Genomic DNA, 56566 nt, shown 5'->3' on the forward strand with positions numbered 1-56566 from the left:
CCCAAGGATCATCCCCTGACCACCCCGGCGACCGCCGTCATCAGCTCGGAGAGCAGTTCCGAGCCGCGCGCGCGGCTGGCAGCGATGTCGCCGTCGACCCCCGACACCACCTCGGCGTAGGCCTTCAGTTTGGGCTCGGTCCCCGAGGGACGCAGCGTCACCCGCCCACGCGTCCCGCCTTCGAGCTCGAACCGCACGGCGTCCGTCGGCGGCAGACCCTCATGCCCGTCGACGAAGTCCACGACCCCCGACACCTTCAGGGGGCCGAACGCGGCGGGCGGTTCGGCGCGCAACCGCCGCATCGCCGCGGTGATCTCCGAGATGTCCCGCACCCGGACCGACAGCTGGTCGCTCAGGTGCAGGCCGTACCGCCGGGCCTGGTCGTCCAGGAGGTCGACCAGCGTACGGCCCCGGCTCCTCGCGTCGGCCGCCAGCGCCAGCGCCACGAGCGCCGCGCTGACTCCGTCCTTGTCGGCCACCGGTCGGCCACCGTCCCCGCCCACGCAGTAGCCCAGAGCTTCCTCGTAGGAGAACACCCTGCGTTGGCCGGGCGCGCCCGCGCGCGCCAGCCACTTGAACCCGGTCAGGGTCTCCTCGTAGTGCACGCCCCGGTCCCGGGCGATCGCGGCGAGCAGGCTGGAGGAGACGATCGAGGTGGCCACCACCCGGTCCGTGCCACTCGTGTGGTCGAGCACGTACTCGGCGAGCAGTCCGCCCACCTCGTTCCCGGTGAGGAGGCCGTACCCGGGCACCGCCAGGGCCAGCCGGTCGGCGTCGGGGTCGTTGGCCACCACCAGGTCGGCCCCGTGGGCCTCTCCCGCCGCCAGGGCCAGGTCCATCGCCCCGGGTTCCTCCGGGTTGGGGAAGGCGACGGTCGGGAAGTCGGGGTCCGGTTCGAACTGCTCGGCCACCACCTCGGGCGCCGCGAACCCGGCCCTGCCCACCGCCTCCAGCAGCACCCGGCCGCCCACTCCGTGCAGGGGCGTGTAGACCACGGAGAGCTCCCGGGGCCCGGCGGGGACCAGCGCGGCCACCGCGTCCAGGTACTCCGAGACCGCGTCGGCGCCCAGCACCTCCCAGTCCTGGCCCAGCGGCAGCGCGCCGACCGGCCCCACCTCGTCGATGGCCGCGGAGATCTCGGCGTCCACCGGTGAGACGATCTGGCTGCCCGCGTCGTCACCGGACCCGCCCACGTACACCTTGTACCCGTTGTCCTGGGGCGGGTTGTGGCTGGCGGTGACCACGATCCCGGCGTCCGCGCCCATCCGCCGCAGGGTGTGGGCCAGCACGGGCGTGGGCAGCGGGCCGGGCAGCAGGGACACCCGGTGCCCGGCCCCGGTGAGGACGGCGGCGCTGTCCCGGGCAAAGTCGGCCGAGCGGTGGCGGGCGTCGTAGCCGATCACCACGTGTCGGCGCCGCGTACCGAGCCACGCGGCGATCCCCGCCGCCGCGCGCATGACCACCACACGGTTCATCCGGTTGGGCCCGGCCCCCAGCTCACCGCGCAGCCCCGCCGTGCCGAACTCCAGCCGCGCCGCGAACCGGTCGTTGAGGTCGGCCAGGGCCTCCCCGTCGCCGACCTCGACGCGGGCCAGGAGCGCGCCCAGTTCCCCCCGGGTCGCGGGGTCGGGGTCCTGGTCGAGCCAGTCCCTGGCCTCGACGAGGAGCGCGGAGTCGATCATGGGAATCTCCTGTCTGGATGAGCGGTCGGGGCCGAGGCGAAGCGGGGCACAGGGCACCGGGCCGAGGCGAGGCGCGGGCCCGCCTAGAACCTCTTGACGATGTCCGCGAGCAGGCGGCCGACGGTCGCGGCGGAATCGCGACCGGTGGCGAGGACGTCCTCGTGGTCGAGGTTGGCTCCCTCCAGACCGGCGGCGATGTTGGTGACCAGGGACAGGCCCAGCACACGGGCCCCGGCCTCCCGGGCGGCGATGGCCTCCAGGACCGTGGACATGCCGACCAGGTCGGCTCCCATGGCGCGGAGCATGCGGATCTCGGCGGGGGTCTCGAAGTGCGGGCCGGGCATGGCCGCGTACACGCCCTCGGGAAGGTCGGGGTCGACCTCGCGGGCCAGGGCGCGCAGCTCCGGGGTGTAGGTCTCGGTGAGGTCCACGAAGGTCGCGCCGGTCAGCGGGGAGCGCGCGGTCATGTTCAGGTGGTCGGCGATGAGGACCGGGGAGCCCACGGCGTAGTCGGTGTTGATGCCGCCCGCCGCGTTGGTGAGCACGATGGTCCGCGCGCCGGCCGCGACGGCGGTCCGGACGTTGTGCACGACCGCGTCGGTGCCGTGGCCCTCGTACAGGTGGGTGCGGCCGAGGAAGGCGAGCACGTGGCGGTCGCCGTCCACGATGCTCCGCAGGGTGCCGCTGTGCCCCTCCACAGCCGGGGGCAGGAACCCGGGCAGCTCGGAGGTGGCGAACTCGTGCTTGGAGTCGCCGAGCAGGTCGGCGGCGGGCGCCCAGCCGGACCCCATCACCAGGGCCACGTCGTAGCTGTCCACACCGGTGCGTGAACGCAGCTCGGTCGCGGCCTCCTCGGCGGCGGCCTGGGGTGTGCGAGTCACTGGGGTTTCTCCGTTCGTCGGTACCGCTGGTGCGGTGCGGGGTGGGTTCCGGTCTCCAGGGGGCGGGACATCACTTCCTGGGGGCCCGCGCTTCCTGGGACGACCGTGCCGGTGAAGTCGAAGCCGGAAGCCTTGTAGACGCGTTGCGCCGGTTGGTTGGCCCGGTTGACGCAGAGCACGATCTCCTCGGCGCGCGGAGCGACCTCGTGGGCCAGTCCGTCCAGCAGGGGTGCGGAGCACGAGGCCCGGCCGACGCCCAGGCCCTGCCATTGTGGCGTGACGTAGTAGGCGCGCAGCAGTACCGCCCGCTCCGGCGCGTCGACCAGCTCCGACCGCAGGAGCCGGTCCAGCACACCGAACCCCGCGCAGGCGGCCCGCGCCCCGTCGGGGCCGGTCAGCGACCCCTCCAGGGCGACGATCGCGTACGGGAAGCGTTCGGGGTCGCCGTCGGCGTCGGGCAGGGTCCGTGCTGGCAGCCCGGTGAAGCGCAGCTGCTCCGGCGGCAGGTCGTGTTCGAGAGCTGCGCCCCGGAGCAGGGCTGCCTCGGCCGTCCCCGAGTCCAGCCGCACCAGGCGGACCTGGGAGGTGTCCCAGCGCCCCGCCGCCCTCCTACGCGACCCCCGCCAGCGCGTCATCGCTGTTCCGGTAGCTGCGGTACGGGGTGGGACCCGGTCTCGACCGGCCGGGTCAGCACGCTCTGCATGCCGTGCTCGCCCGCATCGTGGCGGCGGCCGTTGGGGGTGAACCCGGCCGAACGGTAGGTGCGTTCACCCATGTCGTTGCCGTCGTTGACGCACAGCACGATCTGTGTGGCCCCGGGGGCGATCGCCGCCACCAGGAGGTCGAGCAGCGGGGCGGAGCAGGCGGCGCGGCCGATGCCCTTCCCCTGGTGTTCGAGGGCGATGTAGAAGGCGCGCAGCTGCACGGCGGCCTCCGGGTCGTCGACCAGTGCGCGGAGCTGTCCAACCCGGTCCACGACGCCGAAGCCGACACAGGCCTCCAGGACGGCGCTCCGGTCGGTCAGGGGCCCGTCGTTGAGGACGACCGCGAAGGGGTGGCGCGCGGGGTCGTCGTCGGCGCGGGGCAGGGTGTGCACCGCCTCGTCGATGAAACGGCGCTGGTCGGGGGCGACCCGCTGGCGGGGCAGGACCTCGCGCAGCAGGGCCACCTCGGGGGTGGTGCGGTCCAGGCGCACGAGGCGCAGCCCGGGGACGCGCACCGGTTCGGGCGCGCGTGACTCGGTGGTTCGGGGCTCGGCCTGCTCGGGGGTGTTCGCTGACACCGTTCCTCCACTCGGCTGTCGGGCCGTTCCCGCCCCCGGAAGGTGGGGGCGGGCCGGACCGTCAGTCTTACACCCCGACCGGATGCCAGACCGTCTTGGTCTCCAGGAAAGGTGTCAACCGGGAGGTCCCGGGGTCGGCGCCGAGCCAGGCGTCCTCCCCGCCGACGGCCTCCGGTCCGGGGCGCAGCACCCGGGTGAGGGTGGTCGCCGCGGCCCGCTCGAACTCCACCGCGTGCTCCCCGGCCCCGGCGAGGTCCAGGGCGTTGACGTCGGCGTGCGAGGCCAGGTGCGGGCCGATCTCCCCCGCCTTCCCGGTGAGCAGGTTGACCACGCCCCCGGGCAGGTCCGAGGTGGCCAGTACCTCGGCCAGCTCGATCCCGGCCAGCGGCGCGGCCTCGGAGGTGACCACCACGGCGGTGTTGCCGGTGGCGATCACCGGGGCGATCACCGAGGTCAGCCCGAGCAGCGGGGCGTCCTGGGGCGCGAACACCGCGACCACACCGGTGGGTTCGGGCGCGGAGTGGTTGTAGAAGGGCCCGGAGACGGGGTTGGCACCGCCGAGCACCTGGGCGAACTTGTCGGTCCAGCCCGCGTAGTAGACCCAGCGGTCAACGGCGGCGGACACGGCGCGGTCGGCGTCGGCCCGGGTCACGCCGCTCGCCTCCACGAGGCGCGCGGCGAACTGCTCACGGCGCCCCTCCATGACCTCGGCGACCCGGTACAGGATCTGGCCCCGGTTGTACGCGGTGCGCCCGGACCAGCCGCCGAAGGCCTTGCGGCCCGCGACGACGGCGTCGCGCGCGTCCTTGCGGGAGGCCAGGGAGGCGTTGGCCAGGTGGGTGCCGTCGGCTGAGGTCACGGGGTAACTCCTGCCGGACTCCGAGCGGGGGAAGGCCCCGCCCAGGTAGAGCTTGTAGGTCTTGCGGACCGCGAGCCGGGCCGGGACGGGGGTCTGCGACCCGTCGCCGGTGCTCTTCTTCTTGCCGCGACGCTCAGCCAAGGTAGGCCTCCAAACCGTGGCGGCCGCCCTCGCGGCCGTATCCCGACTCCTTGTAGCCGCCGAAGGGGCTGGTCGGGTCGAACTTGTTGAACGTGTTGGACCAGATCACCCCGGCGCGCAGGCGCTCGGCGGTCCAGAGCATGCGGGAGCCCTTCTCGGTCCACACACCGGCCGAAAGCCCGTAGGGGGTGTTGTTGGCCTTGGCCACGGCCTCCTCCGGGGTGCGGAAGGTCAGGACGGACAGCACCGGACCGAAGATCTCCTCGCGGGCCACCCGGTGCGCCTGGCTGACTCCGGTGAGCACGGTGGGCGCGAACCAGTAGCCGCGCTCGGGCAGGTCGCAGGCGGGGGACCAGCGCTCGACGTTCTCCTCGTCGGCGGTGGCCGTGAGCTCGCGGACCCGCTCCAGCTGCGCGGCGGAGTTGATGGCCCCGATGTCGGTGTTCTTGTCCAGCGGGTCGCCGAGCCGGAGTTTGGCGATGCGCTCCTTCAGGCGGGGCAGGAACTCGTCCGCGACCGACTCCTGGAGGAGCAGACGCGATCCGGCGCAGCACACGTGGCCCTGGTTGAAGAAGATGCCGGTGACCACGCCCTCCACGGCCTGGTCGATCGCGGCGTCGTCGTAGACGATGTTGGCGCCCTTGCCACCCAGCTCCAGGGTGACGCGCTTGTCGGTTCCGGCCACGGCGCGGGCGATCCGGCGGCCGACCTCGGTCGACCCGGTGAAGGCGACCTTGTCGGTGCCCGGGTGCTCGACCAGGGCACGTCCGGTGTCCCCGGCGCCGGTCAGGATGTTGACCACACCCGGGGGCAGGTCCGCCTCCTGGCAGATCTCCGCGAAGGCCAGCGCGCTGAGCGGGGTGGTCTCGGCGGGCTTGAGCACCACGGTGTTGCCGGTGGCCAGGGCCGGGGCGACCTTCCACGCGAGCATGAGGAGCGGAAAGTTCCACGGGATGACCTGGGCCGCCACGCCGAGGGGGCGGGGGTCGGGGCCCAGCCCGGCGTGGGCGAGCTTGTCGGCCCAACCGGCGTAGTAGAAGAAGTGCGCGGCGACCAGCGGGAGGTCGACGTCGCGGGTCTCCTTGATCGGCTTGCCGTTGTCCATCGTCTCCAGGACGGCCAGCTCGCGTGAGCGTTCCTGGATGATCCGGGCGATGCGGAACAGGTACTTGCCTCGTTCGGCGCCGCTCATGCGGCCCCACACGGTGTCGTGGGCGCGGCGGGCGGCGGCCTCGGCGCGGTCGACGTCGGCCTCCCCGGCCACGGCCACCCGGGCCAGCTCCTCCTCGTCGGCCGGGTTGAGCGTGGCGAGGTACTCACCGCTCAGGGCCGGGGTGAACTCGCCGTCGACGAACAGGTCGTAGGTCTCGCGCAGGCTGACGACGGAGCGGGACTCCGGTGCGGGCGCGTACTCGAAGATCACGGCTCAGTCCTGCGTGTAGTAGTCGGGGCCCGGGTAGGTGCCGGTGGACAGCCTGGTGCGCTGCATGAGCAGGTCGTTCAGGAGGCTGGAGGCGCCGATCCGGAACAGGTCGGGGGTCAGCCACGCGGGTCCGGCGGTCTCGTTGACCAGGACCAGGTTGCGGAACGCGTCCTTGGTGTTGCGGATGCCGCCCGCGGGCTTGACGCCGACGCGTCGGCCGGTGGCGGCGTGGTGGTCGCGCACAGCCTCCAGCATGACCAGCGTGACCGGGAGGGTCGCGGCGGGCGACACCTTGCCGGTGGAGGTCTTGACGAAGTCCCCGCCCGCGCGCATGGCCAGGTGGGAGGCGCGGCGGACGTTGTCGTAGGTGACCAGTTCGCCGGTCTCCAGGATGACCTTCAGGTGGGCGTCGCCGCAGGCCTCCTTGACCGCGACGATCTCCTCGTGCACCTTCAGGTAGTCGCCGGAGAGGAAGGCCCCTCGGTCGATGACCATGTCGATCTCGCTGGCGCCGTCGGCGACCGCTCGCCGGGTGTCGGCCAGCTTGACGTCCAGGGGGGCGCGTCCGGCGGGGAAGGCGGTGGCGACCGAGGCGACACCGATCCCGGTGCCGCGCAGCGCCTCCACCGCGACGGCGACCATGTCCGGGTAGACGCAGACGGCGCCCACGTGGGGCACGGTGCGGTCGGTCGGGTCGGGCAGGGCGGCCTTGGCGCACAGGGCCCGAACCTTGCCGGGCGTGTCGGCGCCCTCCAGGGTGGTCAGGTCCACCATGGAGACGGCCAGGTCGATGGCGTGGGCCTTGGCGGTGGTCTTGATGGACCGGGTGGACAGGTCCTGGGCGCGGGCTCGGGCGCCGACCTCGTCGACCCCCGGGAAGCCGTGCAGATAGGCCCGGAGCGCGCGGTTGGTCGTCGCCTCGGGCACGGATGCGGTGTGGGGCACGGGCACCTACAGCTCGTCAGGTCAAGTGGGCTCACTCGACGCGGGGTGGGTGTCCCCCGCCGTCAGGCAGTCACCATAACCCCGGGCCGCTCCGCCGTCAGTCCCCGACGGGTGCGCGCCCCCAAGGTTGGAGAAGGCTCCAAGGATGGAGGGCACCTGAGGTCGTCCTTTTCTCCAACCATGGGCGCGAAAAGCCCGAAAAACGACGTTTTGGCCGTGCGCGACGGCAGGCCCGTTCGGCTCACGGTCTAGACCGGAGCACTCCACTGAGCGGGGAGACCGGGCCCTTCCCCGGCCGTCCCCGTCGGCGCGCGCGACTACCCTGGAGGCATGGCGGAGTTCCGGATCAGCAGTGACGACAGGCAGGTCGACCTGCGCAGAATGGCCACCGCGTTGGCCGAGTCGCAGGGGTGGGCCCGCGAGGACGTGAGCATCTGGGACAACCGCCGGGGCGAGGTGATCGTGACCATCGACGACTCCCTGTTGCGCAGACCGGAGGCCGACCCCCTGCACCGGCCCCGGCACACCCCGCACGCGGTGCACGAGGCCTGCGAGCTGCTGCGCCGGGAGGACACCTCCCTGCGCGGGGTGGACTTCGCCGCCCTCAGGAACGAGAGTGCCCGGTTCTTCTCTGCCGGGTGGACCCTGGCCGACCTCCAGCACGCGCTGGCCCACCGCCCGGACGGTGTGGACTGGGAGAGCGGCCCGGACTACCGGGGCGCCGCCTGGTTCACGCACCGGTTGTCGGCGTGGAAGACCCCGGACGGCGACATCCGACCCTCCCAGTCGCAGGAGTCGTCGCAGCTGCGGGTGATCAGTCGGGCCGGACTGCCCATGGACATCGGCCTGCCCGAGGACACCGAACTGTCGGCGCGGCCCGTGGCCAGCCCCGCGGTGGCGCGCTCGGCCGCGGACGACGCCCGCCGCCTGATCCGGCAGAACACGCGCACCACCACGGACACCCTGGCGCACCAGGACCGCACCTCCGCCCACATCACCAGGCCGGAGGACCGGCGCTGATCCGGGACCGCGCCCGCGGCGGTCCGCCGGTCAGCCCCGTCAGTCCGCTCGCGGTGCCGCTCCAGGGCCGCGGCCCTGGCCGCCGAACCCCCCGCCGTCGGACCGGCCGCCCTCCACGAAGCTGACGGCGGCGTCCGCGAAGGAGCCCAGGCCGGTCTCCAGCGGTCCCCGGCCCACGCCCCATCGCCACAGGCTCGCGAAGACCAGCGCCCCGAGGATGAACAGCTCCAGGTACCAGGGGCCGCTCGCGGAGCCCTCCGGGTGCAGGGCCACGATCACCGCGAGGACCAGGATGTGCCCCGAGTAGACGGTCAGGGGCATCCGGCCCACGGACGTCAGCGGGTACAGGGGACGCGGCAGGCGCTCGGCGAGCAACATGCACACGACCAGCACGACCAGGGCCTGCCCCACCGCCTCCAGGATCTCGAAGGTGGTGCCCGTGTGCGGGGTGTTCACCGCCAGCCACCACCAGGAGTCGGTGGGCACCTGGCCGCTGATGCTGTGGGCGTGGTCCATCGTGGCGTAGCGCAGGTCCTCGGCGTACTGCGGATCGAGGGAGCTCAGCGGGCGGCCGTCGAGGAAGGGGTTCTCCGCCTCGGTCAGCCGGTCAAGGCCGCCCAGCGGGTACAGCAGGAGCCAGGAGCCCAGGTAGCCCGAGGCCGCCATGACCGCGCCGCCGACCGCCATTCGGACCCGCACCACGGTGGAGGTGAGATCCGTGCGGCCCACCGCCATACCCGCGATCACGAACGCCATGAAGGTGACAGCCGGGTAGTAGCCGGTGAGGAGGAACTCGGTGAACGAGGTGAGCGCTCCCGTGCGCACGCCCCCGGGGAAGTACTCCGCACGCAGCAGGAAGGACACCACCGGGCCGAACAGCGCCAGGGCGGCGGCCGACACCCACAACAGGGCCGCCCGCGCCCGCAGCAGCGGCAGGGCCAGCACGAAGAACCCGGCGTAGTAGGTGAGGATGATCGCCACCGGCACGGCGAACGCGTCCAGGATGAACCCGAGCAGTCCGATCAGCAGGGCGCGGGCCAGGATGCGCACGACCGCCTGGCGCAGCGGGTCGCCCCCGACGGGTCGGGTGCGTCCGGTCATCAGGGCCAGGGAGACCCCGGCGAGGAAGGCGAAGAGGGCCGAGGAGTTGCCGCGCACGAGGCTGTGCAACTCCCACCCCTGTTCCTCGGGCAGCAGGCCGAAGGAGACGACCCCGAGGTGGACGGCGAACATCCCGAAGACCGCGAGCGCCCGAGCGGCGTCGATGCCGTCGATGCGGCGCCGGTCCGAGGAGGGCGTGGTGGCGGACGGGGAGCGGTCGGATGGGTTCTGTGGCACGTTGTCAGGCTACGCCCGGCTCTGTCCGTGGGCGAGCGAAGGCCGTTCCCGGCCACGGACCCCCCTGGCCGGGCCCGGAGAGACGGTGTTCCTCCGGGCCCGGTCCGAGCGGCGCCGGGCGCCGCCCGCGGGCTCAGTCGTCGACCAGCTCACTGAAGTGGTCCAGCGCCTCCGGGTTGGACAGCGAGTCCCGGCTGGCCACCTTCCTGGGGTCCTCCCCCATGAGGATGCGCTTGACCGGCACCTCCAGCACCTTGCCGGACAGTGTGCGTGGCACCGACGCGATCACGCGGACACGGTCGGGCACGTGCCGGGGCGAGCAGTCCGTCCGGATCCGGCGGGCGATCTCCCTGGGCAGGTCGCCCTCCAGGTCCGCGCCCTCGCGCAGCACCGTGAACAGCTCGATGCGGGAGGACCCGTCCTGTCGGGGCACGTCCACGACCAGGGCGTCCACCACGTCGTCCAGGGCCAGAACGGCGCGGTAGATCTCGCTGGTGCCCATGCGGACGCCGCCCCGGTTGATGGTGGAGTCCGAGCGTCCGTAGATGATCGCGGTGCCCCGGTCGGTGATCTCGATCCAGTCACCGTGCCGCCAGATGCCCGGGTAGACGGAGAAGTAGCTGTCCCTGAGCCTCTCGCCGTCGGTGTCGCCCCAGAGGAACACCGGCATGGACGGGGCTGGTTCGGTGACCACGAGCTCCCCGACCTCGCCGACGAGTTCGTTGCCGTCCGGGTCCCAGGAGGCCACGGCCATGCCCAGGCCACGCGACTGGATCTCGCCCTCGTACACGGGGAGGGTGGGAGTCCCGCCCACCAGGCAGCTGCAGATGTCGGTGCCGCCGCTGGTGGAGAAGAGCCACAGGTCGTCGCCGAACTCCTCGTAGACCCAGGTGAACGCCTCGGGGCTGAGCGGGGAGCCGGTGGAGCCGATCGCCTTGAGCGCGGACAGGTCGCGGCCCCGGGTGGGGTGCACGCCCTCCTTCATGCAGGAGGACAGGTAGCCCGCGCTGGTACCGAAGACCGTCACCCCCGCTTCGGCGGCCAGGTCCCACAGGGAGCCCAGGTCCGGAGAGGCGGGGCCCGCGGTCCGCTCCCGGGCGTCGTCCGCGGACGGTGCCGGGTGGGCGGGGCTGCCGTCGTAGAGCACGATGGAGGCCCTGGTCAGGAGCACGCTGACCAGGAAGTTCCACATCATCCAGCCGGTGGTGGTGAACCACAGGACCCGGTCGTGTGACTGGGCGTCCAGGTGCAGGTTCAGGTTCTTGAGCTGTTCCAGGAGGATGCCGCCGTGGCCCTGGACGATCGCCTTGGGCAGGCCGGTGGTCCCCGAGGAGTACAGGACCCACAGGGGGTGGTCGAACGGGACGGGGGTGAAGGTGAGCTCGACACCCGCGCCGCTCTCGGTCAGCCGGTCCCAGGGCAGGGTGCCGTCGAGGGCGGCCCCGGGGGTCAGGTAGTCGAGGAGGACGGTGTGCTCGACCGTGGGCAGCGCGTCGCGCAGCTCCTCCACCACCGGGCGCCGGTCGAAGTCCTTGCCCGCGTACCGGTAGCCGTCGACGGCGAGCAGGACCTTGGGTTCGATCTGGGCGAAGCGGTCGATCACGCTGCGCACGCCGAAGTCGGGCGAGCAGGAGGACCAGATCGCGCCGAGGGAGGCCACGGCGTAGAACGCGGCGGCGGTCTCGGGCAGGTTGGGCAGGTAGGCGGCCACCCGGTCGCCCCTGCCCACCCCGAGTTCACGGAGCCCGGCGGCGATCGCGGCGGTGCGCTCGCGCAGCTCGCCCCAGGTCCAGGAGTCCAGCGCGCGGAGCTCGGTGGCGTGGCGGACGGCGACCTCACCGGGGTCGCGTCCCTCGAAGACGTGCTCGGCGTAGTTGAGCGTGGCGCCCGGGAACCACTGGGCGCCGGGCATGCTCCGGTCGGCCAGGACCCGCTCGTACGGGGTGGCGGAGCGGACGCCGAAGTACTCCCAGACGGACGCCCAGAACCCGTCGACGTCGGTGACCGACCAGCGCCACAGGGCGTCGTAGTCGAAGTCCGAGGCGGCGGTGGAGTCGCCCTCACCGAAGGCCCTGACGCCCTGTTCACGCTCGGCCCACCGGGCGAACGCGACGATGTTGGAGGACTCGATCCGGTCCTCACCGGGCTCCCAGAGCACACGGGGCACGCTGCTCTCCGTCATTGCAGGCCTTCCCAATCGCGTCGCTGTGTGTTGCTGTGAGACACATCTAACAGCACACCATCATCGGCGCCACGGGCCGGTCCGTCCTAACGGCTGCGCGGGGCGGGCACGAAGTACGCAGGTCATCGCAGGGGAGCACGAGCGTGGCCCGCCCACCCCCGAAGTGTGTTCGTTGGGTGGGCGGGCCACGTTGACCGCGTCGGGGGTCGGGTTCAGCCGAGTCGGCGCACGGCGGCGACGGCGTCCGTCGGGGTGTCCACGACGAGGGCGCCCGTGGCCTCCAGGCGCTCGCGGGCCATGAGTCCGCTGGCGACCAGGACGGTCTGGGCCCCGGCCTCACGGGCCGCGCGGGCGTCGTCGTCGATGTCGCCGATGAGCACGACGCGCGCGGGGTCCAGGCCCTGCTGCTCCAGGTGGTGGACGAGGTGTTCGGCCTTGGAGTCGTGCTCGGTGTCGAACTTGCGCCCGTCGACCCGCGTGAAGTGGTCGTTCAACCCGCGTTCGGTGATGAGCGGCACGAGGTGGTCGTGGGTGGCCATGGACAGCAGGGACTGGGTCCGGCCGGTCCCGGCCCACTGGTGGAGGACGTCGGGGACGCCCGCGGCCAGCTCGCAGGTGTGCAGGTACTCCAGGTAGCTGCTGTCGTAGAGCTTCTCGATGCGCTCCCACTCCGTGGCGGAGAGGCTCCGTCCGAGGAGTTCCTCGTAGCAGGGGATGAGGGGGCGGCGGAAGACGGTGCGCCAGTGGTCCATCTCGACCGGATCACGGCCGAACTGGGCGCACACCGCGTTGACGGCCGCCAGGTTGGCGTGGTTGTCGTCCAGGAGGGTGCCGTTCCAGTCCCAGACGATGTGGTGGGTGTTCGGATTCGCGGAAGTCATCTCAGCCATTGGGAGCACTTTACGACTCCCCGGACCGTCCCCGATATGCGTTTTCCGCCACCCCGACCGCGTCGGCGCTGGCCAGAACGGGGTCACTGCCGGTACAGGTCCCCGTGACCGGGCTGGGGGCGGGCCCCTGGACCGGTCCCGTGCCGTGGCGCCGCGCGTTCGGCCCGGCGCTGTTCCCGCGCCCTGCGGCCCTTGCGCGCCGCCCACACCCCGAGCACCACCATCAGCGGGAACACGACCATGATGAGCACGGGCAGCAGCACCGCCATCAGCGAGGTGAGGAAGCTGGCGACGTCCTCCAGGAAGGAGACCACCGGGGCGCCCAGGCCGAGCGTGAGGGTGTTGACCACCGGGCGGGCCAGCGCCTTGGCCAGGTGGAAGAGCAGGGCGATGACGACCCCGGCGATCACCGCTCCCCAGGCGACGCCGCCAGCGGTGGTCGCCATGCCCGAGGCCTCGCCGGAGATCTCGGTGATCTCGGAGAGCTGGACCGCCGAGGCACCGGCGCCGAAGGTGATCCCGCCCGAGGTTGGCCGGATGACGGTCTGCACCACGTCGTTGACGCTGTCGAGGGCGGGCACCTTGTCGGCCACGAACTCGACGACGAGCAGCACGCCGAGACTCACGAGCGTGGCGGGGTGCTCAAGCCAGGCCCAGGCGGGGGTGAGCGGGATGATCTCGGTGTAGCGGGCCAGCAGTCCGATCACCAACAGGGGGACGTAGGCGTTGAGACCGGCGGCCGAGGCGAGGCCGAGGCCGGTGAGGGAAGCGAACAAGGGATTCCTCCGTGCGCGCCGGACAGGGGCGGTGCCGGTCCGGGTGCGTGGACCGGCACCGACTCTTCTGTGACGCCGGTGGAGGGCCGCTGGTTTCGTGCCCCTGCTCGGCTACTGCCGGTAGTTCTCCACCTCGGAGACGGGCCGGACGCGGGCCTCCTCGGGGTCCTGGTCGTACTCACTGCGGGCCCGGCGCTGACGGAGGAGGTCCCAGCACTGGTCGAGGGACTCCTGGACCTCCTTCATCCGGCTCCGTTCCTCCGGGTCGAGTCCTCCCTGGGTGGAGCGGAGCGCGTGCTCCTCGTCCATCAGGCCGCGGATGGTCGTCATGATGTCCTGCTCGGGGTTGTCGCTCATACCGTTATGGTCCGCGCGGCGCCGGGACCGGGGCAAGGGGCCCGGTCCCGGGATTGCCCAGGTCAGACCGAACGTTTACGCGCGACCACGAGGGCCGGGATCGGGGCGCCGCCGCCGGGCCACCGACCACCGACCGCCGCGGGACCGGTGCCGCCCCGGGCAGCCTCGGCCGCTCGTACCGCGGATCCGCCCGGGTGGCCGGGCGCCTGGCGGGCGGCTCGGACGGAGGGCGCGTAGGGTGTGGCTGGCCGGGCCACCGCGTCAGGGCGCTGAGGCCCTCCGGCCCGTCCTCACTCCCGGCGGCCCGCATCCCCACTCGGGGCAGGGCACCGCCAACCAGGACGAACCCTCGACGGCCGCTGACGGCGGAGCGTCCGACCCCGGCGGTCTGGGAAACTTCTCGTACGGCCTGGTTGGTGACAAATGGTTCGCCGGTCGACGGCCGGAAGGGCGGAATAGACCGCGAAGCTCCCCGCTTGAATACCTTCAGGGGGTATTGTTATGGCAGCTGAGCAGGAACAACACGGAGACGGTGGCATGGCGGCGAACCACGGTTACAGCGACGACAAGCAGAGCCACATCAACCGGCTCCGCCGTATCGAGGGTCAGATCCGGGGTCTCCAGCGGATGGTCGAGGACGACCAGTACTGCATCGACATCCTCACCCAGACCTCCGCGGTCAACAAGGCGCTGCGCTCCTTCGCCCTGTCCATGCTGGACGAGCACCTCAAGCACTGCGTGGCGCACGCCGTGGCCAACGGCGGCGACGAGGCCGACGAGAAGGTCCGTGAGGCCTCCGACGCGATCGCCCGCCTGGTCCGCTCCTGACCGACGGGCCGGCCGCGACCGGACCCGGCCATCCGCCGTCCCCTGCCCCGCACCAGGGCTAACGTACCGGTATGTCCCCCGAAGACCCCCCTGAACAGACCTCCGACGGAGCCGACGCCGACCACCGGGCCGCCGAGGAGAACGGGCTCGCCCAAGCGCTGGAACGCCGCCTTGCGCTGCCGGTCCTGGTCTGCGCGGTGGTCTCCGTCCCGGCGGTCTTCCTCGGCATGTGGGGCGAGGGCCGGTGGGCCGAGCTCGGGCACCGGGTCAACTGGCTGGCCGGGCTGGTCCTGTGGGCCGAGTGGATCCTGCTCATCGCACTGGCCGAGAACAAGCTCGGCTGGCTGCGCACCCACAAGTGGAGCACGTTCGTGGCGGCGGTGACGCTGCCCGCCGTGGTCTTCGCGCTCGGACCCGCCCAGTTCCTGCGTCTGCTGCGCACGGCCGGAACCCTGCGCCTGCTCCGCGTCACCCGGATCGTCGAGGCCGGCGGGGTGCTGCGCCGCCGCATGGGACTGACCGGGACACGCGGGACGGTGGTGGCCGTGACCACCACCGCCCTGTCCGCCGTCTTCGTCGCGGCGGTCCTGTCCGATCCGACATCGACCAGCCGCCGGTACGCGGAGTCACTGGTGTCGGGAACGGGGACCTGGCCCATCATCCTGGCGGTCGTGGTCCTCGCGGGCGCCACCGCCCTCGTGGTCGTCCGCCGTTGGCGCCGGACCCGCGCCCCCTCCCCCGACGGGGGCGACGCGGATCAGTCCTCGCCGTAGCGTTCCCGTTCGTTGTCGAGCAGGCGGGCGCCCTCGGATCGGGACGTTCCCGCGTCCAGGTAGTCGACGGCCTCGTTGGCCACGAACGACGACGGTCGGCCGTCGTCAGCGAACCCCATCCGGGACACCTCACTGCCGAGGAAGGCGCGGATGCCCCAGTTCGCGACGATCCGGGCGCGCGCGGTCCCGGACGGGACCGAGGCCACGTGGTAGCCGCGCGTGGCCGCCAACGCGGGCAGGCCGCTGAGGTCGAACTGCATGATCCGGGCCAGCGCGTCGCGCCCGCTCAGGTCCACGACCAGGCCCATGTCGTGGTGGCGGAACTCCTTCAGCGGCCGCCCGAGCACCGAGTTCACCACGTTCTCGGCGGCCGTGGAGGCCTGCCGGCTGGCGTACTGGGCGGTGGGCGGGCAGTAGGCGCTGTCGGTGTGCGAGAGGTTGGGCACCGCGGCGGCGTCACCGATCGCGAACACGTCGGGCTGCCCGGGCACGGCCAGGTCGGTGCCGACCTCCAGGCGCCCGGCCTGGGTCGGCTTGCCGAGGGTCTCCATCAGCGGGCTGGGCGTGATGCCCGCAGTCCAGATCAGGGTGCGGCAAGGGAGCGCCCTGCCGTCGGTGAGCACCACCTTGTCGGCGGTCACCTCGCGGACGCTGACCTTCATCTTCACCTCGATCCCGAGGTTGCGGAGCAGGTCGACGGCCTTGCGACCGAGCCGGTCGCCGAGCTGGGGAAGGACCTTCGGGGCGATGTCGACGAGGTGCCAGCGGATGACCGAGCGGAGTTCTGGGTAGCGCTGGGCGGCCTCCTGGCAGAGTCGCATGAGCGAGGCCGCGGTCTCCACTCCGGTGTAGCCGCCGCCGACCACGACGAACCGGCAGCGCTCCTCCCGTTCGACCGGGTCGCGCGAGTCGTTGGCCAGCTCCAGCTGGGAGAGGACGTGGTCCCGCAGCAGCACCGCCTCAGCGAGGGTCTTGGCGCCGTAGGCGTGCTCGGTGAGCCCTGGGATGTCGAACTCCCGGGTCATGGAGCCCGGGGCGAGGACGAGCCGGTCGTAACGGCAGGGTGCGAGTTCACCGGTGGGCCTGCGCACCACCACCGTGCGGTGGCGGGTGTCCACCCCGACGGCGTGGCCGGGGACGAGCCGGGTCTGCTTGGTGAGCCGGTGCACCGACATGACGACCGACTGCGGGGTGAGCAGGCCGGAGGCCACCTGCGGCAGCAGCGGGCTGTAGAGCATGTAGTCGTGTGGTGCCACGAGCGCGATGTCCGCCGCTCCTGCGGGAATGCGCCGCTCCAGGTGACGGATGGTGTGGAATCCACCGAAACCCGAGCCGACCACCACGATTCGAGGCCGAGACATAGGTACACCGCTCCTTCTTCGGGTCGGGGGCGGGACGCCTGACGCGTCTGTGGGCCGTCGATCGCGGGCGTACCCACTTCACCGCTGCCGAATGTACGGGCGCAGGGGTGGATTCCCCTCACTCCCACACGAGCCGTTCCGGGGACTTTGTCCGCCATTGGCACACGGCCCGAAAGACATACGGGGACTTCACGGCGACCAGACCCGCCATTGGTGCCCCACACCCGAGACTGGATAACTATGTGTGGTCATGCACTCACGGAACGTGCTGACCCGTGTCACAGAGAGGGGCAAGAACTCAATGCGTGCCTTCACCAGGATCACCACCGCCGCTGTACTGGCCGGAGGAATGACCTTCGCCGGCGTCGGAGCGGCCCAGGCCGACCCGAAGGACGAGGTCGCCCAGCCGGTGGGTGAGGTCGCCCAGCCCGCGGAGGAGGCCACCGGCTCCGCCGAGAACCTCTCGCCCGAGGCCGAGGCCCTGCTCGCGAACCCCCAGGTCCAGGAGATCCTGGCCAACGAGGAGGCCGTCGCTCTGCTCGGCGACGCCGACTCCCTGAAGTCGCTCCAGGCACTCATGGAGCTGGAGGACCCGACCGCGGCCCTGGCCGCACTCGAGCTTCCGGTCGCCGCCGAGAACCTTCCCGTCAGCGCGGAGGAGGCCCCGGTCGCCACCGACGAGGTCACCGGCCAGCTCCCGGCCGAGGCCCCGGCCACCGGTGACGTCGCCCAGCCGGTGGAGGACGCCGTGGGCGGCGTCGGCCTCAGGTAGGACCGGATCCAACGTGAGGGGGCGGGTGATCGTGGCCACCCGCCCCCTTCCGTCTGCCGTCCGGGACCCGAGGGTTCAGCTCCGGTTGACCCCCTCGGCCACACGGGCGCCGATCCCGGGATCGATGTCGCTCCAGTACTTCAGGGCGCGCTGGAGGATCCCCTCGTCGGTGACCGCGCTCACGTGGCCCACGATGTTGGAGACCAGTCGGTCACGGGCGGCGTCGTCCATGACGTGGCGGATCAGCGCGCGCGGCTGGGAGACGTTGTCGTCGTCCTCGCGCAGCCGGTAGGCCTCCCGCAGGAGTTCGGAGGCCTTCACCTTCCACCCGGCCTCCTCCACGCCCTCCTGGCGGGCGGCGTCGGGACCGCCGTAGGAGTTGGGGTGGTAGACCTGCCCGGTATCCGGGGCGTAGTGGCGCATCGCCCCGTCCTTGCCGTAGGAGCGCACCGGCGCGTGGGGACGGTTGGGCGGGAGCTCGTCGTAGTTGACCCCGATCCGGTAGCGGTGGGTGTCGGGGTAGGAGAACATGCGGCCCAGCAGCATCTTGTCCGGTGAGGCGCCGGTGCCCGGCACCATGTTGGACGGTTCGAAGGCGGCCTGTTCGATGTGGATGAAGTGGTTGTCCGGGTTGCGGTCCAGGGTCATCCGCCCGACCTCGATCAGCGGGTAGTCACCCTTGGGCCAGACCTTGGTGAGGTCGAAGGGGTTGTACCGGTAGCCCGCCGCCTCGTCGATGGGCATGATCTGCATGCTCAGCGTCCACGACGGGTGGTCGCTGCGTTCGATCGCCTCGAACAGGTCGCGGCGGTGGTGGTCGGCGTCCTCACCGGCCATGCGGTCCGACTCCTCCTGGGTGAGGAAGTCGTTGCCCTGGTCGGTGCGGAAGTGGTACTTGACCCAGAACCGCTGCCCCTTGGCGTTGATCCACTGGTAGGTGTGCGAGCTGAACCCGTCCATGTTGCGCCAGGTCCTCGGGACGCCCCGGTCGCCCATCAGCCAGGTCACCTGGTGCGAGGTCTCCGGCGACAGCGACCAGAAGTCCCACTGCATGGTGTTGTCGCGCAGGCCCGTGCGGGGGTCGCGCTTCTGGGAGCGGATGAAGTCCTGGAACTTCTGGGGGTCCCGCACGAAGAAGACCGGCGTGTTGTTGCCGACCATGTCGAAGTTGCCCTCGCGCGTGTAGAACTTGAGCGCGAACCCGCGCGGGTCGCGCCAGGTGTCGGGGCTGCCCATCTCCCCGGCCACCGTGGAGAAGCGGGCGAGCATCGGGGTCCGGCGCCCCGGCTGGAAGAGGTCGGCGCGGGTGTACTCGCTGACGTCGTTGGTCACCTGGAACGTGCCGTAGGCGCCGCTGCCCTTGGCGTGCACCACCCGTTCGGGCACTCGCTCACGGTTGAAGTGGGCCATCTTCTCGACGAGGTAGGCGTCGTGGAGGACGATGGGGCCGTCGCTGCCCACGGTCAGTGAGTGTTCGTCGCTGGGTGCGGGGATTCCCGCGTTGGTGGTGGTGCGCTCGGACTCCGGTCGCTTGTCGACCATGAACGATCCCCCTTGTGGAAGTGGACGCGCGCGTCCCGGATGTCGGGTCCGGGAGACTCGTGCGCGGGCCTACCCACGTGAGGGTCAAGCCAAGTACCTGCGGATATCAACTCGGCTTTGGCGCGGTGTCCTCGGCGAGCAGGGCGGCGGACCCCATCCTCAGCAGCAGGGCGGACATCGCGCCCCGGGACAGCGGGCCCCGGCTGTGCGGGGTGGAGTTGAGCAGACCGAACGCGGCGTGCACCGAGGCTCGCAGGTCGGCGCGCGGGGACCCGGGGCGGAGTTCGGCGAGGACGGTCACCCACTCCTCCACGTAGCCGCGCTGGAGGCGGCGGACCCGGCGGCGGTCGTCGTCGGTGAGGTTGACCAGTTCGCGGTCGTGCACGGTGATGAGGTCGGGTTCCCCGAGGGAGAACTCGATGTGTCCGCGCAGCAGGGCCTCGAGGGCCTCCTCGGGGCCGTCCGCGCCGGTGACGAGCTCGCGTCCCCGGCTGGCGAGGCGTTCGCTGATGTCCACGAGGACCTCACCGAGCAGCGCCTCCTTGCCGGGGAAGTGCCGGTAGAGGGCGGGCCCCGTGGTGCCCACGGCGCGCCCGAGGTCGTCGATTGTCACGCCCCGGTAGCCGTGCGCGGCGAAGAGCCGGGCCGCCGCCCCCAGGATCGCCGTTCTCCGCTCGCCCGTGGGCCGCTGACCCTGGGGTGCCGTCGCCATCCGTCCGCCTCTCGCCGCCCGTCCGCGTGGTCCGCGCCACCCGGACCCTGGACACCCATGTTAGTAGTTACTAACATCACCTCTGTTAGTGAGCATTAACATCCCTCCACGAGAGGACACCATGAGCAGGGCACCTGTGCTCGGTTCGGCGGTAGACACCGCCGGTCCCGCGTTCGCCGCCAACGACGCCGCGAACCGCGCGCTCTCGCTGGAGCTGCGGGAGCGGATCGCGACCGCGGCCCTCGGCGGCCCCGAGAAGACCAGAGCGCGCCACGTCGAACGCGGCAAGCTCCTCCCCCGCGACCGGGTCGACCTCCTCCTCGACCCGGGTTCCCCCTTCCTGGAGATCGCACCGCTGGCCGCCCACGGCCTCTACGGAAGGGACGGCCAGGACGCCCCCGGGGCCGGGATGATCGCCGGGATCGGCCGCGTGGCCGGGCGGGCCACCGTGGTGGTGGCCAACGACGCCACCGTCAAGGGCGGCAGCTACTACCCGATGACGGTCAAGAAGCACCTGCGCGCCCAGGAGGTGGCGCTGCACAACCGCCTCCCCTGCGTGTACCTGGCCGACTCCGGTGGCGCGTTCCTGCCCATGCAGGACGACGTCTTCCCCGACCGCGAGCACTTCGGCCGCATCTTCTACAACCAGGCCACCATGTCCCGGGCGGGCATCCCGCAGATCGCGGCGGTCCTGGGCTCGTGCACGGCGGGCGGCGCGTACGTCCCGGCGATGAGCGACGAGGCGGTGATCGTCCGCGAGCAGGGCACCATCTTCCTCGGTGGCCCGCCCCTGGTGAAGGCGGCCACCGGCGAGGTCGTCACCGCCGAGGAGCTGGGCGGCGGCGACCTGCACTCGCGGGTCTCCGGGGTCACCGACCACCTCGCCGACGACGACGCCGACGCCCTCACCAAGGTGCGGCGGATCGTCGACACCCTGGGCCCGCTGGACCCCCCGGCCTGGGAGACCCGCGAGCCCCGCCCTCCGGCGCTGGACCCCGAGGAGCTCTACGGTGTGGTCCCCGCCGACACCCGCACCCCCTACGACGTGCGCGAGGTCATCGGCCGCGTCGTGGACGGCAGCGAGTTCACCGAGTTCAAGTCCGAGTACGGCACCACCCTGGTCACCGGGTTCGCGCACGTCAACGGGCACCCGGTGGGGATCGTCGCCAACAACGGCATCCTGTTCGCCGAGTCCGCTCTCAAGGGCGCGCACTTCATCGAGCTGTGCGACCGGCGTTCCATCCCGCTGGTCTTCCTCCAGAACATCTCCGGGTTCATGGTCGGCCGCGACTACGAGGCGGGCGGCATCGCCAAGCACGGCGCCAAGATGGTCACCGCCGTGGCCTGCGCCCGCGTCCCCAAGTTCACCGTGGTGATCGGCGGGTCCTTCGGCGCGGGCAACTACTCCATGTGCGGTCGCGCGTACTCGCCCCGCTTCCTGTGGATGTGGCCCAACGCCCGCATCTCCGTGATGGGCGGGGAACAGGCCGCCTCCGTGCTGTCCACCGTTCGCCGCGACCAGATGACGGCGCGCGGCGAGGAGTGGTCGGCCGAGGACGAGGAGGCCTTCAAGGCGCCCATCCGCGACCAGTACGAGGAGCAGGGCAGCCCGTACTACTCCACCGCGCGCCTGTGGGACGACGGGGTCATCGACCCCGCCGACACCCGCGACGTGCTCGCCATGGCCCTGTCCGCCGCCCGCCACGCGCCCCTGGAGCCGGTCGGCTACGGCGTCTTCCGGATGTGAGGAACCCTTGACCACCACACCACAGACCACCGCGTCGCGCGGAAGTGTCACGCGCGTCCTGGTCGCCAACCGGGGCGAGATCGCGCTGCGCGTCATCCGCACCCTGCGCCGCATGGGCGTCAGCCCGGCCGCCGTGTACACCGACGCCGACTCCGGGGCTCCGCACACCCTCGCCGCCGACGTGGCGCTGCGGGTCGACCACTACCTGGACGCCGACGGAATCGTCGCCCTGGCCCTGGACTGCGGGGCCACCGGGGTGCACCCCGGGTACGGTTTCCTGTCCGAGAACGCCGGGTTCGCCCGCGCCTGCGTGGACGCCGGGCTGGTCTTCGTGGGCCCGCCCGCCTCGGCGATCGAGGCCATGGGCGACAAGATCCGCGCCAAGGACACCGTGGCCGCCGCCGGCGTGCCGGTACTGGGCGGATTCACCGAGAAGCCCGGTCAGCCGATGGACGACGACGCCCTGCTGCGCGCCGCCGAGGAGACCGGCTACCCGCTGCTGATCAAGCCCTCCGCCGGGGGCGGCGGCAAGGGCATGCGGGAGGTGCGCTCGCCCGACACCCTGGTCGCCGACGCCGCCGCCGCCCGGCGCGAGGCGCTGGCCTCCTTCGGCGACTCGACCCTGCTGGTGGAGAAGCTGGTCCAGCGGCCGCGCCACATCGAGGTGCAGGTCCTGGCCGACGGCCACGGCAACGTCCTCCACCTGGGCGAACGCGAGTGCAGCCTCCAGCGCCGCCACCAGAAGGTGGTGGAGGAGGCCCCCTCCCCGCTGCTCAGCGAAGCCCAACGCGCCGCCATGGGCGAGGCCGCGGTGGCCGCCGCCCGCTCCTGCGGCTACGTGGGCGCGGGCACGGTGGAGTTCATCGCCGAGACCGGACCCGGCGGCGAACTGTCCTACTCGTTCCTGGAGATGAACACGCGCCTCCAGGTCGAGCACCCGGTCACCGAGGAGGTCGTGGCCCTGCGCGGTGAACGCGGCGTCGACCTGGTGGAGCTCCAGGTCCGCGTCGCCTACGGGGACGCGCTGCCCTTCGCCCAGGAGGACGTCTCCTGGATCGGGCACGCGATCGAGTCCCGCGTGTACGCCGAGGACGCCGACCGGGGCTTCCTGCCCTCGGGCGGGCCGATCCTCCTCCTGGAGGAGCCCTCCGGGCCCCACGTGCGAGTGGACTCGGGGATCGCCCAGGGCGGGGCGGTGACCTCGGACTTCGACCCCATGCTGGCCAAGGTCATCACCTGGGGCGCGGACCGCGCCGAGGCCCTGCGGCGGATGGACGCCGCCCTGGCCGCCCACACGCTCCTCGGCTGCGTGACCAACACCGCCTACCTGCGACGGCTGCTGCGCCACCCCCGCGTGGTCGCCGGGGACCTGAGCACCGACCTCATCGCCACCGACCCGCCCGAGGGCGCCCCCGACCTGCTTCCCGCCGTGTACGCGGCGGCCGCCCTGGACCACCAACTGGACCTGGAGGGCCCGCCGGACCCCGACCGCTTCGCCGTCCCGGACGGCTGGCGCATGGGCGGTCCCGCCTGGACCCCGTGGCGGCTGCGCGCGCCCGGGCACGGGGCCGCCGTGGTGCGGGTGCGGCGCGACGGGCCGGCCGGGCACTACCTGGTCCAGCTGGAGGACCACGCCCCCGTCGCCCTCAGGGGCCACCGCTCCGCCGACGGGACCCGGCTCACCGTCACCGACTCCAGCGGCACCGTCACCTACGCCCGTGCCGACGAGCCCGGAACGGACCACCGCTGGCTGGGGCTCGGCGGCGCGGCGTGGAGCCTGCACGAGGAACCGGTGGCCGCCGCCCTGCGCGAGGACGACGCCGCCGCCGACGGCACCGTGCGCAGCCCCATGCCGGGCACCGTGCTCGACGTCCCGGTCACGGTGGGCCAGGAGGTCTGCGCCGGGACCACCCTCGCCGTGGTCGAGGCGATGAAGATGGAGCACTCCGTGCCCTCACCCGTTGACGGGACCGTCGCCACCGTGGCGGTCCGCCCCGGGGTGTCGGTGCCCATGGACGCGGTCCTGGTCACCGTCGAACCCCTCTCCGCGTCGGCCGAGGACCCGGCCGCCACCCTTTCCCAGGAGCAGCGATGAACCGCCACGAACTCTCGACCGAGCACGCCGACCTCCGGGCCGCCGTGGAGACCTTCGCCCAGACCGAGGTCGCGCCGGTGATCGGCGACTTCTACGAGCGGGGCGCCTTCCCGTACGACATCGTCGCCAAGATGGGTCAGATGGGCCTGTTCGGGCTGCCGTTCCCCGAGGAGCACGGCGGCATGGGCGGCGACTACTTCTCCCTGTGTCTGGCCCTGGAGGAGCTGGCGCGGGTGGACTCCTCCGTGGCCATCACCCTCGAGGCCGGTGTGTCCCTGGGCGCGATGCCGATCCACCGCTTCGGCACCGAGGAGCAGAAGAAGACCTACCTGCCCAGGCTGACCTCGGGCGAGGCCCTCGGCGCCTTCGGTCTGACCGAGCCCGACGGTGGTTCCGACGCCGGAGCGACGAGGACCACCGCACGTCTGGAGGACGGCCAGTGGGTGATCAACGGGACCAAGTCGTTCATCACCAACTCGGGTACCGACATCACCGCCCTGGTCACCGTGACCGCCGTGACCGGCAGGCGTGAGGACGGGCGCCCGGAGATCTCGTCGATCCTCGTTCCCAGCGGCACGCCCGGCTTCTCCGTCGGCCAGAAGTACTCCAAGGTCGGCTGGAACGCCTCGGACACCAACGAGCTGGTCTTCGAGGACTGCCGGGTGCCCGAGGCCAACCTGGTCGGTGAGCGCGGCCGGGGCTACGCCCAGTTCCTGCGCATCCTGGACGAGGGCCGCATCGCGATCGCGGCGCTCTCGGTGGGGCTGGCGCAGGGCTGTGTGGACGAGAGCGTGCGCTACGCCCACCAGCGGCAGGCCTTCGGGAACAGCATCGGCCGCTACCAGGCGATCCAGTTCAAGATCGCCGAGATGGAGGCCCGCGCATACGGCGCCCGCCTGGCCTACTACGACGCGGCCTCCCGGATGCTGGCCGGTGAGCCGTTCAAGAAGGAGGCGGCCATCGCCAAACTGATCGCCTCCAACGCGGCGATGGACAACGCCCGCGACGCCACGCAGGTGTTCGGCGGCTACGGCTTCATGAACGACTACGCCGTGGGCCGCTTCTACCGGGACGCCAAGATCCTGGAGATCGGTGAGGGCACCAGCGAGGTGCAGAAGATGCTGATCGCCCGCGAGCTCGGCCTGCCCGCCTAGGTGAATCGACCCGCGGCCCCGGTCAGCGCCGTCTCCACCCGGACGACGTCCCCGGGGCCGCGTTCTCATTCGGTGTCGATGTCGGTCTCACCGACAAGGGATCCCGAGTGCTGGACACCGATCTCGTCCATGAACTCCTGTTCCAGAGAGGCCAGGTACTCGGCTCGAAGGCGGATGAACCCCTCGTCGTCCCCTTGCCTGAGCCGTTCGAAGGCCTCCGCGGGAATGCCGTGCGACTCGATGATCCTGTCCACCGGGCCGGTGTACTGCGCCAGGGCGTTGCGCAGGGACACCCCTGGCTTGGAGGTCAGGATCAGCCGGTTCCCCGGGTTGGACCTACCTTCGGTCCTGGGTCGGGTCACCACATGTCGGTAGGTTTCGGTGTGGGAGCGGGAGAGCGGCTCAACCGGATCGACCGGAGTCCCGTCCAGGTTCACCCGCAGGGGGAAGCGGCGAAGCTCCCACAGGATGAAGATGCGGGCACGGGCGCTGCGGAAGTCGAAGGTGTCAGGGAAGGACCTGGCGGTCAGGTGGGCGATGCCCAGCTCTCCCTCGCCGAGAGCGAACGCTTTCATCTCCTTGATGTGGTTGCGTACCTGGGTGCTGGTCGCCCCGGCGAAGGAACCCGCCCAGGATGTCGCCCAGAACCAGCGGACCAATGACGAGCTCTGCTCGGGTGTCGGCTCGGGACAATGATGAAAGAACACCCCCAGGAGCATGATCTGGAGGTTGTAGGGAACCAGCCGGGCCAGTGGCACGGGAACCTCGTCGCGCAGGAAGGACACCGACCTGGCCAGTGCTCCGTCCGCGTCCTTGACCGCCAGGTCCAGATACGGTTCGAGCCGGTGTGCCAGCAGTTCCCAACGGGTTTGCTGCACCTCCTCCTCGCCCGCGACCCCTAGGACCGTCTGGAAGATGGTGGTGGTGGGGATCTCGCCGAAACCCTCGGCGGCGATGCGCTCCTGGATCTCTTCCACCCGGTCGGCGAGACTCTCCTCCCCGTTGTTGGAGTAGGTGAGCGCGGACACCATCTGCTCGGGTGTCATCTTCTGGCCGCTGCTGTTGATCCGGGAGAAGACCTCGACCGCCTGCCCCAGGGAGCCGCCCACCAGGCGCACCACGGGAACCTTGTACCCCTTGACCCGCTGCGCGACTTCCTCGGCCGCCTCCACCAGATCGTCCGCCTGGTCGGGTAGCGCCTTCTGCACGGCCCGGGCGTAGGCGAGGAAGTCCATCGTTCGGGGGATCGAACGCAGCGGCAGGTAGTTCGGGGGGACCGGTCGGTCCGCACTGCGCCAGTGCCGGTAACTGTTGCCCTCACGTGTTCGGCCCAGCTCACGGTAGACCCACCACATCCAGTCGCTCTGGTGCGAGGAGTGGGGGGCGTCCGCGGTCCTACGCAGGCATCCGAAGAGGGTCGACAGACGTTGCTGGCCGTCGAGCACGTAGGAGACCATCTGTCCTGGTTCCGCTGGTGCCACGTCGATCCCGCCCACCGAGCCGAGGCTGGGAATGTCCTCGCTGGTCTGCCAGACGAGGAGACTTCCGATCGGGTAGCCCTTCTCGATACTGTCGAAGAGGGTGGTCATCTGTTCGGGACGCCAGACGAAGGGCCGCTGGAACTTGGGGATCCGCAGTTCCCCCCTCTTGATGGAGTCCAGAACGGTGTCCAGGGTCTGGATCTCCGGATGCACCTGGATGTCGTTGCTGCCCTGCACCACTGTTTCTCCCACCCCTAGATAATCCTGCGAAGCATGCCGAGTAGTGCGCGCAGCTCCTTGGTCGTCTCGCCCTCTTCACCACCGAAGTCGTGCACGGTGAGAGCGTCCGCGTCGGCCAAGGCCCCAAGTTTAGAGACAAGTTCCGGGCCGAAACCTTTGCGGAGGACGTCACGCACCTCAGAGGGAAGCTCGTCATACAGCCCTTGGTGCTTGGCATGAGGCCCCTTGGCCGTATTCCCCACGCCCAGGCCGAAGCCCTTCTTCATGTCGAAGAATCCGCGTTGTTCGGGGTCCAGCCGCTGGAAGGCCTCCACCTGGACCGTGTGTTGGTGTCCCGACCCCAGGGATTCAAGCACCCGTACTGGGACGTAGTTCTCGATCTCCCGCAATCTCAACACGTGAACACGCGCGCCGTGTTCGCTGGCCTCGTCCGCCAGTTTGTGGGACTTGGTCCTCTCCTCCGCGCGGTACCGGTCACTGTCCATGAACACAGCCACCCGAACGGTCCTGCGAAACCTTCCTGCCCTTGCCTCGACCAACTGGGGGATCTGACCGCCGCCACCGCTGTGCACCAGCTCGGCCCAACCCTGATCGAGTGCCCGAACGATGTCAGTGCAACCGAACACACGGCATACGGCGCGGAGAAAGGCTCCGTCGGAGATCTCGTTCTCCACCACCACGTAGGCGGGGCGCTCGAGATCGGCCAGATCGTTCTCCAGGGACTCCTTGGTGACCTTGACACCGGTCAGCGGGAACCGCGCATCGCCGTCTGTCACCGAATCGTTCCAGGCCTCCCGCACGCTCGCCTTCCGTGCCAGCTCAGCAGTGATGGGCAGGACCGCGCGGTCGTTGCGCTCCACGTAGCCGACCACCAACGCCACATGCCCCGACAGGATGACCCACTCGTGTTTTCCCCTGGCGAACAGGCGGAGCAGTGACGTGAGCTGGAAGGCTACGTCCTCGTGCTCGTACAGTTCGGGGGAGATCTCAACGCGCACGCGGCTCCGTCCGATCCAGCTGTTCCATCTGTGCCGCCGCGAGGGCCTGAGTCTCGTCGAAGTCCTCGGAGAACACACCCCGAGGCCATCCCTCGACGTTGCCGAGGCGGTCGACACCGATCCTGCGGACGTTGGACCGGGCCCCGTTGTGTTCGACGAAGTACACCGCGACCTGCTCCGGCAGGATGGCGCCCTCAGCGATCCGGCGCCGCAATCGCAGGAGGAAGGTCTCACTGTGGGTCTCCACGAGGAAACGCACACGTGAGCCCTGGCTTGTCGCCGCGTTCAGGAAGAGGTCAGCGACAAGAGCGTGAGCGGAGGGGTGCAGGTGCAGTTCGGGTTCCTCGACGATCTCCAGAACCTCGCGCTCGGGCGCGCGCACCTCGTCAAGGGCCCGTTGTACGAGTATGGGAAGCAACTGGGTGACGCCAGTACCAACATCGTCCAGGTTCACGGTGATGGGCTGGGACGACGATGTGGTCACCAGCTCGACGGAGAACATCCCGCTGCCCCGTTCGGCCACCTTCAGCCGCCACCCTGGGAGGTTACGTGCCAGGTAGCCGTTGAGGACGCGAACCAGATGACTTCCCCGACGCAGGTGGTCATCGGCGATAATGCCCATGGCGTGCTCCCCGCTGCTACCGACGTTCACCGGAACACGGGCGGGGATTCGGTGCATCCGCGAGGGTCTGCCCCGGTAAGGGCCGAGGTAGCGGATAGTGTCGAGTCCGGCGGCCGGAGAGAGTTCCGCCAAGTGGCGTGCGGTGTACTCACCGAGGTGCCCGTACGCGAAGGCCTGATCAGGGAAAAGGCCCTTGAACTCGACTTGCTGAGTGGCGGAGCGCTCGGGGGTCTCGGGACCAACCGCGACCTCGTAGGTTTTGGCTCCCCCTTCGCCCTCAGCCCCCGGACTCCAACTGAGGCTGTAGGAAGCGTTCTCCCTCTGAACGGTGAGTTCGCTGACCACTTGGGACTGCCATTCCTCGACATGCTGGACCGTGGCCTCGACATCCGTCCTGCCATCCGCCTCACCAAAACCGAACCCGAGACGAACACGGCCGTGTGGCCTGCCCGCGTAGACCAGGTCCTGGAACGAGGGGGCTCCCTCTCCAAGCTGTTCCAGATCGAGGGGCAGTGACGAGTTGGCCGCGAACCCGGTGGAGAACACCAGGGGGGCCCGGACCAGTGCGCTCTTACCCGAGTTGTTCCTCCCCAGGATGACGGTGACCTTGCCCAGTTCGATTTCCTGACGGGCCTGAAAACACCGATAGTTCTCCAGGGAGAAACGTGTGAGAGCCATGCCGCAAGCCTAGCCGCGCGAGGCCTGAGCCTTCAGCGAAACAGCTTCGCCTGAGCGAGGACGAACGCTGTCAAGCACCGGGAGTCTGGATCCTTGTCCTTCCCCCACCAGCAGTGGGCGGCTCTCCTCACGGATCTGAAGCGGAGTGAACATGACTGAGAACTGGCACAAGAGCAGCTACAGCGGCGAGCAGGGAGGAGACTGCGTAGAGGTCGCGGAGGGACCTCAGGCCGTCAAGGTCCGGGACACCCAGCACCGGGAGCTGGGCGCACTCTCCTTCCCCTCCTCCGAGTCGAACGTCCTCCTCTCCACCACTCGTTAGCACCCCTCCTCAGCCGAACTTTTCGGGGCTCCGGCGCGTCAACCGTGCTGGAGCCCCTCGCGTGTGACCGACCGGTCACTGGGAGAATGAGGCTCGCTTTCGGACCCCTACCCCCGAGGTTTCGACACAGTGACACCCGCTCCCCACTCCGACGGCCTCCTGCCCTCCGAGCCGTCCGCGCGGACCTTGACCGATCCGGCCCGGAACCGGATCGTCGGCGCCAGCCAGGTGCCCTGGTCCCACCACCGTCTCCCCGAACGGGAGGAGCGGCATGGGTAGGCGCGGCACGGTCCCGACCGTGCGCCCTCTCAGCGCCCACGACCCGGCCCGGCTGGGACCGCACCGACTGGTCGGGCGGCTGGGCGCCGGGGGGATGGGCACCGTCTACCTCGCGCGCCCCTGGATCGGCCCTCCCGTCGCGGTCAAGGCCGTGCACCCCGAACTGGCGGACGAACCCGAGTTCCGTTCCCGGTTCGCGAGGGAGGTCGACGCCCTGAGCCGGGTGCGCAGCCCGTTCGTCCCTCGCTTCGCGGGGGCCGCACCCCATGCGGAGGTGCCCTGGCTCGCCACCGCTTACGTGGACGGGCCCACGCTCAAGGATCAGGTGGAGAGGGGCGGCCCGCTGCGCGGTGGCACCCTGACCGGACTCGCGGCGGGGATGGCGGCGGCCCTGGCCGACATCCACGCCGCCGGGGTCATCCACCGCGACCTCAAACCGAGCAACGTGATCCTCTCCCCCGACGGCCCGAGGGTCCTGGACTTCGGCATCGCCGGGACGCTGGACGGCACCGCGCACACCGGCGGCGTGATGGGCACCCCGGGCTGGATCGCCCCGGAACGCTTCCGAGGAGCCCTCGCGACGGCCGCCTCGGACGTGTTCTCCTGGGGACAGCTGACCGCCTACGGCGCGACCGGGCGCAACCCCTTCGGGCGAGGGGACCCCGCGGCCGTCGTCCGCCGCGTGATGCGAGGTGAGGCCGACCTGGACGGCGTGCCCCGGGAACTGGTCTCGCTGGTGCACGCGTCCCTGAGCCCCCTCCCGGGGTACCGGCCCGCCCCGCACGAGATCCTCGGTGTCCTGGGGAACGGCCGCGGAGTGCCGGACACCGGTGTCGTGGCCACCCGCATCGTGCGCGAGGAGTGGTCCTCGGCCGCGGTCAGCGGAGCCTCCCGGCACCGGCGTCTCCTTCGGCGAGGAGCGGCCGTCCTGGCGGTGGACACCGTCGTCACGGCGGGCACGGTCGTGGGCGTACGGCACGGCGGCACCGGAGAGTCCCCCGACCGGATCGGGATGTCCGGCGTGAACGAGGGTGGCGACGTGACGGCCCGGACCGGGCATTGGCCGCCTCCCGAGGCCACCGAGACGGCGGTCAACGCGGGACGACGCAACGAGGTGGGGACCGAGAGACGGGGAGACGGCTCCCAGGCGCGGGAGGCACGGGCCGAGTTCACCATGGGCGCCCCCGGCCGCGACGGCGCCACCATCAGCGTCTTCGCCCCGGAACGGTCCCCGGACGGGACCCTGGTCTTCCAGGGGGAGTTCCACGGCGACCCGGATCCCTCGTACGAGTACGGGTTCGCCAAGGAACAGTTCACCGTCCTCACGGAGGAGGGGGACCACTCCCCCAGTCACTTCCCCGTGGAGGAGGTCGACGAGGCCGGTGTCCGCTTCTCCGTGGGGTTCGGCGGAGCGCCGGACACCGGGCTCCTCGTCGTGCGCGAGAACGGTTACGTCGACGAAGTGGACGGTGCCCCGCCGGTCGGGGTCTGCTACAGCGTGGCGGACGCGGAGTTCTCCGTTGACTACACACGGTGCACCTGAGGTCGGTGGCGGCCGACACTCGAACCCGGTTCTCCGAGGACTCGGCTGGCCACTTCCGGACATCATCCCCCCGCGCCACCGAACAGGCGGGGGGCTCGTGCCAGGGGACAAAGCGCACCCCGGAGCCCCACGGAGCCACACCCCGGAACCCGTACCGGGCAGTGCTTCCGTTCTCCGGGCGGCTGATCCCGACTCGGGACCCAGGGGCTGCGCCCACGGTCGCGAGAAGCCGGAAACGGGTCCCTGATCACGGAGCGTACACACACCCGAGCGCATCGGAGTAACCGGCCCAAGGGGTGACAAGGGCCGTCAGGCAGCACAGAATGGAGTCACACGGCCGGTGCGAGCCCCCTGTTCTTCGGGCTCACCGAGACCCGGCCCGCCACGGCGGGCCCGCCACGGGTCCCCGGCCGCTTCACCGTTCCCCACCGGAGGAGACACCGGATGGAAGGCGCACTGTCCCTGATCGCCCTGGTAGCCGTCGTGGTGTCGGCCGGGGCGATCACGGTCGCCGCGCACTTTCGCAAGGAACGGGTCACCGAGCTCCAGAGCTGGGCGCGTGGACACGGATGGCACTACACCGAACACCACCCGCGCCCCCTGGAGGAGGCCACCCTTCCCATCGCCCTGCACGGCCCGGACCCGCGTGTGCGGCACGTGCTCACCGGCCGACGCGGCGCGCACCTGGTCACCATGTTCGAACTCACCCACTCCGACCCGAACGCGCGACGCGGCGTGGGGCGCCCACGGCGCACCCACCGCGTCGTGGCCGTGCACACCCCGGGACCCGGATCCGACCTGGAGATCCGCCGACGCGACCTGGCGCGCACCGTCTCCCTCGACGCCAGCGGAGGGCCCGGGGAGGTTCGCCGCTCGTTCGCCGAGGCCTTCCACACCGTCGGCTCCGACGACCGCTTCACCGAAGCGGTCCTGGACCACGACACCGCCTCCTGGCTGCTCTCGGACTCCCGTTCCCGTTCCTTCCCGGTGCGCTTCACCGGCGGCCACGTCCTCACCTGGGCGACCCTACGACTGGACCCCGACCGCGCCCTGGCGGCGGCCGACTACCTGATCGAACTGGTCAGCCGGGTGCCCGCCCGCGCCTGGGCGCACGACACCGCCGGGTCCTGAACCACACCACCGAACCCGGTCACGGCCCTGAGCGACGACCCCGAGCGTGCGCCCCTGTCGCAGGGGGCCGATAAAATCCGGCGTACCCCAACGCACAAGGAGCAGTACCCCATGAGCGACCCCAACGCCACGCACCGCATCTCGCGCGCGGACCTGTTCCGCGACGACGAGGAGGAGACCACCCAGGACCCCAACGCCACCGCGCAGATCTCCCGTGAGGACCTCTTCAAGGACGACCAGGACCCGAAGAGCCCGCGTGAGCGCGGCTGACCGGCCCCTCCCCGCCACGACGGAGCGCCCGCCCCCACACGGGGGACGGGCGCTCCTCTCGTCCTCGGCGTACGCGCGCCCTGCGGCGGCGCTCCGCCGCCCCTAGGGGCGGCGCTCGCGGACGGCGGCGACGATCTCGGCCACGGCCTCGTCCACGGGCACACCGTTGTTCTGGGAGCCGTCGCGGTAACGGAAGGAGACCGCCTCCTTGCTGATGTCCTCGTCACCGGCCAGCAGCATGAAGGGGACCTTCTGCTTCTGCGCGTTGCGGATCTTCTTCTGCATCCGGTCGTCACTGGAGTCGACCTCGACCCGGATCCCCTCGGCGCGCAGCTTGGCGGCGACCTCCTGGAGGTAGGGGACGTGCTCGTCGGCGATGGGGATGCCCACCGCCTGCACCGGGGCGAGCCACGCCGGGAACGCCCCGGCGTAGTGCTCCAGCAGGACGGCGAAGAACCGCTCGATGGAACCGAACAGGGCACGGTGGATCATCACCGGTCGCTGACGGGTGCCGTCGGCGGCGGTGTACTCCAGGTCGAAGCGCTCGGGCAGGTTGAAGTCCAGTTGGATGGTGGACATCTGCCAGGTCCGACCGATGGCGTCCTTGGCCTGCACGGAGATCTTCGGGCCGTAGAAGGCGGCGCCGCCCGGGTCCAGGACCAGTTCGAGGCCCTGCTTCTCGGCGGCCCGGCGCAGGGTGTCGGTGGCCTCCTCCCAGCTGGCGTCGTCACCGACGTACTTCTCCGGGTCCTTGGTGGACAGCTCCAGGTAGAAGTCCTCCAGGCCGTAGTCGCGCAGCAGCTCCAGCACGAAGGTGAGCAGCGAGTCGAGCTCGTCGGCCATCTGCTCGCGGGTGCAGTAGATGTGGGCGTCGTCCTGGGTGAACCCGCGGGCGCGGGTCAGGCCGTGCACCACGCCGGACTTCTCGTACCGGTACACGGTGCCGAACTCGAACATGCGCAGCGGCAGCTCACGGTAGGAGCGCCCACGGGCGTCGAAGATCAGGTTGTGCATCGGGCAGTTCATCGGCTTCAGGTAGTAGTCCTGACCGCCGTCGAGCTGCATGGGGGGGTACATGCCGTCCGCGTACCAGTCCAGGTGCCCCGACTTCTCGAACAGGGCGCTCTTGGTGGCGTGCGGCGAGTAGACGAACTCGTACCCGCTCTCCTCGTGCCGCTTGCGGGAGTAGTCCTCCATCACGCGGCGGATGATGCCGCCCCGGGGGTGGAAGACGGCCAGGCCGGAACCGATCTCGTCCGGGATGGAGAAGAGGTCGAGCTCGGAGCCGAGCTTGCGGTGGTCGCGCTTCTCGGCCTCCTCCAGGAAGGCCAGGTACTCCTTGAGCCTGTCCTTGGTCTCCCAGGCGGTGCCGTAGACGCGCTGGAGCTGCGGGTTGGTCTCCTTGCCGCGCCAGTAGGCGGCGGCGGTGCGCATGAGCTTGAACGCCGGAATCACCTTGGTGGTGGGGATGTGCGGCCCACGGCACAGGTCCTTCCAGCACAGCTCGCCGGTGCGCGGGTGGACGTTGTCGTAGATGGTGAGCTCACCGGCGCCGACCTCGGCGGAGGCGCCCTCGGCCGCCTCGGCCGCGCCGCCCTTGAGGCCGATCAGCTCCAGCTTGTAGGGCTCGGTGGCCAGCTCGGCGCGGGCGTCGTCGTCGGAGACGGCGCGGCGGTCGAAGCGCTGCCCCTGCTTGATGATCTGCTGCATCTTCTTCTCGATGCCCTTGAGATCGGCGGGGGTGAAGGGCTCGGCGACGTCGAAGTCGTAGTAGAAGCCGTTGTCGACGGGCGGGCCGATGCCCAGCTTGGCCTCGGGGAAGAGCTCCTGGACGGCCTGGGCGAGGACGTGCGCGGTGGAGTGGCGCAGGATCGCCCGCCCCTCCTCGGAGTCGATCGCGATCGGCTCGACGGCGTCGCCGTCGGAGAGCTCCCAGGCCAGGTCGCGGGGCTCACCGTTGACCAGGGCGGCGATCACGGTCCTGCCGTCCGCCTCCAGCGCCTGGCCCGCGGTGGTCGTGGCCGCCACCGCACGCGGGGTTCCGGCGAGGGTGATGTGCAGCTCAGACGCGGCGGACACGGTGACTCCTAGGGATGTACGTCGATGTGGTGGACACGAACCGCCCCGCGAGCGTGCGCGGGGCCGGGTGTTTCGCACCCCCGATGCTATCGGCTCCGGAAGGAGGGTGCTTCTGGTTGTCCACAGGCGCCCGGCCACTCCGACGCGGCGGCGGGAAAGTCCACACAAGGGAGAACAGTGGTGATTCGGTCGTGGAATTCGGCCGCCCCGGCCGTCCCTGTCGAAGAAGCCGCGAGGCGGCCCTCCCACCCTCTGACGAGGAGGAACCCGCGCACATAGGAAGGTTCTGTCATGGATCATCACGTTTTCCGAGGTTTCTCCACCGTCCTGGGAGGAACCATTGATCCGACCCGTGAGATCGGTGAGAATCAGCAGACATCCGATCCAGCGAACCCAGCCCGACCCGAAAGCACCAGTCGCATCGACCGAATACTGTGAGCGCATGTCACCGAGCCCACCCAACGGGCCACCGGCCCCGGAGACATCCCCCACTCACCATGCCCGTGTACGACGGTGGAGGCGCCTGCGCGCACGGCTCCGCCTGTTCCGCAGACGCATGCACACCCACCCGGCCCTGCACGTGCCGTGGCGCCTCCTGGTCGGCACGGTGGGCACCGTGGTCATCCTGGCCGGGGTCGTCATGTTGGTCGTCCCCGGACCGGGGATCGCCTCGATCCTCCTCGGACTCCTCATCATCAGCACCGAGTTCCACTGGGCGCACCGGCTGCTGAGGCCCGCTCGAGTGTGGGCCCGCAGGGGTGAGAAGTGGGCGTTGAGGACCAAGGACCAGCTCCTGGAGCGCCGCCGCGAGCGCAGGGCCGCCAGGGCCGCGCGCCGTGGACGCACCGCTCCCCCGGACTGACCTCCCGAATGGGTGGGCACCTTTCCCGGTCCTCACCAGCTCCGAAACCCGCACGGGGACGCATACGCGCACGTTGCCCGAGCTTGACCCGACCAAAACAAAAAAAGAGGGGCCCGGTTCGTGCGATACGAACCGGGCCCCTCTTTACTGTGGGCGATACTGGACTCGAACCAGTGACCTCATCGGTGTGAACGATGCGCTCTAGCCAACTGAGCTAATCGCCCCGGGTTGCTGCCCCGTCCGGCCTCGTCGGCCTGACAAGAAAAACTCTAGCGCATGTTCCGGAGTGTTCGACGCACGCAAACCCGCCCAGCGGGCGCATAGCTGCGTGATCGAGGTCACATATGCTGGTCAACGGGTTCCCACGAGGCTCCCCCATCAGCCATGATCCCCGCAATGAGTAGGAGTTCCCGCCCCCGTGAACCCTCCCGTGGCGACCGCGGATCGACCTCCGCGTGACACGGGCCACTCAACATGGGGAAATCTTTGGTTTCCCCTGGTCATTACAGTGACGAAGGATCGTGGTGCCGCCAAGCGGCGCGCTGGCCCCGCAGGGCGGGCAGCGAGATCTCCGGTCCCACCGACCAAGAAAGTTCCCGTACTCACGTCATAGTCCGCGGACAGCCGCGTAGGAGCGAGTGAGGCGGCAACCGGCCCGCGCCCCAGGACTCTGGGCCGGACGAGAAAAGGTTTGGCGAACATGAACAGTAGCGACACCACTGCCACCGCCGAGCTGGGCCTGCGACTCGTGGTCCCGGAGCGCACCGCGGTTCCCCTGGTCGCGCGACTCGACTACAGCGCTGACGACCCGTACGCGATCCGCGTCGCGTTCCACACCGGCGAGGACAACCCCGTCGAGTGGATCTTCGCGCGCGAGCTCCTCACCGTGGGCATCGTCCGCCCCGTCGGCGAGGGCGACGTCCGCGTGTGGCCCTCCAAGGACGAGAGCGGCGACCGCTCGGTCAGCATCGCGCTCTCCTCGCCCTTCGGCCAGGCCGAGTTCGACACCCAGGTCTCACCGCTGGCGGAGTTCCTCCACCGCACCTACGAGATCGTCCCGGCCGGCCAGGAGGGCCAGTTCGTGGACCTCGACGAGGAGATCCAGCAGCACCTCCACTCCTAGGTACACGGGGGTCAGGAACGCAAAGGGGACGGCGCCGGGGCGCCGTCCCCTGTTTCGCGTCCACACGCGCCTCACCGCGGCGCGGCGTCCGTCACGGGTCGATGTCGGCCGCGGAACGCTCCGCGAACACTGCCATCGCCTTCCGCGTGACCGGGCCCGGCTCCGTCAACACCTTCTGGTCGTCGATGTTGAGGATCGCCTGGACGTCACGGCCCGTGGAGGTCAGGAAGGCCTCGGTGATCTCGGGGAGTCGCTCCATGGGAACGTCCTCCTCCTCGCCGCCGAACCACTCCAGGACCAGTTCGCGGGTGATGCCCGCCAGCGGACCGGCCGAGAGCGGCGGGGTGACCAGCCTTCCGTCGAGCACCACGAAGACGTTGCTGCCGGTGCCCTCGCACAGGTTCCCCGAGATGTTGCGGAAGACCGCCTCGCTCGCGCCCCTTTGCCGCGCGTACGCGAGCGCGCGCACATTGTCGGCGTAGGAGGTCGTCTTCAGCCCGGCCAGCGCGCCGAACTCGTTGCGGGGCCAGGGCGCCAGGGCCACGTCCGTCGAGGGGGCGATACCCGGGAAGGGACCCAGGGCCACGATGGCGGTCTGCTCGCCCTGGCCCCGGTCCGAACCCAGCGGCCCGGCCCCGTCCGTGACCGTGATGCGCACGCGGGCGTCGGTGATCTCCGGGTTGGCCGCCACCGCCTGGGCGACGCCGTCGGCGATCAGCTCCAGGTCCGGCTCGTCCATGCCAAGCCCACGGGCGGAACGCGCCAGCCGCTTCAGGTGGCGGGTGAGCGCGAACGGACGGCCGTCCTGCGCGCGCACCGTCTCGAAGACGCCGTCGCCGACGGTGATCCCGTGGTCGGCCACGGGGATCCGCGCGTCCTTCTCCTCCAGCACGGCACCCCGGCCGTGACCGGCTCCCGCGATCCACACCCTCATTTCCAACCCCCACGTTCTCTGGGCCCCTGGTCGGGCCGGTGACACCCCGAATCCTGTCACCTCCGCGGTCCGTCCCGCCTGGTGATCACACTGTCGGCCCTACCCGCCGGGGCGCCACCTTGGCAAGGCCCTTGTCCGGCACCGGCCTCCGGTCCGGTAAGTCAACGGGTTTTCACATGGTGTCGGCGCTGGTCAGAGTGGCTTCTCCCGTGGAGCGGCCCACCCTGAAACGATGGCTCGTGCCGGACAGATAAGTTACGAATGACTATCATCTGGGCAACGCTTATGCGGGACCGGTGGCAGCCGCCCCCAGCCGCACCCCCTGCCGGTACACGCAGAGCCTCCCGCAGCACGCGCGTGCCCCTCGCCCACGACCGCACCAGACACAGCGAAGAGAGACATGACCCCACCGAGCACCGCCCGCGGCGAACTCAGCTGGCTGCTGGACGACCTCCTCACCCGCGCCTCGGGCACCCAACACGCCATCGTGCTGTCCACTGACGGCCTCCTCATGGCCACCTCCAGCGGACTCGACCGGCCCGCCGCCGAACACCTCTCCGCGATCGCCTCCGGTCTGCACAGCCTCGCGGGGGGAGCCAGCAAGCAGTTCTCCGCGGGGAACATCCGTCAGAGCATCATCGAGATGGACCGGGCCTTCCTCTTCGTGGCCGCCGCGGGCGAGGGCGCGTGCATGGCCCTGATGTCGGACGCCGACAGCGACGTGGGGCTCATCGCCTACGAGATGAACAAGGTGATCGAGCGGGTCGGCCAGTACCTCTCCGCCCCGCCGCGCCCCGACATGCCGTCCTCCCCCGCCCACGTGGAGAAGTAGCTCCTGCCACCGCGGCGGGCCGGTCCGGCCTGCCACGGGCAGGGCGCGAAAGCCCCTGCGCGGAACCGATTTCGCACTTCCCCGAAACTTCCGCTAGAGTTCTAAACGCAGCGAGGGACGCGGCACCGGGAAGCTCCGGAGGCCCGCAACCGCACTCGCCGCGCGGACGTGGCTCAGCTGGTAGAGCATCACCTTGCCAAGGTGAGGGTCGCGGGTTCGAATCCCGTCGTCCGCTCGAGACGATTCGCCTTGTGCCTCCCCGGGTGGCACAATCGAATCGGGTTCGGGGCAACACCCCGTACACACGCGGACGTGGCTCAGCTGGTAGAGCATCACCTTGCCAAGGTGAGGGTCGCGGGTTCGAATCCCGTCGTCCGCTCGGAGTAAGGCACGCATGGGTGCCACGCGGCTCCCCCGTGCTTTGTATGCCGGAGTGGCCGAGTGGTTGAGGCAAGGGACTGCAAATCCCTGCACACGGGTTCGATTCCCGTCTCCGGCTCCATGCGCACCACATTTCCATAAGGGCGATTAGCTCAGTTGGCTAGAGCACTACCTCGACACGGTAGGGGTCACAGGTTCGAGTCCTGTATCGCCCACATCAAGCGGAAGCGGGTTCCCTCGGGAGCCCGCTTCCGTCGTTTCCACGGTCGGTGTCCACCGGGCGTCGTGCCCCATGCCGCACACGCCATCACACTCCCCACGGGTGCGCGCGGCCCCTGTTTCCTCCGGGGTCCGGCCACTTCCCGTACATGCTGCTCGGTCTCCGGTTTCACCTTCTCGTGGAGGCGCCGCACCCCCGGCACGGTAGGCCCCGGCCCCCGCCGCCCTGCACACTTCGGGGTTCCTTCTCCGGCCAGCCCTGTCCGGTTCGAGCGACGTCTCCGCACCGGGAAGGCCACAGCCGGTGCCCCTCCCACACCGGGAGACCTGCCGCGCCGCAGGAAACCGGTCATCCCCCAGGATGTATGAGTTGTTGATTATTGCCGATTGGTGCCTGGTTGGACCGGTTGACGCCATCGGTTCGGATCGACCCGAACCGGCCCGGGGTCGGGAGAAGTTCGAATGCAGGCGAGGTGGGGTAGCTGGTAGCGACCGAGCCCCAGCCCGAGATCGTGCTCTGCCCGCTCGTTCGGACCACGGACACGACGGCGACCGCCATCGCGATCCGGTGGTCACCCGCGCTGTCCACCAGAGCAGGGGCGAACGCCTCGTCGCCCTGGCCGTGGAAGACCATGCCGTCTGGCCGCTCTCCTCGGCCCGCATCCCAGCCGATATGCTCCGACCATGGCGAACAACCGGCTGAGACCCCTTGAACAAAAGGCGTGGGGAGGTTTTCTACGCAACCACGAGAGGATCTGGAGTGCCCTCGAAGCCGGGCTCGCGCCGTTGAACGTGAGTCTCGCCGAATACGAAGTTCTACTGGCTCTGGACGCCGCTGGCACAAGCGGCATACGCATGTCCGACCTCGCCGAGCGACGGCTGATGTCCAGTGGTGGGTTCACGCGTCTGGCCGACCGTCTGGAGCGTCGGAACCTGATCGAGCGGCGGCGCTCGGTCAGCGACGGACGCAGCTTCGAAGCGGTCATGACCGAGGAGGGGCGGGCTCTGCTCCGTCGGGCGCAGCGGCAACACCACAGCGACCTGTGCGCCCTGTTCCTGCATCGCCTTGACGACGAGCAGTTGAACCAGCTCGTCGCGATCTGGTTCGCACTCGAAGGTGATCGCGACCCCGACACACCGTGTTGACCACGTGGGCATGGCGCTCTTCCCGCCACGGGTGCGGTGCGACACCTCGACGTGGGGCTCGGCATCCCCGTGACCCTGCTCCGCAGGTGCGGCACTGTCACCAGCGCGCGGCGGGACCCACTGGCCGATAGCCGCGTCGTGGCCGACGTCTGCGGATCCTCCTACGCTGAGCCACCGCTCGGTGGCTGGTATGGACACAGAGACCGTCGACCGACCACCGAGGGTCGGATCGCTGAGGGACCCTTCACGCTCGTGCGATCAGAATGGTCGGCAAGCTGCCGGTTGCGTGTGGTCTCTGCCCGTCAGCGCCCACGAGGCCGGTGAAGGGCTGTGGCTATCCCCCGTTGACCGGGGCTCGGTCCAACACGTGCATGCCGAAGGACTCGAGATGAGCCTGGTTGTCCAAGTCCTCACGCGCCTCGGCTTCGCCGACCGACGTGAAGTAGTCCTGGATCCCGCCGGGGTTCCACAGAACGGTGACATCCCCGGCACCGTCGATGCTCTGGAAGGTGTGCGCGAGGCCACGCGGTCCGTAGACGACTCCCCCCGGCCCCACGTCGTGGACGGTTGCGGTCGCCAAGGACTCACCCCCCAACCAGAAGCGGAACAACCCGCTGTTGACGATCCAAATCTCGTCCTCGCGGGTGTGCACGTGGAAGGGCGGTGCCCCCTCGGCCCGGAGCCCCCGAACTCGGGCCATGAAGTACTGATTCGCGGTCGCCTCTGAGCCGAGAAGCGTCTCAAACCCATGGGCGTAGTAGCCGTGGTGCTCCGCTGCGTCGGGGAGGGTGACGACGGGTCGCCCGTAAGGGTTCTCTTCGCGGTCCTTGGTCTGCATGTCGACCTCTCTTTGATCCCCAAGCAACTATTTGCCTGCATAGACAGATATTAACCCAAGGCCGGGGTCTCGAAAACCCCTGGGCTGAGTGGGACTAGGCCCGGTTCTCCCGAAGCTACGGCGAGCCGCAGAGTAACCCGGGGGCGAGGAGGGCTGCTCCAGGATGTGGCGGTAGACGGCCCTGTTGGGGGCAGGCAAGCGGGGCTGAGACGGGCCATCGTTCGGCGCTCCGAGGAGCGGGCCGACCGCACGGCCGCCACGTCCTCGACCACCGCGAGCCCTGCGGGCCCTTCTCCGCTTGCACCAGGCGCCCGCCGCTGCGGGCCGCTGCGGGGGCGCCCGGCGACGCGACCGTGCTGCGGGAGCCCGCCTCCGGGGCTGCCCCCTGTCCGTCGGCGCGTCGGCGGCCTTGCGCAGCCGGGCGGCCACCGGCTGGCCGGGGCGCACCAGCACCTCCAGGGTCTCAGAAAGTATCTCCGAAGGGGAATGAGCGGTAGCCGCTGCCCCGGATCGCGGTCTGGTCGGAGCGAGGGTGCTGACGCGGGTTTCGTGCTCGCGGCCCGCTCGGCGTCGTCCAGTTCAGCGGCGCGTAGGACTCCCCTGGAGGAGCCCCCGATCTTGGCGGGACGCTGTGGCGGCAGCCCAGCATGGTCGCTTGCGTATGCGGGCGGAGCTGCCGCTGATCATGTGGTGCGGATCGGTCCCGCAGGGTGGGTTCCGGTGAGCAGGGCTTCGGCATGCTTGCGGAAAGCGGTGACCAGACGGCTGCGGTCGCCGGTGCGCGTGGCGAGTACGACCTGGCTCGGTTCGACCCCGTGCAACGGGACGGTGGTGAGGCTGGGATGCAGGCCGGTCGCGTGGTCGAGGGGCGGACCGATGGCCACGGCCTGCCCGGCGGCGATGAGTTCGTGTTTGTCCTCGAGGGCTTCGACCAGGGGGCCGTCGGGCGCGGGCCGCCCGTCGGGCCGGGGATCGAGCCGCCAGTAGGCGTTGAGTAACGGGTCGGACTGGCGTACCCGGGGGATCGGCTCGTCGGCGATGTCGTCGAGGGTTACCGACTCCTCGCCGGCCAGACGGTGGTCCCGGGGCACGACCAGCACGCGCGGTTCGTCGTAGAGGACGGTGACGCGCAGCCGGTCGGTGGGGAACGGCAGACGCGTCACCACCGCGTCGACGCGGTGCTCCAGCAGTGCGCCGCGCGAGTCGTTCCAGGCGAGCAGGCGGGTGTGGACCTCGGCATCGGGATTGCGGTCCCGCAGGGCCCGCACGGCCGCAGTGATGACCAGCCCCTTGGTGTAGCCGATGGTGATGCTGCTGGGCCGGGCCGCGGACCGGGTTCGGGCCATCGCCTCGACCGCGGCGCGCAGCAACCCCTGGGCCTGGGGCAGGAAAACCTCGCCCGCCTCGCTGAGCCGGGTGCCGCGCGTGGTGCGGTCGAGCAGGCGGACGCCCACTTGCTGTTCGAGGCGGCGGATCTGTCGGCTCAGCGACGGCTGGGTGGTGTGCAGCGCTTCGGCGGCACGGCCGAAGTGCTGGTACTCGGCGATCACCGTGAAGCACTGCACCAGCCGGAGGTCGAGGTCCACGGGTGCGGGGAAGGGTTCGGACACAACCTCACTCTAGCTGGACTTATACGCGGATTGTATTACGTGTGTCGGAACAATCATTGGACTGCGCGCTTGTCGCGACCGCACAGTGGTGACCATGACATCGGACAGCGTGACACCGTTTCGTATCGACATTCCGGACAGTGTTCTGGAGGATCTGAAGGACCGGCTCCACCGGGTACGCCTCGCCGGCCGGGAGACAGTGCCGGACAGCAGCCAGGGGGTGCAGCGGGAACGCCTTGAGGAGTTGCTGGAGTACTGGGCCACCGCGTACGACTGGCGCGATCTGGAGCGGCGGCTCAACGAGCTGGGTCAGTTCCGCACGACCATCGACGGTCTCGGCCTGCACTTCATGCACGTGCGCTCACCCCGCCCCGACGCCACCCCCCTGTTGCTGCTTCACGGATGGCCGGGCTCGTTCCTGGAGTTCCTCAAGACCGTCGGCCCGCTCACCGAGCACGGTTTCCACCTGGTCGTCCCCTCGATGCCCGGCTACGGCTTCTCCGACCAACCCGCCTCGACAGGCTGGGACCCGGACCGGATCGCCCGCGCGTACGGCGTGCTCATGCGGCGCCTGGGCTATGACTCCTACCTGGCCCAGGGAGGCGACTGGGGCGGTGTCGTCGCGACCCGCATGGGGGCGCAGCGCCTGATGGGCCTGCGTGCGGTCCACGTCAACTTCCCTGAGTTCCTCGCCGCACCACCGGTCGGCGACGACCCGACCCCTGAGGAGAAGGCCGCACTCGAACAGGGCAGCCGCTTCTTCGCCGCCCATTCCGGATACCACGTCGTGCAGCGCACCCGGCCACAGACCATCGGCTACGCCCTGACCGACTCCCCCGCCGGGCAGGCCGCCTGGATCTACGAGAAGTTCCTCGACTGGGCCCGGCCCGATGCCCTCACCCCCGACGAGATCCTCGACCACATCTCCCTGTACTGGTTCACCGGCACGGCTGCTTCCGCGGCCCGCCTGTACTGGGAGTACGCCCGGCAACCGCTCGCTCTGACTGATCTGGACCTTCCTGTCGGTGTCAGCGTCTTCCCGGACGAACTGACGCGTACCCCGCGCATCTGGGCCGAGCGCGCCTATCACGACCTGCGCTACTTCAACGACGACATCCCCGCGGGCGGCCACTTCGCCGCCCTGGAGCAGCCTGAGCTGTTCGTCGAGGAGATCGTCAAGTTCGCGCGAACGGTGGCCGCATGAAGGCGGTTGTGATCACCGGGGGCACGAACGACTGCACCCGGGAGGTGCTTGCCCGATGAAGTGGGTCAGCTACCGCTCCCCAGACGGCTCCACGCGCTGCGGCGTTGTGCACGACAACAAGATCCACGCCGTGGACGTGGGCCTGTTGGAGCTGCTGCGCGCCGAGGGCGGATTGGAGGCCGCCGCAACCAGGGAACCGACCGAGGTCGTCGATCTGGCCACGGCCGACTTGCTGGCGCCGATACCGGTGCCCCCGGCCATCCGGGACTTCGCCGCGTTCGAACGCCACATCAGTAACGCGGGCAAGGCAGCGGTTGGCGACGGCAGGGTCAGCCCGGTCTGGTACGAGTATCCGCTCTTCCACTTCTCCAACCCGGCGGCGATCAAGGGACCGCACGACGAGGTCGCCATCGCCCCGGGCGCTCAGTCGTGGGACTACGAGGTCGAGGTCGCCGCGGTGATCGCCGGGGACTGCTCGAACCTTGAGGCTGCCACGGCGGAGAATCACATCGCCGGCTACCTGGTCTACTGCGACTGGAGCGCACGCGATATCTCCGCGAGCGAGATGGGGTTCGTGTACGGCCCGTCCAAGAGCAAGGACGCCTCGACCAGCCTCGGCCCGTTCCTTGTGACCCCCGACGAACTGGAGCCCTACCGCTCGGGCAAGGGCTATGCGTTGCGGATGGACGGGTACGTCAACGATGAGCACTACGGCGGCGGCAGCTGGGACGAGATCCACTGGTCGTTCGGCGAGATGCTGGCGCACGCGTCGCGCGGCACCTCGCTGCGAGCCGGTGACATCATCGCCAGCGGCCCCGTGGGCACGGGCTGCATCCAGGAGCTGTCCGGCCGCCGCCGCTACCTGGCACCGGGAGACACGGCCCGGATCGAAGTGCAGGAACTCGGCGCGATCTCCGTACGGATCACCGCGCCAGAGCCGCCCTGACTTACCGGATGCACCAAAGACGATCTTGATCCCTCCACTTGCCGGGAGACCACCGCAATGCATCTCACCAGCACCTTCGCTCACGCTGACATGGATCTGAACGCCGTCCGCGAGGTCAGCCTCACCATCAACGCGACTCACCTGTTCGTCTACTTCATCCCCGAGGCGCCGGAAGAGGCCGCCAAGCTGGGCGTGACCGAGTACGGGCCGGCGTACTTCGCGTTCCGGTCAGCGCCGATGGGCGCGGTCCCGTGGCACGTCACACTCGCGGCCTTCTACAACTTCAGCCCGCGGTCGGTGCAGGCCATGGCAGGCGTGTGGGACACAGCGACGCCAGAGGAGTGGCAGGCCGCCCGCTTCGCAGCCGTCGATCGTGCGTTGCAGCGCGTCGACGTGAGCCTCGCCGCCGATCAGATCGCGGAGGCACGATCGCTGATCGACCCGGTCGTCGCGAGCGCCGACTACGCCGGGAAGACGTTGGCTGCCGCCAACGCCTCGGTCCCCCTCCCCGCCGACCCGCTCGTCGCGCTATGGCAGCAGCTCACGGTGCTGCGCGAGTGGCGCGGCGACGCGCATTTCATCGTGCTCGCCGCCAACGACATCGGGCCGTGTGACTGCAACGTTCTGCAAACCGCGACAGGTCACTTCCCGGAAGCGATCGCGCGTGCCACCCGGCTGTGGGACGACGAGGAGGTGGCTGCGGCAACGACACGCCTCGTCGCACGCGGCTGGCTCAACGCCGACGGCACCGCTACCGATGCCGGCATCGCGGCGCGCGAGCAGATCGAGGTCGAGACCGACGAGCACTGCGCGGCGCTGTGGATGCCGATCGGTGACGCCAATGTCCGTCGCCTCAACTCGCTCATCACGCCGATCCACGACGCGTTCACCGCAGCCAGGACCTACCCCTTCCGTGTGGAGATGGGAGACACGCAGTCCGCAGACCCGGAGGCCGCCAGGTAGGCGTCGTTCTCGTGCAGCCGGGACGAACGGGCATGTAGGCCTGGTTCGTCCGAAGCTCCGGTGAGCACGAGATCCTGACACCGCGTGAGGCGCAAGGGGCACCCGTGCCTGCCCCAGCCGACACCTGTTCCCCTGGCCCAGGAGCGCTGATTCGTCAGCAGGATGCGCCCATTGGTGAGCGGCAAGGGCGGCCGGCACCGTTTCGGGAATGTTCGAGCAGGCCGCCGCCGGTCCGGGCGACCTCAGCGTGCTCGGGGGAAAAGCCGCTCGACAGCGGTCACCACCGCGGCGCGGCGTGCGGCTGTGGTGGCTGTCCCGGCCCGAACGCGACCACCTGACCACCACCGACTCACCGGACCGTCTGGGCCGCTACCACCGGGCCTTGGCCACCGCCCAAGAACTCGTCGCCTACCCGGTCGAGCGGGTCGACGCGTGTGGCCCCACGGGTGGGGGCACACGCCCGGAGAGTTTCTGAACGACGTTGCTTGGGCAGGAGATAGCTGCCAGTGGCGCCGCTGGCGTCTCGTAGCCAGAGATACCGGCAGGTCACAGATGGGATGAGTCATGCAGGACGACACCGATCGCGGCCAGGTTCCACCCCAGCGTGTGGGCCGGGTACTCTTCGGGGCCCTGGCTGCGGCAGCGGTCGCCGTCCTCGCCACAGGCTGCCCGGGATCGGGCTCGGGCGGTGGTGGCGGAGGCGGGTACGGGTCAACCAACGGGGAGACCCACTCCGAACAGTCCGCTCCGAACGCTCAGCGGTGAAGGGCTTTCCTGATCCGCATCGCCCGGCTCCTGATGGATCGTCGCTTCGGTGTGCCCGCTGAGAACGTTCTGCTCTTCGCACTCGTGGGGCCGGGTCCGACATGAGTTTCGCCCGCGTGTGAGCGGACCTGGGGAGCCTTCCCTCTGGGGAGACACGTTCAGCTCGTGTACGCCGAGTCGGACAGGCGTTCCCACTGGGTGGTCGTGGTGACCAGGGCCGCGGACCACAACGCTCCCAGGGCCCAGCCACCCAGAACGTCGGTGGCCCACGCCACACCGAGGTAGGCAGCCAGGGCTCCGGCCGTGCCTGCCCAGAGCAGGGCCACGGTCCAGTAGATCACCGCGCGAACCCAACTACGCGCCCGCCCGCTCGCAAGACAGGCCAGGACACTGGCCACGGCCGTCGTGGTCGCGACCTCGAACGCGGGAAAGGACCCACTGGTGGGCCCAGCGGCGAGGGCACAGGCCGGTGGTGGCCCGGAACGCCCGACCAACGCGGCCACCACCAGAGCGCTGCCCGCAGCACCACCCCATGCCGCCAGGGCCAGAACCACGTTACGGAGGCGTCCCCGCACCAGAAGGGCTCCGGCGACGGCGACGGCGACGCCCAGGGAGCCCCACACACCCGTGAGACCGTGGACTGGGACGACGATCGAGGTCAGGGCGTCGTCCCGGTGTGTGGCCAACCAGTGCAGGATCGGTCGGTCGACTCGGACGGCCTCCTCACCGACGAGGACGTCCTGGAGCACCGCGCCGAAGAACCATCCTCCGATCACGATGAACGCCACCCCTGCGGTCAGTTGCAGGCCCAGCACCGTGTGCGGTTGGAATCTGCGGCCCAGCCACTGGACCTGCCGGTCGTAGCGCGCGAGAACCGTTCGCACGCCGGGTCGCTCCACCTGGCGCCCGACCCAACCGCGCACGCGGTCGGGGTGTCGGGCGATCCATCGGGCGAGGACCACAGTGAACAGGACCACGGCTCCGGCGAGCAGCACCAGGATCACGGCCGCACCGAAGATACGCTCCACATGCTGCCAGGAGTTCCCGGCAAGGTATCCGAGCAGGGTCACGGACGTCGCCCACACCGCACCCCCCAACGCGTTCCAGACGAGGAAGCGCCGGTATCCCAGACCGCCAGCGCCCGCCAGTGCCGGGACGAGGGCACGCGCGAACCCCACCCAGCGACCGAGGAACACCGCGTGGCCACCGTAGCGCTGCACGAACCCCTCAGCGCGTTCCCAGCGGGCGGTACCGATCATGCGGCCGAGCCTTCCGGTGGTCAGTCGTGGCCCCAGGCGACGACCGACAAGGAAACCGACGGTGTCCCCAGCGACGGCTCCGACGATTCCACAGGCCGCCACTACGAAGGGATCCGCGTGGCCCAGGCCCGCTACCGCTCCGGCGACCAGCAGCCCGGTCTCGCCGGGAACCACCAGTCCGACGAAGACTGCTGACTCCAGGAACGGCAACACGAGGGCGACTGAGTAGATCACGCCGACCGGTACGGTCAGCAGCCACTGTTCCCAGTCCCCCACCCCGCCCCCCTCCTGTGCCATGACGGGGGCCAGCCGTCGCGCGGCTCAGGTACCAACCCCGGTTCTCGTATCCGCGTCTCACCGACACCCAGTGCATCGCCCGAGCTCGTGACGCAGGACCATGTTCATGCTCGCTCTGGCCTCGTCCTGTGAGCGACACACACGCGCGATCAGCGGGCGAAACTCGATTCACCCGGGCAGGCTCCGGGGATGCGTCGGCTGTGTCGTGTGTGGGGCCCCGCGACGATGGCTCAGACGTGGAAGGGCACGGTGGTGACGACGATCTTGGGACGTTCGCGCAGGGCGTGCCTGAGTCGAAACGCCATCCGGTCGTGGAGGACCCGGTGCCACCATCGCCGGGGCACCACCTCGGGCAAGATCACCGTGATCGTCAGGTCCGACCGCTGTTCGCGCAGCGCCTCGATGTAGTTCACCAACGGGGCGATGATCGTCCGATAGGGGCAGACCACCACTTCCAGGGGCAGATGGTCCCCCCAGTGCAGCCAGTACCCCCGCATCCTCTCCGCCTCCTCCTCGGAGGGGCTGAGGTGGACGGCGAGAACGGGTTGTCGGAGTGAGGCCGCGTAGGCCAGGGCACGGATGTTGGCCAGATCAAGGGTCTCCACGGGAACGACCGACAGGTGGTGGACCTCCTCGGGGGTCTCCTCCGCCTCCTGGTCCCCCGGCCCCTCCACGCGGCTCGCCCCCACTCTTGTCTCGGGGCCCGCCTCATCCACAGGCGCTTCCGCGTCTGGCCGTCCCGTGGGTGTACGCCCATCGGGTGGACGACGGACCACGCTGATCGGGCCACCCGGGGCGGGGGCCGCGTGGGGTCGCAGCCGCAGCGCACGCCCGACGGCGTCGTAGTGGACGCGGATGCGCAGGGCCAGCACGACGAACGCGGCCACGGCCAGAAGCGCCACCCACGCTCCCGCGCTGAACTTGACGATGGCGGCGGTGACGAACACCGCCCCGCACATCACGGCCCCCGTGGCGTTGAACGCGAGGCTCGTGCGCCAGTGCCGGGCTCGTGAGCGCCACCAGTGCACCACCATGCCGGCCTGCGAGAGTGTGAAGGCCAGGAACACCCCGACCGCGTACAGCGGGATCAGGGAGGTCGTGTCGCCACCGAAGGAGACGAAGATCAGGGCGGCCGCGACCGACAGCAGGAGGATGCCGTTGCTGTAGGCCAGTCGGTCACCCATGCGCATGAACCCGCGGGGGGCATGGTGGTCGCGTGCCAACAGGGACAGGACCCGTGGAAAGTCGTTGTAGGCGGTGTTGGCGGCCAGCAGGAGGATGGCCGCCGTACTCGCCTGAACGAGCACGTACATGGCGCCGGTCCCGAAGGAGTGCCGGGCCAGCTGCGAGAGCACGGTCTCACCCGGTGCCGGGATCGTGCCGGTGACCAGGATCAGGGCTATAAGACCACCGAACAGCGCCAACAGTGTGCCGATCATCCAGGTCAGCGCGGTGCGGGCGTTGCGCCACTCGACGGGCCTGAACGCGGGGACGGCGTTGGTGATGGCCTCGATGCCGGTCAGGGCCGTGGCCCCCGACGTGAAGGCCCTCAAGATGAGGAACAGCGTGACGCCCGTGGTGGCGTTGACCTGGGGCGTGGGAGCCGGGGGGAAGCCACGGAGGGCCGCGTCGACGAGACCGACGACGATCACGGCGCCGACAGAGAGGACGAAGACGTAGGTGGGGGCCGCGAAGAGGATGCCCGCCTGGCGCACGCCGCGCAGGTTCCCGGCCAGGAGCAGGGCGATGACACCCAGGCCGATGGGCACGGTCGCTCCGCTGAGCGCGGGCAGCGCGGAGGTGATCGCGGCGATGCCTGCGGCGATCGACACCGCGACGGTGAGGACGTAGTCGACGATGAGACCGCCCGCCGCCAGGAGGCCCGGTGCTCGCCCGAGGTTGTGGCTGGCCACGATGTAGGAACCGCCGCCGTTGGGATAGGCGCGGATGGTCTGTCGGTAGGAGAGTCCCACCGCCAGCATCATCAGCATGATCATCAGGGCGATCGGCAGCGAGAGGGACAGGCCCGCCACGCCGCCGATGACGAGGATGGTGAGCATCGCCTCGGGGCCGTAGGCGACGGAGGACAGGGCGTCGGAGGACAGCACGGGCAGGGCGACGAGTTTGCGCATGCGTTCACGGACCAGCGCGGTGCTCTTCAGGGCTGGCCCCAGGAGCACGCGGCGCAAGCGATAGCCAGCGCGGCCCGCGGGAGTGGAGGCTTCGTCAGCGGCCGCCGAGGCGAGTGTCGTACGGGGATCTCCGCCGAGTTCGGAGACTGTGACGAAGCGTTCGTAGCGCGGCTGCCGGACCTGGTGACGTGCCGGGTAGCTCCCCACTGTCGGGTCCACCGGGAGAGCACGGCGCCATTCCTTCGGCTCCCCCGCCACCTGACCCCACTCTCGTCCGATCTGGTGGAGCGCACGGAGTTGTCCGGGGGTGAGATCGGGCAGAAGATCACTCGGGGCTGGTGGTCGAGTCGAGCGTTCCTCCGTCATGCGACCCAGTGTTGTTCATCGAGGCCACGGGGCCTCGCATTTGTGGGACGTCGTCCGGCGGTGTCTGGTCGTGATCGGAACAGGGCGTACGCGTACCGACCCTCGCCTTGGCAGGATTGGCTGTGTCAGCGCCCCGTCCACGATGGTCGCGCCGGTGGGGGTTCGGCCGATCCATGAGTTGTGTGCCTCCGCAGCCGCTGGACACGAGCACAGGAACTCGTTGGTGCTCCTAGCGGCGCCGAGAAGGCCCAAGATGGTGTGAGCCCAGCGCACCGCGCATTCGCGAACTGAGCAAGGAGTAGCCCTGATGCACTCCTTCGATGCGCAACAGGCAAGCCGCAGCTAGATAGAGCCCTGCCGCGACGATGCACCCCACCAGCGCGCCCAGGACCAACGGGAGAGAGCATCGGTGTCGGTTGCGAACCCGAACCTCTGGAGGCACCATGCCACTACCGCGCCGGGTAGGGCAGCCACGTCCAGGGACACGATTCGGCCAGCCGTGGCGACGACGACCTGACGGCTTGCGGCTGCGGCGGGTCGGGGTCGTTTCACTGCTCAATCTCGCAGGGAGGCGCTGAACGCTCTCCGAGGATCGACACACCACCGAACAGCCGCCCCCGTTCCATGGGTGAGCCAGCGTTCGAACGAGGACGGCCTGGTTGTTCGCCGTCCTGCTTCACCCCACGGGCAGCCAGCCGCCGAGGTGGTCGGTTCAGATACGAGCGCCGATCGCCCCGGCCCCCCGTGACAGCTCGGGCAACCAGGTGAGCAGCTGGTCCGCGCTGGTGACATCGGTCGTCGTCACCAGGTTGATCGCCCCGGCGAGTTCCTTGTCGGCGTCGTACACCGGCACGCTCAGACTCAGCGCACCGAGTTCCCGCTCGGACTCCGCGAGGTAGTAGCCGTCCTCGCGCACTCCCCGGACGTCCTCCATCAGTTCCCGCTCCCCCTGAGTCCTGCCGGAGGCCAGCGAGGTCCGTGGAAAGCGGCGTACGTAGTCCTCGATCTCCCCGTCCGGCCACGCGGCGAGCAACACCTTCCCACCGCCGACGTCGAGCGGCACGCGACGCCCGATCGGGAACTGGTAGCGGAGGGGGTCCGCTCCGCTGACGCGTGCGATGAGGATGCGCTCGTCCCCCGAGCGGACGAACACGGAGGACGTCAGTCGCGTGGTCGCGGAGAGCTCGGTGAGCACAGGCGTCGCGATCGTGCTCACACGGTCGTTGACCACGAAACCGTGCGCCAGCCCCAACACCACCGGCCCGAGCGAGTACCCCAGGCGTCCCTGCTGGACGTAGCCACGCCGCACGAGCTGGTTCACCGTCCGTTGAGTGGTGGCCAGGTGCAGGTCAGCCTCCCTGGCGATGTCGCTCAGCCTCAGCGGACCGCGCGCGCGTTCCAGGCACTCGAGCACGTCCAGCGCACGGTCGAGCGTGCGCCCCTGGTTTCCGCCTCCGGCGCCCATGCTCGCCTCGCCACTCCTTCGCTCGTGTTCCTCGGAAAACTTCCTCGCCCCGGGCAGTGACCTCGGGGCCCACCGGACACGGCGATCCAGCTTGCTGTCGCCCTCTCCAAGGTAGCGGAGAGGTTTCCGGCAGGTTGACAGCCGAGAGAGCCACAGGTCACACTCGCTATCAATCAACAAGAGGAACTATCACTCAATGATAGCTGGTGGAATGATGAAGGTAGCTGTCCTGGGACTCGGCGAAGCCGGCGCGATCTTCGCGGAGGCCTTCGCCGCCGTCGGTTGGCAGGCCGTCGGCTTCGATCCCGCGAGCACGGCGCGGACCCCCGAGGGCGTCACCCGGGCCCCGTCGACGGCGGAGGCGGTGACCGGAGCGGATGTCGTCCTGAGCCTGGCCACGGCCGCCCATGCGGTCTCCGTCGCCCGCGAAGCCGCGTCCGCGCTGCGAACCGACGCCGTCTACATCGACCTCAACGCGGCCTCGCCGCAGGTCAAGGCGGATGTGGCTCGTACCATCGATGGCGCGGCCCGCGTGGTCGACGGCGCTCTCATCGGTTCGGTCGTCAAGTTCGGGCCGAAGGTCAACATCCTCCTCGCGGGACCGGCCGCCGAGGAGGCCGCCCGGGCGCTGAGGGCCGTGGGTTCGGACGCCGAGCCGATCGGCGCGACCGTGGGCGCCGCGTCGGGGCGCAAGCTGCTGCGCAGCGTGTTCATGAAGGGGCTGGGGGCACTGATCACCGAGGCCTTGGACGCCGGAACCGCGGCAGGCGAGGAGGAGTGGATGCGTGAGCAGGTGGCCGCCACCCTCACGGACGGGACCGCCGCGCTCGCGCGGCTGGATCACGGGACACGTCTGCACGCCGTGCGGCGCTCCCAGGAGCTGGACGCCAGCATCGCCCTGTTGAACGAGCTGCGCGTGGAAGCCCCCGTGAGCACGGGCGCGGCCGACCGTCACCGGTATCTGGCGCGCGTGACAGAACAGCCCGACGAACAGTTGATCGACGCCTACACGACGGTCCCCACCGCCGCCGTCGGGGACGCGCGGGACCGTCTCGGTTTCCTGTCCTCCAGGATCAGGCCCGTCTGGGCCGGGGCTCGGCTCTCCGGGCGTGCTCTGACAGTGCAGACGCGGCCCGGCGACAACCGCGCGTTGCACCAGGCCCTGGCCGTCGCGCGACCCGGCGACGTGCTGGTCGTGGACGGAGGGGGTGACGACTCCCGGGCGTTGCTGGGAGAGCTCATCGCCGAACGCGCCATCAACAAGGGAGTGCGGGGGATGGTGATCGACGGCGCGGTCCGGGACGCCGACGAACTGCGCGAACTGGGCTTCCCCGTCTGGTCCGCCGCGATCTCCCCCGCGGGCCCCTACAAGGACGGACCCGGCCACGTCGGTCGCACCATCTCGGTGGGCGGCGCGGTCTGTTCCCCAGGAGACATCGTGGTGGCCGACGGCGACGGCGTGTTCGTCGTGCCCCGTCTGGAGGCCGAGCGGACCCTCGACGCCGCCCGACTCGTCCTGGCCGACGAGGCCGAACGCCGCGAGGCCATCCGGAGGGAACGCGCATGAGGTTCCCCTCCCACCAGCGGTCGCTCCCCCGGGGCGACACCCCGCCCGCCCACGGGCGTCAGAGCTCCCCTCCACCGAAAGTCGACCCATGCCGATCGCGCTACTAGCCCTCGCGGCGTTCATCGCCGTGATCATCGTGTGGAACGTCGTGTTCAAGCGGAACATGGGTGAGGCCATGCTGCTCGGACTCGTGGTCACCGCCCTGTTCGCCGGAACGCGGGCCCCGGCGTACCTCCTGGGAGGGCTGGCCGACGCCCTCACCCACGACGTGCTCTACGCGGCCCTGGCCTTCGTCTTCATGGCCTACCTCATCGACACCACGGGGCTGATCCAGAAGATCCTGGCCATCCTCAACTCCGCCTTCGGGCGCGTCCGCGGCGGTCCCGCGTTCATCGACACGGCCGGATCGGCCGTCTTCGGGGCCCTGTCCGGGTCCAACTCCGCGAACACCGCCTCCAGCGGATCCTTCACCGGTCCCTGGATGGTGCGTACCGGGTGGACCCCCACGCGGGCGGCGACCGTGCTCGCCGGAAACGGCGGGATGGGCGCGGCTCTGCCCCCCAGCGCCTCGATGGTCATCATGATCGGCTTCGCCGGGGGGATGGTCACCACCGGCCAGGTGTATCTGGGCCTGCTGGTGGCCGGGCTCTACCAGATCCTGCTGCGCATCGGTCTCGTGACGTACTTCGTCCGCCGCGACGGGGTCCCCAAGGTGGACGAACACGACCTGGTGCCGATGCGTACGTCGCTACGGCAGGGTGCCAGCGCGTTGACGATCTTCCTCGGTGCCCTGATTCCCATCGCCGTCACCGTGGGTCCCCTGGCCACCTACCTGGCCGAATCCACGCCGCTCGGCGACGCGGTCGACGACATCTCGCTACTGACCTGGATCCCCATCCTCATCATCGGCTTCTCGCTCATCGCCGGACGGGACCGTCTCCCACGGACGGTGAGCGGCTGGTCCCGTCTGCTGGACGGCGCCCTCCCCAAGTTCGCGACCATCGGGGCCCTGCTGTTCTTCGCGATCGCCGCGAGCGAGATCCTGGGGCGCCTGGGCCTGGCCGAGGACGTCAACGTCCTCCTCGAGTCCCTGCCCGTCGGTTCCACCGTGATGGTGGTCGTCGTCGGCCTGGTGATCACCCTGGTCGCCGGTCCGCTCTCGTCCACGGCCACCCTGACCGCGGTCGGTCAGATCTCCTTCCTCGCGCTGGTCGGCGTGGGGGTCGACCCGCTCCTTGCGATCATCGCGATCCTGGTGTTCGCCTCCACCGAAGGGGCCTCCCCTCCCGCATCCGGCTCGATCTTCGTCGCCGCCAGCCTGACCGGGGCACGGCCGGAGAGCACCTTCCTGCCGCTCATCGTCTACTACATGATCCCGATCTTCCTGATCGGCTGTCTGATCGGTTGGAGCATCCTTCCGATCCTGGGGGTATGACCGTGCTCGCTCTCAAGCCCCGGGCCTTCACCGTGGTCCGCGCGCTGTTCAAGATCGGCCTCGTCTGTTGTCTTGCGCTCGGAGCGCTCCTGGTCCTGGGACAGATGGCCGGAGTCCTCACCCAACGTCCGGACTGGGTGACCGGAGCCTCCGACCTGCTGTTCGTGCCGAGCATCGGCGCGGCGGCGGCCTTCGGTGTCCTGGGGTTCATCGGCAACTACCTCACACCCGAGGAGCCCGAGCCCGAAGACGACTGACAGAACCGGGGCGGTGGGGTGGGGCGCACCGTCGCCCACCCCACCGGTGACACGAACACGTCGGCGGGGATCGACGCGCCGAGGGCCCAGGAGACGGGGTCAGCAGGGTTCACGTCGGCAGGTCACGGGCGGAACGGCCACACGGACGCGAGATCCCGCCCCGGTGTGTGCGCCGTACCCGGGAACGGTCCCTCGCGATGACTCCGTCGCCTTCCTCACCGAGCTGTCCCGTGTCATGGGACCGCTGGGCGACGGTGCGAGTCCTCTCAGCCGTTGGGCGCGGTGCCGGAGTTCGTGATGCCGAGTCGTCCTGCCAGTTCGTGGGCTCCGACACCGTACGTCTCCCGGATCCGTACGCCCTCGGCACCGACCTCGAAGACGCCGTGGTCCGTGTAGACGCGACTGACACACCCGACCCCGGTGAGCGGATACGTGCAGTGCGGTACGAGTTTCGGTTCAGCCGAGCGGGTGAACAGGGGCATCATCACGTGGACGTCCTTGGCACCGATGGCGAGGTCCATGGCACCGCCGACAGCGGGAATGGCGTCGGGTTCGCCCGTGTGCCAGTTGGCGAGGTCGCCCTGGAACCCCACCTGGTAGGCGCCGAGGACACAGACGTCCAGGTGCCCGCCGCGCATCATGGCGAAGGAGTCGGCCTGGTGGAAGTACGCCGATCCGGGAAGCTCGGTCACCGGGACCTTGCCCGCGTTGGTCAGGTCAGGGTCAACGGCGTCGCCCTCGGCCCTGGGCCCCATGTTGAGCATGCCGTTCTCGGTGTGGAGCACCACCCCTGAGCTGGCTGGCAGGTGGTCGGCGATCCTGGTGGGCTGCCCGATCCCGAGATTGACGAAGGCTCCGGCCGGGATGTCGGCGGCGACGACGGCGGCCAACTCGTCCATCGACAAACGGTGGTCGGCCTTCATCGGCGCTCCGGCGTGCGGGTTGCTCGAGTGGGTCATCGTGCCCCCTGGACGGTGTAGCGACGGGTCTCCACCTGGACGATCCGGTCGACGTAGATGGACGGGGTCACGACGGCCTCGGGGACGAGTTCCCCGGGCTCGACGATCTGATCGACCTGAACGACGGTCGTCGTCGCCGCAGTGGCCATGACCGGCCCGAAGTTACGTGCGGTCTTGCGGTAGGTGAGGTTGCCCAACGTGTCCGCCCTGTGCGCGCCGATCAGGGCGTAGTCGCCCTTGATCGGGTACTCCAAGAGGTATCTGCGACCGTCGATCTCACGTTCCTCCCTGCCCTCGGCCAGAGGTGTACCGATCGCCGTCGGGCAGTAGAAGGCACCGATGCCCGCACCCGCCGCGCGCATCCGCTCGGCGAGGTTGCCCTGCGGCACCACTTCGAGTTCGGTCCCCCCCGAACGGTAGAGACGATCGAAGACCCAGGAGTCGGCCTGCCGGGGAAACGAACAGACCACCTTGCGCACCCGGCCCGCCGCGAGCAGCGCGGCGAGCCCGACCTCGCCGTTGCCGGCGTTGTTGGACACGATCGTGAGGTCCTTGGCTCCCTGGCGGATGAGCGCCTCGATCAGATCGAACGGCATACCCGCC

The 56566-nt window shown here is 70.1% G+C and carries 50 protein-coding genes and 5 tRNA genes (1 of these 55 cut by a window edge); 26 read left to right on the plus strand and 29 right to left on the minus strand.

Going from position 1 to position 56566, the window contains the following annotated elements; genetic code table 11:
- Positions 1-8: 8 nt before the first annotated feature.
- From ADX84_RS03170 to deoC, 7 genes are all read right to left on the minus strand, one after another.
- A complete protein-coding gene (locus ADX84_RS03170; protein ID WP_049567164.1) occupies positions 9-1682 on the minus strand; it encodes a phospho-sugar mutase in 1674 nt (557 codons plus the stop codon).
- Positions 1683-1765: 83 nt separating this feature from the next.
- Entirely contained in the window at positions 1766-2563 is a 798-nt protein-coding gene (locus ADX84_RS03175; RefSeq protein ID WP_049567167.1) for a purine-nucleoside phosphorylase, read from the minus strand.
- Positions 2560-3198 carry a GNAT family N-acetyltransferase gene (locus tag ADX84_RS03180; protein ID WP_049567170.1) on the minus strand — a complete coding sequence of 213 codons (639 nt, stop codon included), beginning with the start codon at positions 3196-3198 and terminating at the stop codon, positions 2560-2562. Before ADX84_RS03180 ends, ADX84_RS03175 begins: the two co-directional genes overlap by 4 nt.
- Positions 3195-3845 carry a GNAT family N-acetyltransferase gene (locus ADX84_RS03185; protein WP_049567173.1) on the minus strand — a complete coding sequence of 217 codons (651 nt, stop codon included), beginning with the start codon at positions 3843-3845 and terminating at the stop codon, positions 3195-3197. Before ADX84_RS03185 ends, ADX84_RS03180 begins: the two co-directional genes overlap by 4 nt.
- A gap of 67 nt (positions 3846-3912) precedes the next feature.
- On the minus strand, positions 3913-4845 hold the full coding sequence (locus tag ADX84_RS03190) for an aldehyde dehydrogenase (protein ID WP_049567176.1): 933 nt from the start codon (positions 4843-4845) through the stop codon (positions 3913-3915).
- Positions 4838-6268 carry an aldehyde dehydrogenase family protein gene (locus tag ADX84_RS03195; protein ID WP_049567179.1) on the minus strand — a complete coding sequence of 477 codons (1431 nt, stop codon included), beginning with the start codon at positions 6266-6268 and terminating at the stop codon, positions 4838-4840. The genes ADX84_RS03190 and ADX84_RS03195 overlap by 8 nt, the downstream gene beginning before the upstream one ends.
- A gap of 3 nt (positions 6269-6271) precedes the next feature.
- The gene (gene deoC / locus ADX84_RS03200; RefSeq protein ID WP_049567182.1) at positions 6272-7219 is read right to left on the minus strand and encodes a deoxyribose-phosphate aldolase; all 948 of its coding nucleotides are present in this window, start codon (positions 7217-7219) and stop codon (positions 6272-6274) included.
- 324 nt (positions 7220-7543) lie between these two features.
- On the opposite strand from deoC, the gene ADX84_RS03205 reads away from it, so the two are divergent.
- Entirely contained in the window at positions 7544-8233 is a 690-nt protein-coding gene (locus tag ADX84_RS03205) for a hypothetical protein (RefSeq protein ID WP_049567185.1), read from the plus strand.
- A gap of 39 nt (positions 8234-8272) precedes the next feature.
- On the opposite strand, the gene ADX84_RS03210 is transcribed toward ADX84_RS03205, so the two are convergent.
- The 5 genes from ADX84_RS03210 to ADX84_RS03230 form a co-directional block, all read right to left on the minus strand.
- Positions 8273-9571, minus strand: coding sequence for a heparan-alpha-glucosaminide N-acetyltransferase domain-containing protein (locus ADX84_RS03210; RefSeq protein ID WP_049567188.1), 1299 nt, complete (start codon positions 9569-9571; stop codon positions 8273-8275).
- Between the two features lie 133 nt (positions 9572-9704).
- Positions 9705-11753, minus strand: coding sequence for an acetoacetate--CoA ligase (locus tag ADX84_RS03215; RefSeq protein WP_049567190.1), 2049 nt, complete (start codon positions 11751-11753; stop codon positions 9705-9707).
- Positions 11754-11965: 212 nt separating this feature from the next.
- Positions 11966-12643, minus strand: coding sequence for an HAD family hydrolase (locus tag ADX84_RS03220; protein ID WP_049567195.1), 678 nt, complete (start codon positions 12641-12643; stop codon positions 11966-11968).
- 83 nt (positions 12644-12726) lie between these two features.
- Positions 12727-13419: a DUF4126 domain-containing protein gene (locus ADX84_RS03225; protein ID WP_049567199.1), complete on the minus strand. Its 693-nt coding sequence runs from the start codon at positions 13417-13419 to the stop codon at positions 12727-12729.
- 111 nt (positions 13420-13530) lie between these two features.
- Positions 13531-13776: a DUF2630 family protein gene (locus tag ADX84_RS03230; protein WP_049567204.1), complete on the minus strand. Its 246-nt coding sequence runs from the start codon at positions 13774-13776 to the stop codon at positions 13531-13533.
- A 537-nt stretch (positions 13777-14313) separates the two neighbouring features.
- Between ADX84_RS03230 and ADX84_RS03235 the strand changes: the two genes are divergently transcribed.
- Positions 14314-14604: a metal-sensitive transcriptional regulator gene (locus ADX84_RS03235; RefSeq protein ID WP_017546773.1), complete on the plus strand. Its 291-nt coding sequence runs from the start codon at positions 14314-14316 to the stop codon at positions 14602-14604.
- Positions 14605-14675: 71 nt separating this feature from the next.
- A complete protein-coding gene (locus ADX84_RS03240) occupies positions 14676-15377 on the plus strand; it encodes a hypothetical protein (RefSeq protein WP_049567207.1) in 702 nt (233 codons plus the stop codon).
- Here ADX84_RS03240 and ADX84_RS03245 read toward each other — a convergent pair.
- A complete protein-coding gene (locus ADX84_RS03245) occupies positions 15362-16738 on the minus strand; it encodes an NAD(P)/FAD-dependent oxidoreductase (protein ID WP_040694821.1) in 1377 nt (458 codons plus the stop codon). The genes ADX84_RS03240 and ADX84_RS03245 overlap by 16 nt on opposite strands.
- Positions 16739-17039: 301 nt before the next feature.
- On the opposite strand from ADX84_RS03245, the gene ADX84_RS03250 reads away from it, so the two are divergent.
- On the plus strand, positions 17040-17510 hold the full coding sequence (locus ADX84_RS03250; RefSeq protein ID WP_049567210.1) for a hypothetical protein: 471 nt from the start codon (positions 17040-17042) through the stop codon (positions 17508-17510).
- A 75-nt stretch (positions 17511-17585) separates the two neighbouring features.
- On the opposite strand, the gene ADX84_RS03255 is transcribed toward ADX84_RS03250, so the two are convergent.
- Both ADX84_RS03255 and ADX84_RS03260 read right to left on the minus strand, forming a co-directional pair.
- Entirely contained in the window at positions 17586-19052 is a 1467-nt protein-coding gene (locus ADX84_RS03255) for a catalase (RefSeq protein ID WP_049567214.1), read from the minus strand.
- A 106-nt stretch (positions 19053-19158) separates the two neighbouring features.
- Positions 19159-19764: a TetR/AcrR family transcriptional regulator gene (locus ADX84_RS03260; RefSeq protein WP_049567217.1), complete on the minus strand. Its 606-nt coding sequence runs from the start codon at positions 19762-19764 to the stop codon at positions 19159-19161.
- A 121-nt stretch (positions 19765-19885) separates the two neighbouring features.
- Here ADX84_RS03260 and ADX84_RS03265 point away from each other — a divergent pair, with 121 nt between their 5' ends.
- Genes ADX84_RS03265 through ADX84_RS03275 form a run of 3 tightly spaced genes read left to right on the plus strand, consistent with a single transcriptional unit; the run spans position 19886 to position 24760 of the window.
- Positions 19886-21511: a carboxyl transferase domain-containing protein gene (locus ADX84_RS03265; RefSeq protein ID WP_247665771.1), complete on the plus strand. Its 1626-nt coding sequence runs from the start codon at positions 19886-19888 to the stop codon at positions 21509-21511.
- Between the two features lie 7 nt (positions 21512-21518).
- Complete coding sequence (locus ADX84_RS03270; protein WP_049567226.1) at positions 21519-23606, plus strand: biotin carboxylase N-terminal domain-containing protein; 2088 nt, start codon at positions 21519-21521, stop codon at positions 23604-23606.
- On the plus strand, positions 23603-24760 hold the full coding sequence (locus tag ADX84_RS03275) for an acyl-CoA dehydrogenase family protein (protein WP_049567229.1): 1158 nt from the start codon (positions 23603-23605) through the stop codon (positions 24758-24760). The genes ADX84_RS03270 and ADX84_RS03275 overlap by 4 nt, the downstream gene beginning before the upstream one ends.
- Positions 24761-24825: 65 nt before the next feature.
- On the opposite strand, the gene ADX84_RS03280 is transcribed toward ADX84_RS03275, so the two are convergent.
- Genes ADX84_RS03280 through ADX84_RS03290 form a run of 3 tightly spaced genes read right to left on the minus strand, consistent with a single transcriptional unit; the run spans position 24826 to position 28779 of the window.
- Complete coding sequence (locus ADX84_RS03280; protein ID WP_049567237.1) at positions 24826-26493, minus strand: DUF262 domain-containing protein; 1668 nt, start codon at positions 26491-26493, stop codon at positions 24826-24828.
- Positions 26494-26495: 2 nt separating this feature from the next.
- A complete protein-coding gene (locus ADX84_RS03285) occupies positions 26496-27479 on the minus strand; it encodes a hypothetical protein (protein ID WP_049567240.1) in 984 nt (327 codons plus the stop codon).
- Positions 27469-28779 (minus strand): DUF3696 domain-containing protein, encoded by a 1311-nt coding sequence (locus ADX84_RS03290; protein WP_049567247.1) that lies wholly within the window; start codon positions 28777-28779, stop codon positions 27469-27471. Before ADX84_RS03290 ends, ADX84_RS03285 begins: the two co-directional genes overlap by 11 nt.
- A 151-nt stretch (positions 28780-28930) precedes the next feature.
- Between ADX84_RS03290 and ADX84_RS25240 the strand changes: the two genes are divergently transcribed.
- From ADX84_RS25240 to ADX84_RS26245, 4 genes are all read left to right on the plus strand, one after another.
- Entirely contained in the window at positions 28931-29101 is a 171-nt protein-coding gene (locus ADX84_RS25240) for a DUF397 domain-containing protein (protein WP_082206271.1), read from the plus strand.
- Positions 29102-29372: 271 nt separating this feature from the next.
- Positions 29373-30923: a serine/threonine-protein kinase gene (locus tag ADX84_RS25920; RefSeq protein WP_156208018.1), complete on the plus strand. Its 1551-nt coding sequence runs from the start codon at positions 29373-29375 to the stop codon at positions 30921-30923.
- 444 nt (positions 30924-31367) lie between these two features.
- Positions 31368-32054: a hypothetical protein gene (locus ADX84_RS03300; RefSeq protein ID WP_049567249.1), complete on the plus strand. Its 687-nt coding sequence runs from the start codon at positions 31368-31370 to the stop codon at positions 32052-32054.
- A gap of 111 nt (positions 32055-32165) precedes the next feature.
- Entirely contained in the window at positions 32166-32324 is a 159-nt protein-coding gene (locus ADX84_RS26245; protein WP_199776457.1) for a hypothetical protein, read from the plus strand.
- A gap of 102 nt (positions 32325-32426) precedes the next feature.
- Here ADX84_RS26245 and thrS read toward each other — a convergent pair whose 3' ends face one another.
- The gene (gene thrS / locus ADX84_RS03305; RefSeq protein ID WP_049567252.1) at positions 32427-34403 is read right to left on the minus strand and encodes a threonine--tRNA ligase; all 1977 of its coding nucleotides are present in this window, start codon (positions 34401-34403) and stop codon (positions 32427-32429) included.
- A gap of 556 nt (positions 34404-34959) precedes the next feature.
- Between thrS and ADX84_RS03310 the strand changes: the two genes are divergently transcribed.
- Positions 34960-35265, plus strand: a complete 306-nt coding sequence (locus tag ADX84_RS03310; protein ID WP_199776458.1) for a PGPGW domain-containing protein — start codon at positions 34960-34962, stop codon at positions 35263-35265.
- 150 nt (positions 35266-35415) lie between these two features.
- On the opposite strand, the gene ADX84_RS03315 is transcribed toward ADX84_RS03310, so the two are convergent.
- Positions 35416-35489 (minus strand) — tRNA-Val (locus ADX84_RS03315).
- A gap of 476 nt (positions 35490-35965) precedes the next feature.
- Here ADX84_RS03315 and ADX84_RS03320 point away from each other — a divergent pair.
- A complete protein-coding gene (locus ADX84_RS03320; RefSeq protein WP_017546787.1) occupies positions 35966-36388 on the plus strand; it encodes an SsgA family sporulation/cell division regulator in 423 nt (140 codons plus the stop codon).
- A 91-nt stretch (positions 36389-36479) separates the two neighbouring features.
- Here the strand turns inward: ADX84_RS03320 and ADX84_RS03325 are convergent, their stop codons facing one another.
- Positions 36480-37322, minus strand: a complete 843-nt coding sequence (locus ADX84_RS03325) for an aminotransferase class IV (protein WP_049567255.1) — start codon at positions 37320-37322, stop codon at positions 36480-36482.
- A 400-nt stretch (positions 37323-37722) separates the two neighbouring features.
- On the opposite strand from ADX84_RS03325, the gene ADX84_RS03330 reads away from it, so the two are divergent.
- The 5 genes from ADX84_RS03330 (at position 37723) to ADX84_RS03350 (ending at position 38750) form a co-directional block, all read left to right on the plus strand.
- Entirely contained in the window at positions 37723-38154 is a 432-nt protein-coding gene (locus tag ADX84_RS03330; RefSeq protein ID WP_049567257.1) for a roadblock/LC7 domain-containing protein, read from the plus strand.
- Between the two features lie 162 nt (positions 38155-38316).
- Positions 38317-38389: transfer RNA gene (locus ADX84_RS03335), tRNA-Gly, on the plus strand.
- A gap of 71 nt (positions 38390-38460) precedes the next feature.
- Positions 38461-38533, plus strand: a tRNA-Gly gene (locus ADX84_RS03340).
- Positions 38534-38581: 48 nt separating this feature from the next.
- Positions 38582-38656 (plus strand) — tRNA-Cys (locus ADX84_RS03345).
- Positions 38657-38676: 20 nt separating this feature from the next.
- Positions 38677-38750, plus strand: a tRNA-Val gene (locus ADX84_RS03350).
- Positions 38751-39103: 353 nt separating this feature from the next.
- Here the strand turns inward: ADX84_RS03350 and ADX84_RS27065 are convergent.
- A complete protein-coding gene (locus tag ADX84_RS27065) occupies positions 39104-39427 on the minus strand; it encodes a hypothetical protein (RefSeq protein WP_369801050.1) in 324 nt (107 codons plus the stop codon).
- An 11-nt stretch (positions 39428-39438) separates the two neighbouring features.
- Here ADX84_RS27065 and ADX84_RS25245 point away from each other — a divergent pair, with 11 nt between their 5' ends.
- Positions 39439-39900, plus strand: a complete 462-nt coding sequence (locus ADX84_RS25245) for a MarR family winged helix-turn-helix transcriptional regulator (protein WP_082206272.1) — start codon at positions 39439-39441, stop codon at positions 39898-39900.
- A gap of 334 nt (positions 39901-40234) precedes the next feature.
- Here ADX84_RS25245 and ADX84_RS03365 read toward each other — a convergent pair whose 3' ends face one another.
- Complete coding sequence (locus ADX84_RS03365; RefSeq protein ID WP_053107241.1) at positions 40235-40738, minus strand: cupin domain-containing protein; 504 nt, start codon at positions 40736-40738, stop codon at positions 40235-40237.
- A gap of 683 nt (positions 40739-41421) precedes the next feature.
- Positions 41422-42348 carry a LysR family transcriptional regulator gene (locus ADX84_RS03370; RefSeq protein ID WP_049567263.1) on the minus strand — a complete coding sequence of 309 codons (927 nt, stop codon included), beginning with the start codon at positions 42346-42348 and terminating at the stop codon, positions 41422-41424.
- Positions 42349-42442: 94 nt separating this feature from the next.
- Between ADX84_RS03370 and ADX84_RS03375 the strand changes: the two genes are divergently transcribed.
- The 4 genes from ADX84_RS03375 to ADX84_RS03390 all read left to right on the plus strand — a co-directional run bounded on the left by ADX84_RS03375 (position 42443) and on the right by ADX84_RS03390 (position 45936).
- On the plus strand, positions 42443-43552 hold the full coding sequence (locus ADX84_RS03375) for an epoxide hydrolase family protein (protein ID WP_199776459.1): 1110 nt from the start codon (positions 42443-42445) through the stop codon (positions 43550-43552).
- Positions 43553-43607: 55 nt separating this feature from the next.
- Positions 43608-44498 (plus strand): fumarylacetoacetate hydrolase family protein, encoded by an 891-nt coding sequence (locus ADX84_RS03380; RefSeq protein WP_049567274.1) that lies wholly within the window; start codon positions 43608-43610, stop codon positions 44496-44498.
- A 57-nt stretch (positions 44499-44555) separates the two neighbouring features.
- Positions 44556-45461 (plus strand): hypothetical protein, encoded by a 906-nt coding sequence (locus ADX84_RS03385; protein ID WP_049567278.1) that lies wholly within the window; start codon positions 44556-44558, stop codon positions 45459-45461.
- Positions 45462-45669: 208 nt separating this feature from the next.
- Entirely contained in the window at positions 45670-45936 is a 267-nt protein-coding gene (locus ADX84_RS03390; protein WP_049567286.1) for a hypothetical protein, read from the plus strand.
- Between the two features lie 448 nt (positions 45937-46384).
- On the opposite strand, the gene ADX84_RS03395 is transcribed toward ADX84_RS03390, so the two are convergent.
- The 3 genes from ADX84_RS03395 to ADX84_RS03405 form a co-directional block, all read right to left on the minus strand.
- A complete protein-coding gene (locus ADX84_RS03395) occupies positions 46385-47761 on the minus strand; it encodes a VTT domain-containing protein (protein ID WP_049567288.1) in 1377 nt (458 codons plus the stop codon).
- Positions 47762-48012: 251 nt separating this feature from the next.
- Positions 48013-49962 carry an APC family permease gene (locus tag ADX84_RS03400; protein ID WP_234003826.1) on the minus strand — a complete coding sequence of 650 codons (1950 nt, stop codon included), beginning with the start codon at positions 49960-49962 and terminating at the stop codon, positions 48013-48015.
- Between the two features lie 1030 nt (positions 49963-50992).
- Positions 50993-51745, minus strand: a complete 753-nt coding sequence (locus tag ADX84_RS03405; protein ID WP_049567293.1) for an IclR family transcriptional regulator — start codon at positions 51743-51745, stop codon at positions 50993-50995.
- 214 nt (positions 51746-51959) lie between these two features.
- On the opposite strand from ADX84_RS03405, the gene ADX84_RS03410 reads away from it, so the two are divergent.
- The 3 genes from ADX84_RS03410 (at position 51960) to ADX84_RS03420 (ending at position 55004) form a co-directional block, all read left to right on the plus strand.
- On the plus strand, positions 51960-53312 hold the full coding sequence (locus tag ADX84_RS03410; protein WP_234003827.1) for an NAD(P)-binding domain-containing protein: 1353 nt from the start codon (positions 51960-51962) through the stop codon (positions 53310-53312).
- A gap of 88 nt (positions 53313-53400) precedes the next feature.
- Positions 53401-54747, plus strand: a complete 1347-nt coding sequence (locus ADX84_RS03415) for a TRAP transporter large permease subunit (protein ID WP_049567299.1) — start codon at positions 53401-53403, stop codon at positions 54745-54747.
- A complete protein-coding gene (locus ADX84_RS03420; protein ID WP_049567302.1) occupies positions 54744-55004 on the plus strand; it encodes a hypothetical protein in 261 nt (86 codons plus the stop codon). Before ADX84_RS03415 ends, ADX84_RS03420 begins: the two co-directional genes overlap by 4 nt.
- 266 nt (positions 55005-55270) lie before the next feature.
- On the opposite strand, the gene ADX84_RS03425 is transcribed toward ADX84_RS03420, so the two are convergent.
- Positions 55271-55927: a CoA-transferase gene (locus ADX84_RS03425; RefSeq protein WP_199776464.1), complete on the minus strand. Its 657-nt coding sequence runs from the start codon at positions 55925-55927 to the stop codon at positions 55271-55273.
- A 32-nt stretch (positions 55928-55959) separates the two neighbouring features.
- A protein-coding gene (locus ADX84_RS03430; protein ID WP_049567309.1) for a 3-oxoacid CoA-transferase subunit A crosses the window boundary here: on the minus strand, positions 55960-56566 show its 3' portion. The gene runs 89 nt beyond the window's last position; only the last 607 of its 696 coding nucleotides appear in the window; its start codon lies beyond the right edge, outside the window — the gene reads right to left on this strand; the stop codon is at positions 55960-55962.

This window comes from Nocardiopsis sp. SBT366, assembly GCF_001083815.1.
In the GTDB taxonomy this organism is placed as follows: Bacteria; Actinomycetota; Actinomycetes; order Streptosporangiales; family Streptosporangiaceae; genus Nocardiopsis; species Nocardiopsis prasina.

Coding starts and splice junctions, on each gene's coding strand:
- ADX84_RS03385 (WP_049567278.1), top strand. CDS start 44,556: ATGCATCTCACCAGCACCTTCGCTCACGCTGACATGGATCTGAACGCC.
- ADX84_RS03275 (WP_049567229.1), top strand. CDS start 23,603: ATGAACCGCCACGAACTCTCGACCGAGCACGCCGACCTCCGGGCCGCC.
- ADX84_RS03180 (WP_049567170.1), bottom strand. CDS start 3,198: ATGACGCGCTGGCGGGGGTCGCGTAGGAGGGCGGCGGGGCGCTGGGAC.
- ADX84_RS03325 (WP_049567255.1), bottom strand. CDS start 37,322: ATGAGGGTGTGGATCGCGGGAGCCGGTCACGGCCGGGGTGCCGTGCTG.
- ADX84_RS03230 (WP_049567204.1), bottom strand. CDS start 13,776: ATGAGCGACAACCCCGAGCAGGACATCATGACGACCATCCGCGGCCTG.
- ADX84_RS03215 (WP_049567190.1), bottom strand. CDS start 11,753: ATGACGGAGAGCAGCGTGCCCCGTGTGCTCTGGGAGCCCGGTGAGGAC.
- ADX84_RS03425 (WP_199776464.1), bottom strand. CDS start 55,927: ATGAAGGCCGACCACCGTTTGTCGATGGACGAGTTGGCCGCCGTCGTC.
- ADX84_RS03205 (WP_049567185.1), top strand. CDS start 7,544: ATGGCGGAGTTCCGGATCAGCAGTGACGACAGGCAGGTCGACCTGCGC.
- ADX84_RS03310 (WP_199776458.1), top strand. CDS start 34,960: ATGCACACCCACCCGGCCCTGCACGTGCCGTGGCGCCTCCTGGTCGGC.
- ADX84_RS03320 (WP_017546787.1), top strand. CDS start 35,966: ATGAACAGTAGCGACACCACTGCCACCGCCGAGCTGGGCCTGCGACTC.
- ADX84_RS25920 (WP_156208018.1), top strand. CDS start 29,373: ATGGGTAGGCGCGGCACGGTCCCGACCGTGCGCCCTCTCAGCGCCCAC.
- ADX84_RS03410 (WP_234003827.1), top strand. CDS start 51,960: ATGAAGGTAGCTGTCCTGGGACTCGGCGAAGCCGGCGCGATCTTCGCG.
- ADX84_RS03380 (WP_049567274.1), top strand. CDS start 43,608: ATGAAGTGGGTCAGCTACCGCTCCCCAGACGGCTCCACGCGCTGCGGC.
- ADX84_RS03420 (WP_049567302.1), top strand. CDS start 54,744: ATGACCGTGCTCGCTCTCAAGCCCCGGGCCTTCACCGTGGTCCGCGCG.
- ADX84_RS03255 (WP_049567214.1), bottom strand. CDS start 19,052: ATGGTCGACAAGCGACCGGAGTCCGAGCGCACCACCACCAACGCGGGA.
- ADX84_RS03250 (WP_049567210.1), top strand. CDS start 17,040: ATGCGTGCCTTCACCAGGATCACCACCGCCGCTGTACTGGCCGGAGGA.
- ADX84_RS26245 (WP_199776457.1), top strand. CDS start 32,166: ATGAGCGACCCCAACGCCACGCACCGCATCTCGCGCGCGGACCTGTTC.
- ADX84_RS03220 (WP_049567195.1), bottom strand. CDS start 12,643: ATGGCTGAGATGACTTCCGCGAATCCGAACACCCACCACATCGTCTGG.
- ADX84_RS03240 (WP_049567207.1), top strand. CDS start 14,676: ATGTCCCCCGAAGACCCCCCTGAACAGACCTCCGACGGAGCCGACGCC.
- ADX84_RS03415 (WP_049567299.1), top strand. CDS start 53,401: ATGCCGATCGCGCTACTAGCCCTCGCGGCGTTCATCGCCGTGATCATC.
- ADX84_RS25240 (WP_082206271.1), top strand. CDS start 28,931: ATGACTGAGAACTGGCACAAGAGCAGCTACAGCGGCGAGCAGGGAGGA.
- ADX84_RS03375 (WP_199776459.1), top strand. CDS start 42,443: ATGACATCGGACAGCGTGACACCGTTTCGTATCGACATTCCGGACAGT.
- ADX84_RS03405 (WP_049567293.1), bottom strand. CDS start 51,745: ATGGGCGCCGGAGGCGGAAACCAGGGGCGCACGCTCGACCGTGCGCTG.
- ADX84_RS03365 (WP_053107241.1), bottom strand. CDS start 40,738: ATGCAGACCAAGGACCGCGAAGAGAACCCTTACGGGCGACCCGTCGTC.
- ADX84_RS03300 (WP_049567249.1), top strand. CDS start 31,368: ATGGAAGGCGCACTGTCCCTGATCGCCCTGGTAGCCGTCGTGGTGTCG.
- ADX84_RS03290 (WP_049567247.1), bottom strand. CDS start 28,779: ATGGCTCTCACACGTTTCTCCCTGGAGAACTATCGGTGTTTTCAGGCC.
- ADX84_RS03330 (WP_049567257.1), top strand. CDS start 37,723: ATGACCCCACCGAGCACCGCCCGCGGCGAACTCAGCTGGCTGCTGGAC.
- ADX84_RS03265 (WP_247665771.1), top strand. CDS start 19,886: ATGAGCAGGGCACCTGTGCTCGGTTCGGCGGTAGACACCGCCGGTCCC.
- ADX84_RS03245 (WP_040694821.1), bottom strand. CDS start 16,738: ATGTCTCGGCCTCGAATCGTGGTGGTCGGCTCGGGTTTCGGTGGATTC.
- ADX84_RS03235 (WP_017546773.1), top strand. CDS start 14,314: ATGGCGGCGAACCACGGTTACAGCGACGACAAGCAGAGCCACATCAAC.
- ADX84_RS25245 (WP_082206272.1), top strand. CDS start 39,439: ATGGCGAACAACCGGCTGAGACCCCTTGAACAAAAGGCGTGGGGAGGT.
- ADX84_RS03170 (WP_049567164.1), bottom strand. CDS start 1,682: ATGATCGACTCCGCGCTCCTCGTCGAGGCCAGGGACTGGCTCGACCAG.
- ADX84_RS03260 (WP_049567217.1), bottom strand. CDS start 19,764: ATGGCGACGGCACCCCAGGGTCAGCGGCCCACGGGCGAGCGGAGAACG.
- ADX84_RS03390 (WP_049567286.1), top strand. CDS start 45,670: ATGTTCGAGCAGGCCGCCGCCGGTCCGGGCGACCTCAGCGTGCTCGGG.